The sequence below is a fragment of the Streptosporangium sp. NPDC048886 genome, assembly GCF_055586905.1.
Map to the genome: position 1 here is coordinate 168,756 of NZ_JBVJHH010000005.1, position 56,350 is coordinate 225,105.

At 70.7% G+C, this 56,350-nt stretch carries 53 protein-coding genes and 2 riboswitches (2 of these 55 only partly in view); of the genes, 19 read left to right on the top strand and 34 right to left on the bottom strand.

Going from position 1 to position 56,350, the window contains the following annotated elements:
• From ACZ6R6_RS07930 to ACZ6R6_RS07945, 4 genes are all read right to left on the bottom strand, one after another.
• A protein-coding gene (locus ACZ6R6_RS07930) for a hypothetical protein (RefSeq protein WP_470091137.1) crosses the window boundary here: on the bottom strand, positions 1–100 show its start. 695 nt of this gene lie to the left of the window's left edge; the window shows 100 of its 795 coding nt (coding positions 1–100); its start codon is at positions 98–100; the stop codon falls past the left edge of the window.
• Positions 101–256: 156 nt separating this feature from the next.
• Positions 257–2,407 carry a (Fe-S)-binding protein gene (locus ACZ6R6_RS07935; protein WP_470091138.1) on the bottom strand — a complete coding sequence of 717 codons (2,151 nt, stop codon included), beginning with the start codon at positions 2,405–2,407 and terminating at the stop codon, positions 257–259.
• Between the two features lie 180 nt (positions 2,408–2,587).
• A complete protein-coding gene (locus tag ACZ6R6_RS07940) occupies positions 2,588–3,214 on the bottom strand; it encodes a TetR/AcrR family transcriptional regulator (protein WP_470091140.1) in 627 nt (208 codons plus the stop codon).
• Positions 3,215–3,356: 142 nt separating this feature from the next.
• Positions 3,357–4,169 (bottom strand): sugar phosphate isomerase/epimerase family protein, encoded by an 813-nt coding sequence (locus tag ACZ6R6_RS07945; protein WP_470091141.1) that lies wholly within the window; start codon positions 4,167–4,169, stop codon positions 3,357–3,359.
• A 160-nt stretch (positions 4,170–4,329) separates the two neighbouring features.
• Between ACZ6R6_RS07945 and ACZ6R6_RS07950 the strand changes: the two genes are divergently transcribed.
• The 6 genes from ACZ6R6_RS07950 (at position 4,330) to disA (ending at position 8,724) form a co-directional block, all read left to right on the top strand.
• A complete protein-coding gene (locus tag ACZ6R6_RS07950; protein ID WP_470091143.1) occupies positions 4,330–5,028 on the top strand; it encodes a class I SAM-dependent methyltransferase in 699 nt (232 codons plus the stop codon).
• A 107-nt stretch (positions 5,029–5,135) separates the two neighbouring features.
• Positions 5,136–5,516, top strand: a complete 381-nt coding sequence (locus tag ACZ6R6_RS07955) for a MerR family transcriptional regulator (protein WP_470091145.1) — start codon at positions 5,136–5,138, stop codon at positions 5,514–5,516.
• Entirely contained in the window at positions 5,513–5,827 is a 315-nt protein-coding gene (gene trxA, locus ACZ6R6_RS07960) for a thioredoxin (protein ID WP_470091147.1), read from the top strand. The genes ACZ6R6_RS07955 and trxA overlap by 4 nt, the downstream gene beginning before the upstream one ends.
• Positions 5,828–5,994: 167 nt before the next feature.
• The gene (locus ACZ6R6_RS07965; RefSeq protein ID WP_470091149.1) at positions 5,995–6,126 is read left to right on the top strand and encodes a hypothetical protein; all 132 of its coding nucleotides are present in this window, start codon (positions 5,995–5,997) and stop codon (positions 6,124–6,126) included.
• Between the two features lie 32 nt (positions 6,127–6,158).
• On the top strand, positions 6,159–7,559 hold the full coding sequence (radA, locus tag ACZ6R6_RS07970) for a DNA repair protein RadA (protein ID WP_470091151.1): 1,401 nt from the start codon (positions 6,159–6,161) through the stop codon (positions 7,557–7,559).
• 79 nt (positions 7,560–7,638) lie between these two features.
• The gene (gene disA, locus ACZ6R6_RS07975) at positions 7,639–8,724 is read left to right on the top strand and encodes a DNA integrity scanning diadenylate cyclase DisA (protein ID WP_306862202.1); all 1,086 of its coding nucleotides are present in this window, start codon (positions 7,639–7,641) and stop codon (positions 8,722–8,724) included.
• A 176-nt stretch (positions 8,725–8,900) separates the two neighbouring features.
• On the opposite strand, the gene ACZ6R6_RS07980 is transcribed toward disA, so the two are convergent.
• Positions 8,901–9,566 carry a hypothetical protein gene (locus ACZ6R6_RS07980; RefSeq protein WP_470091153.1) on the bottom strand — a complete coding sequence of 222 codons (666 nt, stop codon included), beginning with the start codon at positions 9,564–9,566 and terminating at the stop codon, positions 8,901–8,903.
• 112 nt (positions 9,567–9,678) lie between these two features.
• Here ACZ6R6_RS07980 and ACZ6R6_RS07985 point away from each other — a divergent pair, with 112 nt between their 5' ends.
• Positions 9,679–10,554 carry an HhH-GPD family protein gene (locus tag ACZ6R6_RS07985; protein ID WP_470091155.1) on the top strand — a complete coding sequence of 292 codons (876 nt, stop codon included), beginning with the start codon at positions 9,679–9,681 and terminating at the stop codon, positions 10,552–10,554.
• Positions 10,555–10,613: 59 nt separating this feature from the next.
• Here the strand turns inward: ACZ6R6_RS07985 and ACZ6R6_RS07990 are convergent, their stop codons facing one another.
• From ACZ6R6_RS07990 to ACZ6R6_RS08015, 6 genes are all read right to left on the bottom strand, one after another.
• Entirely contained in the window at positions 10,614–11,564 is a 951-nt protein-coding gene (locus ACZ6R6_RS07990; RefSeq protein ID WP_470091157.1) for a TIM barrel protein, read from the bottom strand.
• A gap of 405 nt (positions 11,565–11,969) precedes the next feature.
• Positions 11,970–14,477: an ATP-dependent Clp protease ATP-binding subunit gene (locus ACZ6R6_RS07995; RefSeq protein ID WP_306862195.1), complete on the bottom strand. Its 2,508-nt coding sequence runs from the start codon at positions 14,475–14,477 to the stop codon at positions 11,970–11,972.
• A gap of 265 nt (positions 14,478–14,742) precedes the next feature.
• The gene (locus ACZ6R6_RS08000) at positions 14,743–15,075 is read right to left on the bottom strand and encodes a histone-like nucleoid-structuring protein Lsr2 (protein WP_012895497.1); all 333 of its coding nucleotides are present in this window, start codon (positions 15,073–15,075) and stop codon (positions 14,743–14,745) included.
• A 118-nt stretch (positions 15,076–15,193) separates the two neighbouring features.
• Complete coding sequence (locus ACZ6R6_RS08005) at positions 15,194–15,433, bottom strand: hypothetical protein (RefSeq protein WP_470091361.1); 240 nt, start codon at positions 15,431–15,433, stop codon at positions 15,194–15,196.
• 929 nt (positions 15,434–16,362) lie between these two features.
• Positions 16,363–17,604: an RDD family protein gene (locus ACZ6R6_RS08010; RefSeq protein WP_470091160.1), complete on the bottom strand. Its 1,242-nt coding sequence runs from the start codon at positions 17,602–17,604 to the stop codon at positions 16,363–16,365.
• 241 nt (positions 17,605–17,845) lie between these two features.
• Positions 17,846–18,499 carry an amino-acid N-acetyltransferase gene (locus ACZ6R6_RS08015; RefSeq protein ID WP_470091161.1) on the bottom strand — a complete coding sequence of 218 codons (654 nt, stop codon included), beginning with the start codon at positions 18,497–18,499 and terminating at the stop codon, positions 17,846–17,848.
• A 338-nt stretch (positions 18,500–18,837) separates the two neighbouring features.
• A riboswitch (cyclic di-AMP (ydaO/yuaA leader) is annotated at positions 18,838–18,988 on the top strand.
• Positions 18,989–19,080: 92 nt separating this feature from the next.
• Between ACZ6R6_RS08015 and ACZ6R6_RS08020 the strand changes: the two genes are divergently transcribed.
• Positions 19,081–20,043, top strand: coding sequence for a C40 family peptidase (locus ACZ6R6_RS08020; RefSeq protein ID WP_470091163.1), 963 nt, complete (start codon positions 19,081–19,083; stop codon positions 20,041–20,043).
• A 170-nt stretch (positions 20,044–20,213) separates the two neighbouring features.
• Here the strand turns inward: ACZ6R6_RS08020 and ACZ6R6_RS08025 are convergent, their stop codons facing one another.
• Positions 20,214–20,414, bottom strand: a complete 201-nt coding sequence (locus ACZ6R6_RS08025) for a LuxR C-terminal-related transcriptional regulator (RefSeq protein ID WP_031157992.1) — start codon at positions 20,412–20,414, stop codon at positions 20,214–20,216.
• Positions 20,415–20,630: 216 nt separating this feature from the next.
• Between ACZ6R6_RS08025 and ACZ6R6_RS08030 the strand changes: the two genes are divergently transcribed.
• Positions 20,631–21,248 (top strand): TetR/AcrR family transcriptional regulator, encoded by a 618-nt coding sequence (locus ACZ6R6_RS08030; RefSeq protein ID WP_470091166.1) that lies wholly within the window; start codon positions 20,631–20,633, stop codon positions 21,246–21,248.
• Positions 21,249–21,516: 268 nt separating this feature from the next.
• On the opposite strand, the gene lysX is transcribed toward ACZ6R6_RS08030, so the two are convergent.
• From lysX to ACZ6R6_RS08055, 5 genes are all read right to left on the bottom strand, one after another.
• Positions 21,517–23,019 (bottom strand): bifunctional lysylphosphatidylglycerol synthetase/lysine--tRNA ligase LysX, encoded by a 1,503-nt coding sequence (gene lysX / locus ACZ6R6_RS08035; protein WP_470091167.1) that lies wholly within the window; start codon positions 23,017–23,019, stop codon positions 21,517–21,519.
• Between the two features lie 24 nt (positions 23,020–23,043).
• Positions 23,044–23,826, bottom strand: coding sequence for a type III pantothenate kinase (locus ACZ6R6_RS08040; RefSeq protein WP_306862173.1), 783 nt, complete (start codon positions 23,824–23,826; stop codon positions 23,044–23,046).
• The gene (locus ACZ6R6_RS08045) at positions 23,826–26,435 is read right to left on the bottom strand and encodes an L-aspartate oxidase (RefSeq protein ID WP_470091169.1); all 2,610 of its coding nucleotides are present in this window, start codon (positions 26,433–26,435) and stop codon (positions 23,826–23,828) included. The genes ACZ6R6_RS08040 and ACZ6R6_RS08045 overlap by 1 nt, the downstream gene beginning before the upstream one ends.
• Positions 26,436–27,026: 591 nt before the next feature.
• Positions 27,027–27,512 carry an aspartate 1-decarboxylase gene (panD, locus tag ACZ6R6_RS08050; protein WP_470091170.1) on the bottom strand — a complete coding sequence of 162 codons (486 nt, stop codon included), beginning with the start codon at positions 27,510–27,512 and terminating at the stop codon, positions 27,027–27,029.
• Positions 27,513–27,647: 135 nt separating this feature from the next.
• A complete protein-coding gene (locus tag ACZ6R6_RS08055) occupies positions 27,648–30,014 on the bottom strand; it encodes a M28 family peptidase (protein WP_470091172.1) in 2,367 nt (788 codons plus the stop codon).
• 151 nt (positions 30,015–30,165) lie between these two features.
• On the opposite strand from ACZ6R6_RS08055, the gene ACZ6R6_RS08060 reads away from it, so the two are divergent.
• From ACZ6R6_RS08060 to ACZ6R6_RS08070, 3 genes are read left to right on the top strand one after another with little or no spacing between them, the layout of a single operon-like run.
• Positions 30,166–30,783 carry a DedA family protein gene (locus ACZ6R6_RS08060; RefSeq protein ID WP_470091173.1) on the top strand — a complete coding sequence of 206 codons (618 nt, stop codon included), beginning with the start codon at positions 30,166–30,168 and terminating at the stop codon, positions 30,781–30,783.
• Positions 30,767–31,870 (top strand): sensor histidine kinase, encoded by a 1,104-nt coding sequence (locus ACZ6R6_RS08065; protein ID WP_470091174.1) that lies wholly within the window; start codon positions 30,767–30,769, stop codon positions 31,868–31,870. Before ACZ6R6_RS08060 ends, ACZ6R6_RS08065 begins: the two co-directional genes overlap by 17 nt.
• Positions 31,861–32,505: a response regulator gene (locus ACZ6R6_RS08070; RefSeq protein ID WP_470091176.1), complete on the top strand. Its 645-nt coding sequence runs from the start codon at positions 31,861–31,863 to the stop codon at positions 32,503–32,505. Before ACZ6R6_RS08065 ends, ACZ6R6_RS08070 begins: the two co-directional genes overlap by 10 nt.
• A gap of 60 nt (positions 32,506–32,565) precedes the next feature.
• On the opposite strand, the gene panC is transcribed toward ACZ6R6_RS08070, so the two are convergent.
• Entirely contained in the window at positions 32,566–33,423 is an 858-nt protein-coding gene (gene panC, locus ACZ6R6_RS08075) for a pantoate--beta-alanine ligase (RefSeq protein ID WP_470091177.1), read from the bottom strand.
• Entirely contained in the window at positions 33,414–34,304 is an 891-nt protein-coding gene (locus ACZ6R6_RS08080; protein ID WP_470091178.1) for a Rossmann-like and DUF2520 domain-containing protein, read from the bottom strand. Before ACZ6R6_RS08080 ends, panC begins: the two co-directional genes overlap by 10 nt.
• Positions 34,305–34,662: 358 nt before the next feature.
• Here ACZ6R6_RS08080 and ACZ6R6_RS08085 point away from each other — a divergent pair, with 358 nt between their 5' ends.
• Positions 34,663–35,628 carry an SAM-dependent methyltransferase gene (locus tag ACZ6R6_RS08085; protein WP_470091180.1) on the top strand — a complete coding sequence of 322 codons (966 nt, stop codon included), beginning with the start codon at positions 34,663–34,665 and terminating at the stop codon, positions 35,626–35,628.
• A gap of 70 nt (positions 35,629–35,698) precedes the next feature.
• The gene (locus tag ACZ6R6_RS08090) at positions 35,699–36,745 is read left to right on the top strand and encodes a S66 family peptidase (RefSeq protein WP_470091181.1); all 1,047 of its coding nucleotides are present in this window, start codon (positions 35,699–35,701) and stop codon (positions 36,743–36,745) included.
• Between the two features lie 529 nt (positions 36,746–37,274).
• On the opposite strand, the gene ACZ6R6_RS08095 is transcribed toward ACZ6R6_RS08090, so the two are convergent.
• Complete coding sequence (locus ACZ6R6_RS08095; protein ID WP_470091182.1) at positions 37,275–38,474, bottom strand: cytochrome P450; 1,200 nt, start codon at positions 38,472–38,474, stop codon at positions 37,275–37,277.
• Between the two features lie 286 nt (positions 38,475–38,760).
• Here ACZ6R6_RS08095 and ACZ6R6_RS08100 point away from each other — a divergent pair, with 286 nt between their 5' ends.
• Together ACZ6R6_RS08100 and ACZ6R6_RS08105 are read left to right on the top strand one after the other, a co-directional pair.
• Positions 38,761–39,318: an RNA polymerase sigma factor gene (locus ACZ6R6_RS08100; RefSeq protein WP_470091184.1), complete on the top strand. Its 558-nt coding sequence runs from the start codon at positions 38,761–38,763 to the stop codon at positions 39,316–39,318.
• Positions 39,319–39,323: 5 nt separating this feature from the next.
• Positions 39,324–39,641 carry a hypothetical protein gene (locus ACZ6R6_RS08105; protein ID WP_470091185.1) on the top strand — a complete coding sequence of 106 codons (318 nt, stop codon included), beginning with the start codon at positions 39,324–39,326 and terminating at the stop codon, positions 39,639–39,641.
• 151 nt (positions 39,642–39,792) lie between these two features.
• Here the strand turns inward: ACZ6R6_RS08105 and ACZ6R6_RS08110 are convergent, their stop codons facing one another.
• Positions 39,793–40,653, bottom strand: coding sequence for a TerC family protein (locus ACZ6R6_RS08110; RefSeq protein WP_470091187.1), 861 nt, complete (start codon positions 40,651–40,653; stop codon positions 39,793–39,795).
• A gap of 137 nt (positions 40,654–40,790) precedes the next feature.
• Positions 40,791–40,906: riboswitch (SAM riboswitch) on the top strand.
• 52 nt (positions 40,907–40,958) lie between these two features.
• On the opposite strand from ACZ6R6_RS08110, the gene ACZ6R6_RS08115 reads away from it, so the two are divergent.
• Both ACZ6R6_RS08115 and ACZ6R6_RS08120 read left to right on the top strand, forming a co-directional pair.
• Positions 40,959–42,257, top strand: a complete 1,299-nt coding sequence (locus ACZ6R6_RS08115) for an aminotransferase class V-fold PLP-dependent enzyme (RefSeq protein WP_470091189.1) — start codon at positions 40,959–40,961, stop codon at positions 42,255–42,257.
• Positions 42,258–42,274: 17 nt separating this feature from the next.
• The gene (locus tag ACZ6R6_RS08120) at positions 42,275–43,471 is read left to right on the top strand and encodes an NADH-quinone oxidoreductase subunit D (protein WP_470091190.1); all 1,197 of its coding nucleotides are present in this window, start codon (positions 42,275–42,277) and stop codon (positions 43,469–43,471) included.
• Between the two features lie 70 nt (positions 43,472–43,541).
• Here the strand turns inward: ACZ6R6_RS08120 and ACZ6R6_RS08125 are convergent, their stop codons facing one another.
• From ACZ6R6_RS08125 to dacB, 11 genes are all read right to left on the bottom strand, one after another.
• Positions 43,542–43,994, bottom strand: a complete 453-nt coding sequence (locus ACZ6R6_RS08125) for a DUF3180 domain-containing protein (protein ID WP_470091191.1) — start codon at positions 43,992–43,994, stop codon at positions 43,542–43,544.
• Positions 43,991–44,488, bottom strand: a complete 498-nt coding sequence (folK, locus tag ACZ6R6_RS08130; RefSeq protein ID WP_470091193.1) for a 2-amino-4-hydroxy-6-hydroxymethyldihydropteridine diphosphokinase — start codon at positions 44,486–44,488, stop codon at positions 43,991–43,993. Before folK ends, ACZ6R6_RS08125 begins: the two co-directional genes overlap by 4 nt.
• Positions 44,485–44,847 carry a dihydroneopterin aldolase gene (gene folB / locus ACZ6R6_RS08135; RefSeq protein ID WP_470091194.1) on the bottom strand — a complete coding sequence of 121 codons (363 nt, stop codon included), beginning with the start codon at positions 44,845–44,847 and terminating at the stop codon, positions 44,485–44,487. The genes folK and folB overlap by 4 nt, the downstream gene beginning before the upstream one ends.
• Positions 44,844–45,284 carry a nuclear transport factor 2 family protein gene (locus tag ACZ6R6_RS08140; RefSeq protein WP_470091195.1) on the bottom strand — a complete coding sequence of 147 codons (441 nt, stop codon included), beginning with the start codon at positions 45,282–45,284 and terminating at the stop codon, positions 44,844–44,846. Before ACZ6R6_RS08140 ends, folB begins: the two co-directional genes overlap by 4 nt.
• On the bottom strand, positions 45,281–46,132 hold the full coding sequence (folP, locus tag ACZ6R6_RS08145; protein ID WP_470091196.1) for a dihydropteroate synthase: 852 nt from the start codon (positions 46,130–46,132) through the stop codon (positions 45,281–45,283). The genes ACZ6R6_RS08140 and folP overlap by 4 nt, the downstream gene beginning before the upstream one ends.
• A 249-nt stretch (positions 46,133–46,381) precedes the next feature.
• Positions 46,382–46,963: a GTP cyclohydrolase I FolE gene (folE, locus tag ACZ6R6_RS08150; RefSeq protein WP_306862118.1), complete on the bottom strand. Its 582-nt coding sequence runs from the start codon at positions 46,961–46,963 to the stop codon at positions 46,382–46,384.
• Between the two features lie 2 nt (positions 46,964–46,965).
• Positions 46,966–48,936: an ATP-dependent zinc metalloprotease FtsH gene (gene ftsH / locus ACZ6R6_RS08155; protein ID WP_470091198.1), complete on the bottom strand. Its 1,971-nt coding sequence runs from the start codon at positions 48,934–48,936 to the stop codon at positions 46,966–46,968.
• A 282-nt stretch (positions 48,937–49,218) separates the two neighbouring features.
• Positions 49,219–49,776, bottom strand: a complete 558-nt coding sequence (gene hpt, locus ACZ6R6_RS08160; protein WP_218919784.1) for a hypoxanthine phosphoribosyltransferase — start codon at positions 49,774–49,776, stop codon at positions 49,219–49,221.
• Positions 49,777–49,787: 11 nt separating this feature from the next.
• Positions 49,788–50,801, bottom strand: a complete 1,014-nt coding sequence (gene tilS, locus ACZ6R6_RS08165) for a tRNA lysidine(34) synthetase TilS (protein WP_470091200.1) — start codon at positions 50,799–50,801, stop codon at positions 49,788–49,790.
• Between the two features lie 42 nt (positions 50,802–50,843).
• On the bottom strand, positions 50,844–51,944 hold the full coding sequence (locus ACZ6R6_RS08170; protein ID WP_470091201.1) for a zinc-dependent metalloprotease: 1,101 nt from the start codon (positions 51,942–51,944) through the stop codon (positions 50,844–50,846).
• Positions 51,945–51,993: 49 nt separating this feature from the next.
• Positions 51,994–53,376 (bottom strand): D-alanyl-D-alanine carboxypeptidase/D-alanyl-D-alanine endopeptidase, encoded by a 1,383-nt coding sequence (gene dacB / locus ACZ6R6_RS08175; RefSeq protein WP_470091203.1) that lies wholly within the window; start codon positions 53,374–53,376, stop codon positions 51,994–51,996.
• 105 nt (positions 53,377–53,481) lie between these two features.
• Between dacB and ACZ6R6_RS08180 the strand changes: the two genes are divergently transcribed.
• The gene (locus tag ACZ6R6_RS08180) at positions 53,482–53,970 is read left to right on the top strand and encodes an inorganic diphosphatase (RefSeq protein WP_470091204.1); all 489 of its coding nucleotides are present in this window, start codon (positions 53,482–53,484) and stop codon (positions 53,968–53,970) included.
• A 3-nt stretch (positions 53,971–53,973) separates the two neighbouring features.
• Here ACZ6R6_RS08180 and ACZ6R6_RS08185 read toward each other — a convergent pair whose 3' ends face one another.
• Both ACZ6R6_RS08185 and ACZ6R6_RS08190 read right to left on the bottom strand, forming a co-directional pair.
• Positions 53,974–55,338 (bottom strand): C40 family peptidase, encoded by a 1,365-nt coding sequence (locus tag ACZ6R6_RS08185; RefSeq protein ID WP_470091205.1) that lies wholly within the window; start codon positions 55,336–55,338, stop codon positions 53,974–53,976.
• 163 nt (positions 55,339–55,501) lie between these two features.
• Positions 55,502–56,350: the final stretch of an RNA polymerase sigma factor gene (locus ACZ6R6_RS08190; RefSeq protein WP_470091207.1), read on the bottom strand. The gene runs 1,020 nt beyond the window's last position; only the last 849 of its 1,869 coding nucleotides appear in the window; its start codon lies off the right edge, out of view; its stop codon occupies positions 55,502–55,504.

A 56,350-nucleotide genomic window follows, 5' to 3' on the forward strand; every position in this document is an offset into this window, starting at 1 on the left:
GGACGAGCTCGGCGCCGCACGGGAGCGGCCCGTCGACGGACAGCCGGAGCGAGAGGACGTCGGTCAGCGTGACCTCGGCATCCGTGACGACGACGTGCATCGTCAGCCCCCTCCCCGTCCAATGAGCTACGCGACGTTGAGGTTACCGTGATTTTTCCGTAATCGACAGGAAGAGTTTCGGACCTAGCGTCCTTTTCTTATTATCTTTACCGATTGTCAGGTACGGCCCGCAGAGCAGGCCGTACCTGACCGGGATTCAGGACGCCTCGACGGGCTGCCCCTTAATCGATTTGATCAGGAGCTGGGAGACGTCCACGACCTCCAGCGTCTCCTTGGCCTCACCGGCGTTCTTCTTCTCGTTGATCGAGTCGCCCAGCATGACCAGGCAGAAGGGGCAGGCCGTGGAGATGGTGTCGGGGTCGGTGGTCAGTGCCTCGTCCACGCGCTCGGTGTTGATGCGCTTGCCGAGCCGCTCCTCCATCCACATCCGGGCGCCGCCGGCGCCGCAGCAGAAGCCACGCTCCTTGTGGCGGTGCATCTCCTGGGCCTGCACGCCCGGGACCTTGGCCATGATGTCGCGGGGCTGGGAGTAGACCTTGTTGTGGCGGCCGAGGAAGCACGGGTCGTGGTAGGTGATCTTCTCCTCGATCGGCGTGACCGGGACCAGCTTGCCCTCATCCACCAGCTTGGCCAGGAGCTGGGTGTGGTGGACGACCTCGTAGGTGCCGCCGAGCTGCGGATACTCGTTGGCGAGGGTGTTGAAGCAGTGCGGGCAGGTCGCGACGATCTTCTTGACCCCGGCCTCGTTCAGCGTCTCGATGTTCTGCTTGGCCAGCATGTCGAAGAGGAACTCCATGCCCAGGCGGCGGGCCGGGTCGCCGGTGCAGGCCTCCATCGGGCCGAGCACGGCGAACTTCACGCCCGCGACGTGCAGCAGCTCCGCGACCGCCTTGGTGGTCTTCTTGGCCCGGTCCTCCAGGGCTCCGGCGCAGCCGACCCAGAACAGGTATTCGGTGTCGTCGGGCATCTTCTCGTCGATGAGCTGGACCTCGATCGGGTCCTCGTCGCGGCCGGCGAGCTCCTCGATCCAGTCGGCCCGCTTCATCTCGGACATCCCCCACGGGTTGCCCTTGTTCTCCAGGTTCTTGACCATGACGCCGGCCTCGGACGGGAAGTTCGACTCCACCATCACCTGGTAGCGGCGCATGTCGAGGATGTGGTCGATGTGCTCGATGTCCACCGGGCACTGCTCGACGCAGGCGCCGCAGTTGGTGCAGGACCAGAGCACGTCCGGGTGGATGACGCCGTCCTCGCCGACCAGGGGCTTGTCCAGCAGCGCGAGCACGTCCTCGTGCAGGTCGGCGCGCTGCTCCTGGGTGGCCATCAGGTAGGGCGCGACCTTGAAGGCGTGGTCGCGCTGGTCGAGGATCAGCATCTTCGGCGACAGCGGCTTGTCGGTGTTCCAGGCCGGGCACTGCGACTGGCAGCGACCGCACTCGGTGCAGGTGTAGAAGTCGAGGAAGCCCTTCCAGGTGGTGTCCTCGATCTTGCCGCGGCCCAGCCTGTCGCCGTCGAGGTCCTCGTCCTCGAAGTCGACGACCTTGCCGTCGATCCGCATCGGCTGGGCCGGGCCGTTGCCGTCCGGGCGACGGGAGAACATCACGTTCAGCGGGGCGGTGAAGATGTGCAGGTGCTTGGAGTTCACCACGATCACCAGGAACACCAGCATGACGCCGATGTGCAGCAGCAGCCCGACGTGTTCGAGCGCCTCGTTGGCCGTCTCCCCCAGCGGCCTCAGCACCGCGGCGGTGGCCTCGGAGGCGAACGCCCCGGACGCGTAGGGGAGGTTGCCGGTGTTGAACGCCGCGCCACGGAAGAGGAACATCGTCCAGATCACATTGAAGATCATGAACAGGACGAGCCAGGCTCCACCGAGGTGCGAGCCGGAGAAACGGGATCTGCGGCCGAGCTTCTTGGGCGAGTTCTTGACCCTGATGACCGCGAAGGCGATCAGGCCGACCAGGGCCGCGACCGCGATGAAGTCCTGCAGGAAGCCCAGGACGGCCCAGGTCCCGACGAGCGGGATGTGGAAATCGGGCGTGCCGGTGACCGCGCCCTGGATCAGCGCGCCGTATGCCTCCAGATATACGGTCGCCAGGATGAAGAAGGCCCACATGACGAAGAAGTGCGCGGTGCCGGAGGCGGTCCACTTGAGCAGTTTCTTCTGCCCGAAGACCTCGACGAGCTGGGCCTTGATCTCGTCGCCCACATTGTTCTTGGCGTATTCGACCCGCTCGGGTGCGGGTGGCCCGACGGTGGCGAGCTTGTAGAGGAACAGCACACGGCGCGCGGCAAGCGCGACCGCGACCACTGTCATGACCAGCCCGATGATCGCTACCCAGAGCACGGGTCCTCCCACAGACGACGTTGGCTGCCAGCGTACGACCGCCGGTCATCCACGGTGACGACGGGTCGCCACGAATACTACCGATCGGTAACTTTCCCCGGACCGCGACACGTGGTGACCGTGGTCACCATACGGTCACTTCGATGCCCAGAACAATGCTCTGTACACATCTCGGCGCCGTCAGGACACGTCCAGATAGCGCTGGATCGTCGGCGCGAGCAGCTCCACCAGCTCTTCGATCTCGACCGAGGCGAGCGGCTCCAGCTTGACCACGTAACGCATCAGGACCACCCCGAAGAGCTGGGCGAAGGCCACCTCCATCCGGATCGGCGGGATCTGGAGGGACTCCGCGATCCGGTAGAGGACCGCGTGCGAGATGAACTCGCGGATCATCGTGACCACCCGGTCGTTGGTCATCGCGGTGCGGACCAGCGCCAGCACGGGCTGGCGGGCCTCGGCCCCGGAGGTCATCGTCAGGACGAACCGGGTCAGCCGCTCGCCGATGTCCTCGCGCGGCCCCGCCAGGAGCATCGGGATCACCTCGTCGGGGTTGATCGGCAGCTCCATGGCCGCGACGAACATCCCCTCCTTGCTCGCGAAGTAGTGGTGGACCAGCGCCGGGTCCACCCCCGCCTGCCGGGCGATGCCCCGGATCGTCGCCTTGTCGAACCCCTTCTCCGCGAAGGTCTCCCGCGCGGCCGCGAGAATCTGCCCGCGCGTGTCCGCGGACCCGGGCCTGCGCCCGGGACGCCTCTTGCCGATCTCCGACCCGTCCACGGGCCGCCCGTCCAGGGATTGCTCACTCACAGGTTGTTCAACTCACAGGTTGTTCGCCCGCGTCGCCGCGGGTTGCTCCGGCTGCCCGCACGCGTCGCCGCGGGCCGTCCGGTCAGGGACCGCTCCATCAGGGGCCGTTCCGTCAGGGACCGTTCAGTCAGGGGGCGTCCGCTCATACGCTGGAGGGCGTGGCCAGGTGCAGGCGCGCGAAGGCCAGTGCCTCGGCGAGGTCGTCGATCCGCTCCGTACGGCTGACGGCCTTGCGCGTGTTGATCTCCAACACGACCAGGCCGCCGTAGCCGTTGCCGGCCAGGCGCTCCAGGATCGGCGCGCACGGCTGCCCGCCCCGGCCGGGGACCAGGTGCTCGTCCTTGTTTGCCACCCCGACGCCGTCGGCCAGGTGCAGGTGGGCGAGCCGGTCGCCGAGCTTGGTGAACATCTCCATCGCGTCGACCCCGGAGACCGCCGTGTGCGACAGGTCCATCGTCACCTGCGGGAAGTCGTAGTCGACCGGGTTCCAGTCAGGCGAGTAGGGGACGACCTCGTTGCCCCGGGCCCGTAGCGGGAACATGTTCTCCACCGCGAAGACCACGTCGGTCTCCTCCCGCATCCGCGCCAGGCCGGTCTCGAAGTCCCGCGCGTAGTCGCGCTGCCAGCGGAACGGCGGATGCACCACGACGGTCTTGGCGCCCACCCGCTCGGCGGCCCGCTGCGCCCGCTGGAGCTTGGCCCACGGGTCCCTGCCCCACACCCGCTGGGTCACCAGCAGGCACGGCGCGTGGATGGCCAGGATCGGCAGCTGGTAGTGGTCCGACAGCCGCTCCAGGACGTCGACGTCCTGGCTCACGGGGTCGGCGCCCACCATGATCTCGACACCGTCGTATCCCAGGCGCGCGGCCAGTTCGAAGGCGTCCGGCGTGCGCTCCGGGTATACGGACGCGGTGGACAGCGCGATCTTCGCACCAGGTACTCGGATTACGCTCATACGGCTTCCTCGCCTCCGGCCGGACTTCGCGTGAGCCGGCGTCGCCGCGCCCGCGGGCCCGATCGCTCCGCTCACTCACGATGCCAGCCTAAGCGCGACCGCGGACGAGTGGAGTCCGGCCTCGCTGATGCAACGGAGATCACACCGCTACGGTGAGAGCATGCCGCGGTTCATGAAGGGCGCCATCCCCAGTCCGAACATCTGGAACACGCCCCACATATACGAGCTGGAGAACCGGGCGGTGGACCCCGACGGCAGGGTCGAGGCCGCGATGGCCGCCATCCGGCCGTGGACCGGCGCGACGGTCCTCGACATCGGCTGCGGCAGCGGCTACCACCTGCCCGCCCTGTCGGCCACCGCCGCCCGCGTGATCGGCGTCGAGCCGCACGACGACCTCGTCCGGCTCGCCAGGCGGCGCTGCCGGCCGCTGCCCAACGTCGAGGTCCACCCGGCCACCGCCCAGGCCCTCCCGCTGCCCGACGCCTCGGTGGACGTGGCCGTCGCCCGCTGGGCCTATTTCTTCGGCCCCGGCTGCGAACCGGGCCTGGCCGAGCTCTCCCGGGTGCTGCGGCCGGGCGGCGCGGCCTTCGTGGTCGACCTCGACGCCGGCCGCGGCGCCTTCGGCCGCTGGTTCAGCCGGACCGTCCCCTCCTACTCGGCCAGGGCCGTCGAAGACTTCTGGAGCCGTCAGGGCTGGCAGAGCCGGCCCCTCGACCTGCGCATGTCCTTCGAGCGCCGCGCCGACCTGGAGGCCGTGCTCCGCATCGAGTTCACCCCCGAGGTCGCCGAGCAGGCCATCGCCGAGACCCCCGGCCTGGAGCTCGCCTACCCCAATGTCCTGCGCTGGAAGCGGTTCTGACCGCTCCGGGACGCCACCCGCCGGACATTCGGGATGAAATACCCCCACGGAACCGCTTGACCTTGACGTTGACGTCAACGATTAGCGTGATCCCGTAAGGAGGACGGATGCGGATCGGGGAGCTCGCCAGACGGGCCGGGGTCAGCGCCCGCGCGCTGCGCTACTACGAGCAGCAGGGGCTGATCACGGCGCGCCGGGCGGCCAACGGCTACCGGGAGTACAGCGAGGCGGATCTCAAGCTCGTCACCGAGATCAGATCGCTGCTCACCGTGGGGTTCACCCTGGAGGACGCCCGGCCGTTCGTGGCCTGCCTGCGGGCCGGCCACGAGTCGGGCGGGTCCTGTCCGGAGTCGGTGGCGGTCTACCGGCGCAAGCTGGCCGAGATCGACGACGAGATCCGCACGCTGCTCGCCCGGCGCGCCGAGGTCGCCGGGCAGCTGACCGCGGTCTGTCCCGGATGCGTGTTCACCAAGCTGGGAGAGTCATGATCACTTTGACCGCCGACAACTTCGCCGAGCAGGTTCTGGAGAGCGACAAGCCCGTCCTGGTCGACTTCTGGGCCGAGTGGTGCCCGCCGTGCCGGATGATCTCTCCGGTCCTGGAGCAGATCGAGGCCGAGTACGGCGACCGCGTCACGATCGCCAAGCTCAACTACGACGAGCACCAGGAGATCGCGGCCCGCTACGGCGTCATGGGCCTGCCGACGCTCAACCTCTACAAGGGCGGCGAGGTGGTCCGGCAGATCGTCGGCGCCAAGCCCAAGCGCCTGCTCCTGGCCGACCTCGAAGGCCACATCTAACCGGGCCCGAGCTCCCGCAGGATCCGCGGCACCGCCTCGGGGTCGCCACCGACCTCGGGCGGCAGGCTGACGTAGAGCTGGAGCGTGACCGCCCCGACCTCGCCCACCGGTGGCAGTGCCCCTCGGTCGCCACCCTGAGCACGCGCGACGTCGTCGTCGAGGGGCCGATGACGCTGGTCTTCTCCCTCTTCCGGCCGGTGGAGGAGCCGGAGGCGCTGATCCTGCTGCAGACGCCGCGCGACGGGTCGGACCGGCGGCGGATGGCGGAGCTGACCGCGCCGGCGGGCCGTACCGGGTGAAAGTTGTCGGCCGGGACCGGTAACGTGCGGCCATGGCTAAGAAGGTCGGCTATCGCTGTGGTGAGTGCGGTTGGCAGACCGCCAAATGGGTGGGCCGCTGTGGCGAGTGCCAGGCCTGGGGCACGGTCGAGGAGGAGACCGCCCGCGGCGGCGTGCAGGTGGCCTCCGCGGGGGCGGTGTCGGCTCCCGCGGTCCCGATCGGGCAGGTCAAGGCCGAGGTGGCGCACGCGCGCGGCACCGGGGTGCCCGAGCTCGACCGGGTGCTCGGCGGCGGCCTCGTGCCGGGCGCCGTCGTGCTGCTGGCCGGAGAGCCCGGCATCGGCAAGTCCACGCTCCTGCTGGAGGCCGCGGCCAAGATCGCGCGGCAGCAGACCGTGCTCTACGTCACGGGCGAGGAGTCGGCCGCCCAGGTCCGGGTCAGGGCCGACCGGATCGGCGCCATCCAGGACCGGCTCTACCTCGCGGCCGAGACCGACCTGGGCGCGCTGGTGACCCATGTGGAGAAGGTCCAGCCCGACCTGCTCATCGTCGACTCGGTGCAGACGATCGGCTCCGCCCAGGCGACCGGGGTGCCCGGCGGGGTCACCCAGGTCAGAGAGGTCGCCGGCAACCTGGTCCGGCTGGCCAAGGAGCGCGGCATGTCCACCGTGCTGGTCGGCCACGTCACCAAGGAGGGCTCGATCGCCGGCCCCCGGACCCTTGAGCACCTGGTCGACGTCGTGCTCCACTTCGAGGGCGACCGGCACTCCCGGCTCCGCATGGTCCGCGCGATCAAGAACCGGTACGGCCCCGTCGACGAGGTCGGCTGCTTCGACCTGCACGAGGGCGGCATCGAGGGCATCGCCGACGCCAGCGGCCTGTTCGTCTCCCACCGCGCCGAGCCCGTGCCCGGCACGTGCGTCACGGTCACCCTGGAGGGCACCCGGCCGCTGCCCGCCGAGGTCCAGGCCCTGGTCGCCCGGACCGAGGCCCAGCAGCCGCGCCGCTCCTCCTCGGGGCTCGACACCTACCGGGTGACGATGGTGCTGGCCGTGCTGGAGCGGCGGCTCAACGCCAAGCTCGGCGGCTGCGACGTGTTCACCGCGACCGTGGGCGGCATCAAGCTCAGCGATCCGGCGGTGGACCTGTCGGTGATGCTCGCGGTCGCCAGCGCGGCCGGAGACAAGGCGCTGCCCCCCGGGCTGGTCGTGCTGGGAGAGGTGGGCCTGGCCGGGGAGCTGCGCCCGGTGCGCGACGTGCGGCGCCGCCTGTCGGAGGCGGCACGGCTGGGCTTCACCCGCGCCCTGGTCCCGGCCGGATCCCTCGACACGGGCAAGAAGCGCGACGGCGACCGCTCCCTGGTCCCGGTCGGCGGCCGTAGCACCAAACTCATCCCGGGTTTCGACGTCGTCGAGGCGGACAATGTCTGGGACGCCCTCACTCACGTCACCTAGAGGTGGCCATCCGGCGATTCCGGACCCCGCAGGACCTTCGCCGGTAAGCTGAGCGTGATACGCAGACCACGGGGGTCATGTGCCAGCAAACTACAAAGGGCTCGACGAACGCCGCAGGGCCGTCCTGGCCGCGGTCGCTCCGGGCACCGAACTACGCGACGGCTTGGAGCGTATTCTCCGCGGCCACACAGGCGGCCTGATCGTGCTCGGCTACGACAACACGGTCGAGGAGATCTGCAGCGGCGGATTCGAGCTGGACGTCGAGTTCTCCGCGACGCGGCTGCGCGAGCTCGCCAAGATGGACGGGGCCATCGTGCTGAACGCGAGCGACCTCAAGATCGTGCGCGCGGCCGTGCACCTGATGCCCGACCCGGCCATCCCCACCGACGAGTCCGGCACCCGGCACCGCACCGCCCAGCGGGTGGCCGTGCAGACGTCCCTGCCGGTCATCTCGCTCAGCAAGTCCATGCGGATCATCGCCCTCTACCTCGACGGCTTCCGCTACGTGCTGGAGGAGTCGGCGGCGATCCTGTCCAGGGCCAACCAGGCCCTGGCCACCCTCGAACGCTACAAGCTCCGCCTGGACGAGGTGTCGGGCACGCTGTCGGCCCTGGAGATCGAGGACCTGGTGACGGTCCGCGACATCGCGGTGGTCGCCCAGCGGCTGGAGATGGTCCGGCGCATCTCCGAGGAGATCGCCGGCTACGTGGTCGAGCTCGGCACCGACGGCCGTCTGCTCTCCCTGCAGTTCGACGAGCTGGTGGCCGGGACCGAGACCGACCGCGAGCTGATCGTGCGCGACTACCTGCCGGTGGCGGGCCGCCGCCCGCGCAAGTTCGCCGAGGCCCTCCACGACCTCGACCAGCTCTCCTCCAGCGACCTGCTCGACCTGTCCGTCGTCGCCCAGGTCCTCGGCCACTCCGGCAACGACGCCCTGGACAGTCCGGTGAGCCCCCGGGGCTACCGCCTGCTGGCCAAGGTCCCGCGCCTGCCGGGCACGGTGGTCGACCGCCTGGTCGACCAGTTCGGCAGCCTGCAGAAGCTCCTGGCCGCCAGCATCGGCGACCTCCAGGAGGTGGGCGGGGTCGGCGAGGCCAGGGCCCGCCACATCCGCGAGGGCCTGTCCAGGCTGGCCGAGTCCTCCATCCTGGAGCGTTACGTCTAGACGGCCGTTACGTCTGGACGGTACCGGCCGAGGAGCGGCTCCGGCGGGGAGGCGGCTCCAGGTGCCGGCCGCCGCCCCAGCGGAAGTGGCTCCCGCGCAGCGAGCCGCACCGACGGAGGCGGCTCCGCAACGGTGGGGCACCGGCGGAGGCGGCTCCCGTGCGGTGGGGCGTCGCGCTAGCGGAGGTGGAAGACGGCCTTGCGGCTCTTCAGGCCGGGGCTGCGGGCCATGGCCACGTAGGTGCCGGCCAGGGCGCTGTCGCGGTCGGCCGCGCAGTCGCCGCCGGAGCGGCGCCGGTCCCACTCGACCTCCCGGACGTACGGGACGCCCCGGTCGAGCTTGCGGATGTCGTCGGTGTCGCCGCTGACGCAGTCGGCCGACGACCAGACGCGGTCGCTGCCGGAGGTGATGCGGACCTCCATGGCACGGGGCCCGACGTCGGCCGTGCACATCACCTTGCCGATGTTCACCAGCGTGAGGATGAACCGGGGGCGGCTGCCCTGCGCGTAGACCTCTCCCAGTCCCTGCATGTTCAGCACGAGGTCGGAGGACTCACAGGCGTCACCGGGCCGCTTGGCCCTGGTGACCGGCCGGGCCTTCCGGGAGGAGGCCGTCGGGCTCGGTGAGGGGGTGATCGTCACCGTGGGCATGACGGTCACTATCGGATCCGGCGTGGGCGACCCGCTGAGCTCTGCCTGCCCCTTCGAGGCGCGCTCCGGTCCGCTCGACGAGCAGGCCCAGGCCACGACGGCGACCACCACGAGCACACCGACAAGGGCGGCCATCCGGCGCCGCCAGTAGACGTCCACCCCTATATCACTACGGAAAGTGTCCGGGTCCATACGGACAGTATGAAGATTCTTCACGAGTCATGAGGAGCGACCCGCCGCTACCGCTGCCGTTTCGGCGGGTGAAGAGGGGGAAGCGCCCCCTCTCCGGCACTATCGTCGAAAGGTGTCCGAGTCGAACCTCCTGCTGGAACCTATTCTCGGCTGGTATGCCGAGAATGCCCGCGACCTCCCCTGGCGCACGCCCGGCGCCTCCCCCTGGTCGATCCTGGTCAGCGAGATCATGCTGCAGCAGACGCCGGTGGCGCGGGTGCTGCCCGTCTGGACCGAGTGGATGGAGCGCTGGCCCACGGCCGCCGCGCTCGCCCAGGAGCCCCCGGGTGAGGCCGTACGCCACTGGGGCCGTCTCGGCTACCCTCGCCGGGCCCTGAACCTGCACGCCTGCGCCCGGGCGATCACCGACCGGCACGGCGGCGAGGTCCCCTCCGACCACGCCATCCTGCTGTCGCTCCCCGGCATCGGCGAATACACCGCGGCGGCGGTGGCCAGCTTCGCCTTCAGGGGCCGCCACGCCGTCCTCGACACCAACGTCCGCCGGGTCCTGACACGGGCGGTGCGGGGCGAGGAATATCCCCCGAAGGCCACCACGCCCGCCGAGCGCAGGCTCGCCGAGTCGCTGCTGCCCGGCGCCGACGACGCCCCCGTCTGGGCGGTCGCCGTCATGGAGCTGGGCGCCCTGGTCTGCACGGCACGCGCCCCCCGGTGCGCCGACTGCCCGGTCAGCGACCTGTGCGCCTGGCGCCTGGCCGGCAAGCCCGCCTACGAGGGCCCCGCCCGCAAGGGCCAGACCTACGCCGGCACCGACCGCCAGTGCCGCGGCCGCCTCCTCGCCGTCCTCCGCCAGGCCCACGGCCCCGTCCCCAAGGACGCCCTCGACGTGGTCTGGGACAGCGCCCCGCAACGGGAGCGGGCTCTCGACGGCCTGGTCGCCGACGGCCTGGCCGAAGTCCTCGACGACGGCACCTACCGCCTCCCCGGCTGACCGGCCGAGAACTCCTCCCGGCCGGCCGGTGTTTGCGGCCGGGCGCGGCCCGCGTCCGGTCAGGCGGCCAGGCGCAGGCCGAGCGCGGTGAGGTTGGTGCGGGCCCAGTCGAGCTCCTCGGCCAGCAGGTTGACCAGGGCGCCGGGTCCCCTGGTCCGCAGCGGCACGGCCAGGTCGTGGGTCTCGACCTCGATGTGCGCGGTGCCGTTCACCGCGCCGGAGAGCATGGCGGTGAGGGTGTCTTCGAGGACCGAGCGGGTGCTCGGCAGCTCCTGGCACGCCTCGCTCACGTGGTTGTGGACGTGGCCGAGCTTGACCACGGGGGCACCGGCGGCCGCCAGGCCGCGCAGGGCCGCTCCGGGCTCCTCCGCGCCACCGGCCAGGTGACAGGCGTCGAGGCAGACCCCGAGGTGATCGGAGTCGATGTCGCAGACCCGCTCCAGCGCCTGCGAGGTGGTCTCCAGCACGCAGCCGGGCCACGGCTCGAAGCCGACCCGGATCGTCTTGCCGGTGACGCTGTAGAGGCCGCGCAGCTCGCGGGAGAGGCGCTCCAGCCGGCGTGAGGCGATCGTGTGCAGGTCGGCCGGCCAGTCACGGCGCCACCCGATGGGGATGGTGGAGATGCTCCCGAAGCGGACGTCGTCCGGCAGCAGGAAGGCCAGGATCCTGGCCAGCGCCATCGTGTAGCGGTAGCGCTCGGGCTTGGCCCAGTCGGGGCCGGGGGCGTCCTGGTTGCGGCCGCCCGTGCCGTTGAGGCTGACGACCTCCAGACCGCGCTCCTCGAGGGAGCGGCGCAGGCGCACCAGCTCGATCCGGTCGGCGACGAGATGGTCGGCGACGCTCGGGGAGAGCCACAGGCCCACGCCCATCCGCTCCACGCCCAGGCGCTTGCGGACCGGAACCGCGTATCGGGTCAGGTGCGCGATCAGGTTCTCCAGGTCCTCGGCGGGATGTACGCCCGCGTTGTAGGACAGGTGAACGAGTGTCCCGCCCTCGTGCCGCAAACGCATCCGATGCCTCCCAGGCGTGCTCGTCTAAGCGCCCTGATTGCCCCACGCCGATGGTTGTGGCGTCACGGGTCAGCGGGCCTTCCCTGCCGGGAACTCGGCCCGGTCCGCACGAGCATCCCGCGCGGGCACCGATCTCCGCGTCACTCCGGGAGCTGATTCTTCGGTACGTCGCTGGGCTGACCTCGGGACCGACCTCACCGCAGTCGATACGACTTGTAGATCACTGGGCGAGTTGAGCCGGATTCACTCTACCGAGTGTAGTACTACCTTCGGTAGGGACGTAGCGCATTGGATAACAAATGAGTAGACCCCGCCGTGAATCTCCTCACGGCGGGGTCAACTTTTACCCGTTGAGCCGGACCCTGTCCCGCGGATCGCCTGGCGTCCGCGGGACAGGACCTGGCCCTAGTTCTGGATCGGCTCCGCGATGGCGGCCGCCGAGTCCGGGACGTGGTCGGCCGGAGCGGCCTCACCGACGAAGACGAACTTCGCGTTGTCGCCCTCGCCCTCGATGCTGATCTTGACGATCTGGCCGGGACGGAGCTCGCCGTACAGGATCTTCTCCGACAGCGTGTCCTCCAGCTCGCGCTGGATGGTGCGGCGGAGCGGACGGGCGCCCATCACCGGGTCGTAACCACGGTCGGCCAGCAGCTGCTTGGCCTCGGGCGAGACCTCCAGACCCATGTCGCGGTCCTTCAGACGCTCGGCGACCTGCGCGAGCATCAGGTCCACGATCTTGATGATCTCCTTCGGCGTGAGCTGGTGGAAGACCACGATGTCGTCGACACGGTTGAGGAACTCGGGCCGGAAGTGCTGCTTGAGCTCCTCCTGGACCTTGGCCTTCATCCGGTCGTAGTTCGACTCGGTGTCGTTGGACTTCGCGAAGCCCACCCCGATGCCCTTGGAGATGTCGCGGGTGCCGAGGTTGGTCGTCATGATGATGACGGTGTTCTTGAAGTCGACCACCCGGCCCTGGGCGTCGGTCAGCCGACCGTCCTCCAGGATCTGCAGCAGCGAGTTGAAGATGTCCGGGTGGGCCTTCTCGATCTCGTCGAAGAGGACCACGGAGAACGGCTTGCGCCGCACCTTCTCGGTGAGCTGGCCGCCCTCCTCGTATCCGACGTAGCCGGGAGGAGAGCCGAACAGCCGGGAGACGGTGTGCTTCTCCATGAACTCGGACATGTCCAGCATGATCAGCGCGTCCTCGTCCCCGAACAGGAACTCGGCCAGCGCCTTGGACAGCTCGGTCTTACCGACACCGGACGGGCCGGCGAAGATGAACGAGCCACCCGGACGGCGCGGGTCCTTCAGACCGGCGCGCGTGCGGCGGATCGAGCGGGACAGACCCTTGATGGCGTCGTCCTGGCCGATGATCCGCTTGTGGAGCTCGTCCTCCATCCGGAGCAGCCGCTGGGACTCCTCCTCGGTGAGCTTGAAGACCGGGATGCCGGTGGCCGTGGCGAGGACCTCGGCGATGAGCTCCTCGGTGACCTCGGCGACGACGTCCATGTCGCCGGCCTTCCACTCCTTCTCGCGGCGTTCGCGCTTGAGCTGGAGCTGCTTCTCCTGGTCGCGCAGCGCGGCGGCCTTCTCGAAGTCCTGCGCGTCGATCGCGGACTCCTTGTCGCGCCGCACGTTGGCGATCTTCTCGTCGTACTCACGCAGGTCCGGCGGGGCGGTCATGCGGCGGATGCGCATGCGCGAGCCGGCCTCGTCGATGAGGTCGATCGCCTTGTCCGGCAGGAACCGGTCGCTGATGTAGCGGTCGGCGAGCTGCGCGGCGGCCACGAGGGCGCCGTCGGTGATGGAGACCCGGTGGTGCGCCTCGTAACGGTCGCGCAGCCCCTTGAGGATCTCGATCGTGTGGCTGAGGCTGGGCTCGGCCACCTGGATCGGCTGGAAGCGGCGCTCAAGCGCGGCGTCCTTCTCCAGGTGCTTGCGGTATTCGTCGAGGGTGGTCGCGCCGATGGTCTGCAGCTCACCACGGGCCAGCATGGGCTTGAGAATGCTGGCGGCGTCGATCGCGCCCTCGGCGGCACCCGCGCCGACGAGCGTGTGGAGCTCGTCGATGAACAGGATGATGTCGCCGCGGGTGCGGATCTCCTTGAGGACCTTCTTCAGGCGCTCCTCGAAGTCACCGCGGTAACGGGAACCCGCGACCAGTGCACCCAGGTCGAGGGTGTAGAGCTGCTTGTCCTTGAGCGTCTCCGGGACCTCGCCCTTGACGATCTTCTGGGACAGGCCCTCGACGACGGCGGTCTTGCCGACGCCGGGCTCACCCACCAGGACAGGGTTGTTCTTGGTCCTCCGGGAGAGGACCTGCATGACCCGCTCGATCTCCTTCTCCCGGCCGATGACCGGGTCGAGCTTGCCCTCGCGGGCGGCCTGGGTCAGGTTGCGGCCAAACTGGTCCAGCACAAGGGAGGTCGACGGCGCGGCCTCCTGCGGACCGCCCGCGGCGGCCGGCTCCTTGCCCTGGTAGCCGTGGAGCAACTGGATGACCTGCTGCCGCACGCGGTTGAGATCCGCGCCCAGCTTCACCAGCACCTGGGCGGCGACGCCCTCGCCCTCACGGATGAGGCCGAGCAGGATGTGCTCGGTGCCGATGTAGTTGTGACCCAGCTGCAAGGCCTCGCGGAGCGACAGCTCAAGGACCTTCTTGGCGCGCGGGGTGAAGGGAATGTGCCCCGACGGCGCCGACTGCCCCTGGCCGATGATCTCCTCGACCTGCTGACGCACACCTTCAAGACTGATGCCGAGGCTCTCCAGAGCCTTGGCGGCAACGCCTTCACCTTCGTGGATCAGACCAAGAAGGATGTGCTCCGTACCGATGTAGTTGTGGTTGAGCATCCGGGCCTCTTCTTGGGCCAGGACGACAACCCGCCGTGCGCGGTCGGTGAACCTCTCGAACATCTCGTCGCTCCTCACAGAGCGGTAAGGCAGGTCCGGGATGTCCGGGCCCTGTCATCCCGCATGGTAGCCCCGACCCGGCGACCGCTCTAAGCAGAAGACGTTCCCCGAGAGCAGGGCGTTCACCCTCCATCCAACTACTTACCGGGGGTGGGATGTTCCCGATACGCCGCAAGCGAACGACGTTTATCGGCCCCTCAAACGCGTCATGCGGTCATGGCCGCCACCGGACCCCACCGTGGCCGCCATAACCGCATGATTCAACGATCTAGTGAGCCGCTTCGTACTGCTCGACGATCTTGGAGGCGATTCGACCGCGCTCGCTGACATTAAGGCCGTGCGACTTCGCCCATGCCCGGATGTCGGCGCTCTTCTCCCGCGTCAGTGCCCGAGCCCCACCTGCGCGGCGGCGGCGAGGGGCCAGCGCCCCGGAACGGCGGGCGCTCTGCACGAAAGGCGACAGGGAGTCGCGGAGCTTCTTCGCGTTTACGTCACTCAGGTCAATCTCATAGCTGGTGCCGTCAATCGCGAAGGCGACAGTCTCATTGGCCTCGCCCCCATCGAGGTCGTCGATGAGAATCTCCTGGATCTGCTTGGCCATCTACGCAATCCTTTCGCGGAGTATTGTTTCATTCGCAAGCTAAACATATACCCGCAATCGGAGAGCGGCAATTCCGGGAGCCCGGCGATTCTTGCCGGGAACCCAGACCGCGAGTGGATCAGCTGTTCTGCGACTCAGCCCGATCGGGCCGTTTTGCCGGGCGGCGGCCGGCGGCTTCACTGCGAAGAAGCTTGACCACTCCGTAGATGAAGGCCCCGCCGACGACCACTGGAGGTATCAACGCGGACAATACGTCGCTCATTCGTCCTCGCTCCGCACCTGGGGTGACATTCTGGAGACCATGGAAATTTTCGGCGGCGGCGGCGTCGTCGCCCGCGCCGGGGACCCGATCGATCACGCCGGATCCGCCTACCGATGACCTTAGCGTCACCGGCGGGCGGCGCGCGTCACCGGGGCGACCATGCGGCCGTGCACTACCTTAATGCTTCTCTCCAGCCGTCTTACCGGTTGCACTCCGGAAAGCCGCCTGGAAAAACCCGACAGAGCGATCACGTGATGATCAACTTTGCCGGAAAACCAATGCCCGCCCAGGTCCTCGACCGCGAGGCCACCCGCCGCCCCGCCGCGAAACCCCTGCTGAAGAGGGCTGCGGACAAGGATGAACGGGATCGTCGCGGAGCCGGAGACCGTCACCGCAAGGTCGGCCGCGGAATGTCCGTGGTGATGAGAACAGCCGGTTGGAGAGCCGTCCGCTTCACCGGGCGGGCGGCCCGCGGCGCAACGCCATCGTACGGAACAAGGCGGGGCTTCATCGCTTTCTTACCAAGAGTACGTCCGCCTCTGGCATGCGGGACATAGTCGTACCCCGTATAACCACCAAACGCGATCGGGTGCGCCAACAACCCCGGCAACACCATGGGGCCCGGCCGCGGATCGGCAAGAAGGTCTTCGCGGGCCGGCCCGAAGGCCCGGAGATGGCGGAGAAGGCGAAGGAGAGAATCCAGTAGAGCGCCGCGGAGACGGAGCGGCGGCGATGCCGGCGGCCGGGCGCGCCCGCCATTCGGCCACCGGCACGGGAACTCCCGGCGGCAAGTGCCCGCCATTGGTCCTCCATAGGACCATAGGGGCCGCGGGCGGCGGCGACGCCGATCGGCTGCGTTTGTCGGCGCCGGCGCGCGAGGGGGCGGCCATAACCTTCCCCCCGGCGACGCGTATGGGTTTGCGCTTCCATGGCGGCGCGGCGGAACGCCGTTACGGGGCCGGTTTTCTCATCCACGCATGAAATCGGGGCCGGCGGTTCAACCGCCGGCCCCGATATTCACGGAACTACTTGGTCTTGACGACGACCGTCTTGGCCACCTTGTCGTGCAGGGCCTGCTGCAGGGGCTTGTCCCACAGCGGCCAGAGCACGTCCACCAGCACGAAAACGCCCACCACCAGATTCACCAGCAGGGAGAGGAAACCCAGCAGGGCGGAGAGGCCGTTGACGATGTAGCTGCCGAACAGCACGAGAGCCCGCTTGAGCGCGCTGCCCATGTCGATGTTGCTGACCAGCTGGCCGCCCACCGGGACGACCTTGATGCCGATGATCTGCTTGCCGAGGGTGGTGCCGTTGCGCCCCAGCATGAAGACCTCGTAGCCGATGAGGGCCACGCCGACGATGAGCGTGTTCACCATCGACTGGAGGAAGATGTTGCCGGTCACCTCGTAGGTGGCCGGGTCGAACGACACCCTGAACGGCAGCGAGGCCACGAACCCGACGATGCCGGCGGGGATGCCCACGATCAGGAGGTCGAGGATGCGGGCCACCAGACGCTGCCACCACTCCGCGAGCGGGGCGGGGGCGCCGGGAGGCGTCGCGCCCTGCGGCGCGTATCCCTGGCCGTAGGCGGGAGCCTGCTGGCCGTATCCCTGCTGCTGCCCGTAGGCGGGCTGCTGGCCGTACGCCTGCTGCTGGCCGTACGCCTGCTGCTGCCCGTAGCCCTGCTGGGCGTCCTGCTGGCCGTAGGCGGGAGCCTGCTGGCCGTATCCCTGCTGCTGCCCGTAGGCGGGCTGCTGGCCGTAGCCCTGCTGCTGCCCGTAGTCCGGCTGGGCGGGCTGCTGGCCATAGGACTGCTGCTGCCCGTAGGACTGCTCCTGGGCGGGCTGACCGTAGGCGCCGGTCCCCGGCTGCTGACCGTAGCCCTGCTGGCCGTAGGACTGCTCCTGGGTGGGCTGGCCGTAGGCGCCGGTCCCCGGCTGCTGCCCGTAAGCAGGCTGCCCGTAGGCGCCGGTCCCCGGCTGCTGGCCGTAGCCCTGCTGCTGCCCGTAGTCCGGCTGGGCGGGCTGCTGGCCATAGGACTGCTGCTGCCCGTAGGCGGGCTGCTGGCCGTAGCCCTGCTGCTGGCCGTAGTCCGGCTGGGCGGGCTGCTGGCCGTAGGCGGGCTGCTGGCCATAGGCGCCGGTCCCCGGCTGCTGACCGTAACCCTGCTGCTGGCCGTAGCCCTGCTGCTGACCGTAACCGGGCTGGGTCTGCCCCGGGCCGGTGTGCGGCTGTGAGGCATCCGATCGATATCCCACAATTGTCACGTCGGGATCATGTTCGCCAGGGGCTCGACCCGCATTGTGCTGTCCGTACTCCGGCTGTCCCGACGGTGTGCGATCGCGGTCGGGATCATCCTGATACGGCGGCTGTCCGGTGCTCACCGCGTCACCTCACTACTTCGACGGCGCATGTGGCCATATGTGAGGCTCACATGCTTGCTGCAGCACAAGGTATCGAGATAGGTATCAACAGTCATCTTTCTGATCAGTAACCGTCAAGGTCACGTCAGCCCTGATCGCGCGCCAGATGGAGCAGCATCCGGGTGTTTCCCAAGGTGTTCGGCTTGACGTGCTCAAGATCGAGGAACTCGGCGACACCCTCGTCATATGAGGCGAGAAGTTCGGCGTAGACCTCCGGGGAGACGGGCGTGCCCTGAATCTCGCGGAATCCGTGCCGGGCGAAGAACTCGACCTCGAAGGTGAGGCAGAAGACCCTGCGGAGTCCGAGCCCGCCGGCGGTGCGGATCAGCTCGGAGACGATCTTGTGACCGATGCCCAGCCCCCGGCAGGCGGGGTCGACGGCGACGGTGCGGATCTCGGCGAGGTCCTCCCATAGGACGTGGAGCGCCCCGCAGCCCACGACCGCGCCGGCCCGCTCGGCCACCCAGAATTCCTGGATGTCCTCGTACAGGGTGACCGTGGCCTTCTCCAGGAGGCGCGGGCCGGCTCCTCCGTAGGTGTCGACGAGCCGCCGGATGGCACGCACGTCCGGCGTGCGGGCACGCCGTACCGTGACCGCGGCCGCGTCCGGAGCGGCCTCCGGCCGGCTCAGCGGCCCCTGCCCCGCGTCCACGCCCGCGACGTCGGTCTCCGGCCGCCGCCCCGCGGTCCCGGCGCCGTCCGCGGCCGGGGTGGAGGAATGCTGCGCAACCTGCTCCATGACCGATCAGCGTACGTCCTCGGCGCGCTCGAATTACGGCTCACCCTTAACTCGTGACCCGCAGCCACCAGATGACCCACGGTAGTCGATTCATGACGCTGGGCTGAAGGCGCGAACAGCGGAGCGGAACCCGCCTTTCACATGGTCATGGAGCTGCGGAGACCTCCGGCCGAGACGCCGCGGGGCCTCATAGAACCAGCTTGGAGCGCATGTCGATCATGAAGTCGCGTGATCTTCTCGTGACATTTCAGTTGTGAAAGCTCTACCGAGTTTGTAGTTCTGGTTGAGCATGAACCTCCAATTGCACTAATGTCCGTGCTCGATGTCAGCGATGTTAAAGCGCTGAACCGCCGAATCCCCGGACCCGGGGAACCGGGGACCCACCCTTTAGTCCCCCGGGGTGAATCCGAGGTGGCACCAGCACCCTCGGTAGGGCTGCCTCCGGCCCGAACCCGTCAGCTAACCCGGTAGGCGGCCGAGAGAGGAGCCTGTTGGTGAAGCGCACGCGTGACCGTGGGAGAGAGCGCGCGGGCAGACATGCCCGCCGTCGAGAACACGCCTCACGTGGACTCACCCGCCGCATGACGGTCATCGGACTGGCGTTCGCCTCCCTGACCCTCGGCACCCCTCTGGTCTCGGCCACCGCCGACCCGCAGCCCGGTCTCCAGGAGCTCGCCAAACAGGTCGAGAAGCTGCACACCGAGATCGAAACGCTCACCGAGCAGTACAACGGCGGGCGGGTCAAGCTCAAGCAGGCGCAGCGCGCCGCCGCGAGCGCCAAGAAGACCCTCGCCGTCAGCGAGTCCCAGCTGGCGGCCCGGCGCACCAAGGCCAGCCTCCTGGCGCAGAGCAACTACATGTCGGGGGGCCTGGGCTCGACCCTCGCCTTCACCCAGTCGTCCGACCCCGACACCTTCCTCGACCTGGCGACCACGAGCTACGCCCTCCAGCAGCAGCAGAACGAGGAGGTCGCCCAGGTCGCCCAGGCGATCAAGGCCGCCGAGCGGGCGCAGGCCGGCGCCAAGGCCCGCACCGCCGAGGTCAAGGACCTCCTGTCCGACATCGGCGCCAAGCGCACCAAGATCGAGCGGCTCGTCACCAGGGTCGAGAGCGACCTGTTCAGCGAGGTGCGCAGCCGGGCCAAGACCACCCGGGGCAGCCGGGTCAAGATCAGCGTGCCGGTCGTCGGCAGCGGCAAGGCCGCCGAAGCCGCCCGCTGGGCGCTCAGTCAGCAGCTCAAGCCGTATGTCTGGGGCGCCGAGGGACCCAACTCCTTCGACTGCTCCGGCCTGGTCATGTGGGCCTACCAGAAGGTCGGCATCAGCCTGCCGCACTACACCGGCGACCAGTGGACCGCGGGCACCCACATCTCCAGAGAGCAGCTCCGCCCGGGCGACCTGGTCTTCTTCTACAGCGACCTGCACCACGTCGGGATCTACATCGGCGCCGGCCTGATGGTCCACGCCCCCCAGACCGGTGACGTCATCCACATCGCCTCGATCGACAACCGGCCCTTCGCCGGAGGCGTCCGGGTCGCGGACTGAGCCGCCGGGCCTGAGGCCGCCGCCGGGGTCCCTGGGATCCCGGCCGAGGCCGGAGCCCTGATCGAGGCCGGAGCCGTGATCCCCGGCCGAGATCGCGGGCCGGGCGGCGGCGGGCCCGCGCTTCCCTGCCGAGGTCACGGGCCGGGCGGCGGGCCGGCCCTCCGCAGGAGCTAGATCAGACGGCGGCGGGCGGCCCAGGCCACGGCCTCGATCGCCGTGGCGACACCGATGCGGTCGCAGATCCCACGGAGTCTGCGCCGGACGGTCCGGCCACTGATGTCGAGACGACGCCCCACCCGGTCCACGGTGACGCCCTTGGCAAGTTCTGCCAGGAGCACGAGATCTTCGTCACTTAGACCGATCTCGCCCATGCCCAGGAGGCTTTCGCCGCGACGGGAATCCACTTCGGGATATGCCATCTAGAGTCGCTCCCCCCGCACTGAACTCAGGCGTGAGTATGTTGGAATCAAGGCCGCCCGTCAGGAACGGTAAACGCCTTGTTCAAAGGTCGTCAAGCTCCGATCTCCATAGGGGCGACGGACGCTATTGACATAGCGCCCGCTACGTGAAGTACTCATGATATGTCAGTGCCTTTGCGGTTAAGTCGCAGCCAAGCCAAGGCGCGCACCCGCAAGCGTCTGCTGGCCGCCGCAGGCGAAGTCTTCGCAGAACAAGGTTTCGCCAGGGCCTCGGTCGACGAGATCGCCTCCAGGGCGGGCCACACGGTCGGTGCCGTCTACTCACATTTCACCGGAAAAGATGACCTCTTCCTCGCACTCTTCGACGAGCACGCCCCCCATCCCCTTGACGGCGTCGGGGAAATCCCCTCCCAATGTGAGGACGACGAGACCGCCTTTGCGGCATTCGGCGACTATCTGGCCGGAGTGGCCGATCGGCACACGGCCTGGAGCACGCTGGAAATGGAGTTTCTGCGCTATGCGCTGACCCGGCCGGAATTACTCGACCGGCTGGCCGCCCGCTGGTGGGCTCCCCGTACGGCTGTCGCCCGCCTGGTGGCCCCGCGCTGCGCGGCACACGACCCGGCCGCCGTGGCGACCGCGATCATCGGGCTCTTCGAGGGGCTCGTCACGCAACGCCGCGTCGACCGCGCCGCGGTGCCGTCCGAGCTGTTCGCCGAGGCGCTGCGCTGGCTCATGGCCGGGCTGGCCCGCACTCCCGGGAGAGCGAGGGCGGACACACCGTGAGAGCGGCCGTGAGAGCCCAGGGGCCGGCTGCGGTGAGGTCCCAGAGCCGGCGGCGGTGAACGGCTGAGAGCCGGCGACAGGGAGAGCCCGGGAGCTGAGAGCCCGGGGAGCCGGGGCTCCTCGCGACGGCGCCGCACCGGGCCTGGCCGGCCGAGCCTGGGCCCGGCGTGCGGGCCCCGGGACCGGCGTGCGAGAACCGGGACCGCGGGCAAGAACCGAGGCCACGCGGCGGGGGAGTCCCGCCGCGCGGCCCCGGGCTCCGGAAGGCTCAGCCTGCCGGCTTGACCAGCGGGAACAGGATCGTCTCGCGGATGTTCTTGCCGGTGAAGGCCATGACGAGGCGGTCCACACCGAGCCCCATGCCGCCGGTGGGCGGCATGGCGTATTCCAGGGCGGTGAGGAAGTCCTCGTCGAGCTGCATGGCCTCCGGGTCGCCGCCCGCGGCCAGCAGTGACTGCTCGGTGAGGCGGCGGCGCTGCTCGACCGGGTCGACCAGCTCCGAGTAGGCGGTGCCCAGCTCGGTGCCGAAGCCGATGAGGTCCCACTTCTCGGTCAGCAACGGGTTGTCGCGGTGCTGGCGGGTCAGGGGGGAGGTCTCCAGCGGGTAGTCCATGACGAACGTGGGCTGGATGAGGGTGTGCTCGACGAGCGCCTCGAAGATCTCCTGGACGAGCTTGCCCTGGCCCCACTTGGGGTCCCAGTGGATGTCGTGCGCGTCGGCGTGCTTGCGGACCTGCTCCAGCGGGGTCTCGGTGGTGACCTCCTCGCCCAGCGCCTCCGAGACCGCCCCGTAGAGGGTGACCCTCGGCCACTCCGGCAGGCCCAGGTCGATCTCCTGGCCCTCGTAGGTCACCACGGAGTGGCCGAGCGCGGCCACGACCGCACTCTGGATCATCCGCTGGGTCAGGTCGGCCATGTCGTTGTAGTCGAGATAGGTGCCGTAGGCCTCGAGCATGGTGAACTCGGGGTTGTGGGTGGCGTCCGCGCCCTCGTTGCGGAAGTTGCGGTTGACCTCGAAGACCTTCTCGATGCCGCCCACCACGAGCCGCTTGAGGTAGAGCTCGATCGCGATGCGGAGGTAGAGCTCCATGCTGTAGGCGTTGATGTGGGTCTTGAACGGCCGGGCCGCCGCGCCGCCGTGGATCGGCTGGAGCATCGGCGTCTCGACCTCCAGATAGCCCTCGCCGTGCCAGAAGTCACGGATCGCCCGCACGACGGCGCTGCGGGTGTAGGCCATCTTCCGCGCCTCGTCGTTGACGATGAGGTCCAGATAGCGCTGGCGGACCCGCGCCTCGGGGTCGGTGAGCCCGGCGTGCTTCTCCGGCAGCGGGCGCAGGCACTTGGAGGTGATGGCCCAGCGGTCGGCGAGGATGGACAGCTCGCCCCGGCGGGAGGTGATGACCTCGCCCTCGATGCCGACGTGGTCACCGAGGTCGACGTCACGCTTCCACGCCGCCAGGGACTCCTCGCCCACCTTGTCCAGGGAGATCATGACCTGGAGGTCGGCGGAGCCGTCGCGGATCGTGGCGAAGCAGAGCTTGCCGCCGGTCCGGGAGAGCATGACCCGGCCAGTGACGCCCACCCTGTCGCCGGTCGCGGTGTCAGCGATGAGATCGGCGTATTTTTCACGGATCTCGGCGTTGGTCGCGGTGCGCGGGAAGTTCACCGGGTAGGGGTCGACGCCCTCGGAGCGGAGGCGGTCGAGCTTCTCCCGGCGCACGCGCATCTGCTCGGGCAGATCCTCGGCTGGGTTCGTCACTTCATCGGTCACAGGGCAAGGTTACCGATGTCCGTGCTAGGCGGTGTTACGGTGATAGATCAGGCGGAGCCCGATCAGCGTGAGCCACGGCTCGTGCACGTCGATCGAGCGCGCCTCGCTCACCACGAGCGGCGCCGCGCTGCCGGTGGCGACGACGGTGACGTCGTCCGGGTCCTCGGACAGCTCGGCCGCCATGCGCTCGACGATCCCGTCCACCTGACCGGCGAAGCCGTAGATGATGCCCGCCTGGAGCGCCTCGACCGTGTTCTTGGCGATCACCGAGCGGGGCCGGATCAGCTCCACCTTGTGGAGCTGGGCCCCGGCCGCGGCCAGCGCGTCCACCGAGATCTCGATGCCGGGGGCGGTCACCGCGCCGACGTACTCGCCCTTGGCGGAGACGGCGTCGAAGGAGGTCGCCGTGCCGAAGTCGACGATGACGCACGGCCCGCCGTACAGCTGGATGGCCGCCAGCGCGTTGACGATCCGGTCGCTGCCGACTTCCTTCGGGTTGTCCATCCGGACCGGCACCCCGGTCCGGATGCCGGGCTCGACGATCACCGCGGTGACGTCGCCGTAGTAGCGGCGGCACATCTCACGCATCTCGTTGAGCACCGACGGCACCGTGGAGCAGAGTGCGATGCCGTCGACGTCGGCGCCCTTGAGCAGCGGCGACTGCCCGAGCAGCCCCTGCAGCACGACGGCTATCTCGTCGGCCGTGCGCCGGGCGTCGGTGGCGATCCGCCAGTGCTCGATGACCTCGTCGCCCTCGAAGAGGCCGAGAACGGTGTGGGTGTTACCGACGTCGATGGCAAGCAACATCAATTCCCCCGAAGGTCCAGTGCGATATCAAGGGCCGGCGCCGAGTGGGTGAGCGCTCCCACCGCAAGGTAGTCAACGCCGGTTTCAGCCACGTCACGGGCCGACTCCAGCGTCAGCCCCCCGCTGGACTCCAGCCGCGCCCTGCCGTCCACCAGCCGTACGGCCCGCGCCAGATCGTCCACGGTGAAATTGTCCAACAGGATCTCCTCGGCCCCCTCGGCGAGCACCGGCTCGATCTGGTCGATCCGGTCGACCTCCACCTCGATCGGCAGGCCGGGGTAGGCGTCCCGCACCGCCCGGAACGCTCCGGCTACTCCACCAGCGGCCACCACGTGATTGTCCTTGATCAGCGCGGCGTCCGAAAGCGACATGCGGTGATTGACCCCGCCCCCGCACCGCACGGCGTACTTCTCCAGGGCCCGCAGCCCGGGAAGCGTCTTGCGGCTGTCCCTGATCCGCGCCCCGGTCCCCTCCACGGCCCGGACCCACTGGCCGGTGAGGGTCGCGATGCCGGACATGTGGGTGAGCAGGTTGAGCGCGGTCCGCTCGGCGGTCAGCAGGTCCCGGGTGGGGCCGGTGACGGTCATCAGCACGTCGCCCCTCGTGACGTGCTCACCGTCCTTGACCCGGCGCTCGGCCGTGAGGCGGCCCTGGCTGAGGTAGGAGAACACGCCCTCGGCGACGGCGATCCCGGAGACCACCCCGTCCTCGCGGGCCACCACGTCGGCGGTGTCGGTCTGCCCGGCCGGGATGGTGGCGAGGGTGGTGACGTCGCCCGGAGCCTGGAGGTCCTCGGCCGCAGCGGCCGCCAGGACGGCCGTCACCACGGCCGGGTCGAGACCCGCCTCGACCAGGTCCGTCTCCACCTGGGGCGGCAGCACGGTCGCCCGCTGTCCGTGCGGCACATACGTCATGGTCATTCCTTCCGCTGTAAGGGTCACGTCGAGGTGGCCCAGCCACCAGGCATCGTTACGTTCGGGGAAGTCCTCGCGCCAGTGCGACCCGCGGGTCTCCTCACGATTGCGGGCGGCCGCCACCAGTGCCGACGCGACCGTCAGCAGGTTGGTGGCCTCCCACGACTCGGTGCACGGCTCCACCGCCACCGGGGTCCACCGGGTGCTCACCAGGGCCTTGGCGACCTCGGTCAGGGACTCCCGGCTGCGCAGCACGCTCGCGCCCCGGCTCATGTGGCCCTGGATCCTGGGCCGGGCCCTGGGGTCGACCAGGCCGGTGGGCCGGTCGTCGGTCACCGGCTCGCCGGGCGCGGGCCGTACGGCGGCCGGGGCCGTCCCGGCCGTGTCTACCCACCGGTCCGGCTCCGCGCCGGAGCCCTCGGCTCCGGCACTGCGCCGCGCGTGGATGTCGGCGGCGATCCGCCCGGCGAAGACCAGCCCTTCGAGCAGCGAGTTCGAGGCCAGCCGGTTGGCGCCGTGCACGCCGGTGCAGGCCACCTCGCCGCAGGCGTACAGGCCCGGCACGCTGGTACGGCCGTGCAGGTCGGCGCGGACGCCGCCGCTGGCGTAGTGGGCGGCCGGGGCGACCGGGATGGGCTGGGTGACCGGGTCGATGCCGTGTTCGCGGCAGACCGCGTGAATCGTCGGGAAGCGGGTGCGCCACTTCTCCTCGCCGAAATGGCGGGCGTCGAGATACATGTGGTCGGCGCCGGTCTCGCGCATCCGCCGCATGATCGCCTTGGCCACGACGTCACGGGGCGCGAGGTCGGCGAGTTCGTGGACGTCCTTCATGAAGCGGGTGCCCTCGGCGTCGACCAGCACCGCGCCCTCGCCCCGGACCGCCTCGGAGATCAGCGGCTGCTGGCCGGTGGAGTCCTCGCCGAGCCAGAGCACGGTCGGGTGGAACTGGACGAACTCCAGGTCCCTGACGACGGCGCCGGCCCGCAGTGCCAGCGCCACCCCGTCACCGGTGGAGACGACGGGGTTGGTGGTGGCGGCGTAGACCTGGCCCATGCCGCCGGTGGCCAGCACCACGGCCCCGGTCCTGACCGCTCCCACCCCGTCGCGCTCGCCCTCGCCCATGACGTGCAGGGTCACCCCGGCGGTCCGGCCGTCGGCGTCCTTGAGGAGGTCGAGCACGAGCGCGTGCTCGATCACCTCGATCGCCGACTCCTGGACGGCCTGGACGAGCGCCCGCTGCACCTCCGCGCCGGTGGCGTCTCCGCCCGCGTGCACGATCCGGTTGCGCCGGTGGCCGCCTTCCCGGGTGAGCTGGAGCTCGCCCGAGTCGTCGGTGTCGAACCGGGCGCCCGTCGCGATCAGCCCGCGCAGCGCGGCGGGCCCCTCGGTCACCAGGACCCGCACGGCCTCCTCGTCGCAGAGGCCGACCCCCGCGATGAGCGTGTCGGACAGGTGCTCGGCCGGAGTGTCCTGCGGGTCGAGCACGGCGGCGATCCCGCCCTGCGCCCAGCGGGTGGACCCCGACGACAGCACGTCCTTGGTGACGACCAGGACCTTCGCCTCGGGGTCGAGGCCGGCGTACCGCAGTGCCAGGGTCAGGCCCGCGACGCCGGAGCCCACCACGACCACGTCGGCCTCGACCGTCCAGCCCGGAGCGGGCGCGGTCAACCTCTGGGGGATGGCAGGGATCGCCATTGCCGCCTCCTCGCGAGGGGTGTTAGAGGCTCATCATTTCGTCAACCTGACGATAACGGGCGCGCCGGAGTGACTCTTCCCCGGGGTGGCGGTAGCGCCGCTCGTGCACGGCCCGGGATGCGCGGAGGATCCGAGGGGACGCGCCGCCGGCGGCAGGACGTGTCCCCCTCGGATGTGAGGTATCCCTCAGGCGTGCCGCAACCCTCAGATCACGAAGACCACACCCAGCGAGCACGCCGGCGCCGGGACCCCGGATCAGGGGTCCACCGGAGTCAGGGGTCCAGGGGTCCAGGGGTTCGGGGGGTTCGGGGGGTTCGGGGATCCAGGGGTCAGAGCCTGGAAGCCCGCCGGGCCGCAGGAGGGTCCGCAGGACGGCCACCGGCCCCGCAGGACGGCCGCCGCACCGCTGGACGGCCGCCGCACCGCCGGACGGCCGCCGCACCGCCGGACGGTCCGCTGGGCCGCCGGACGCCAACCCGGCGGCCCAGTCCACAGCGGAGAACGCGCCACCACGCCCAACGGGCGAGTCCTTCACGTGCACGCGCCCCCACCTACAGCACAGCACTACACGTTGACCTGCGCAAACCCCGCCTAGTGCGAGGAATCCGCGTGGGAGGAATCCACCGGGTGGTGGAGCCCGTCGCCGCGCAGGAGGCCGGGGGCCGGGGCCACGGGGCCCGGGATGGGGACAGCGGAACCGGGGGGCGGAGCGGCGAGGTCGTGGCCGAGTTCCACGATCCGGTTGTCACGGTCGACGTGGACGACCCTGGGCTGGAAGGTCCTCGCCTCGGCGTCGTCGAGCTGGCCGTACGCGATGATGATCACCAGATCGCCCTGGTGGACGAGACGGGCGGCGGCGCCGTTGATGCCGATGATCCCGGACCCCCTGGGGCCCGCGATCGTGTAGGTCACCAGCCGGGCGCCGTTGTCGATGTCCACCACGTGCACCTGCTCGCCGGGGAGCAGGCCCGCGGCGTCGAGCAGGTCCGCGTCGACGGTCAGCGACCCGACATAGTGCAGGTCCGCCTGGGTGACGGTGGCGCGGTGGATTTTGGACGTGAGCATGGTCCGGAGCATGCGTCGATCACCTTTCGTCCGGTCGCGCCGCCCCATGAGCGTGCACGCCTGCGCGGAATATATCCGACGCCCCGGAGCCACCGCCCGAGGCCCGTCAGCGGGGTCCCATCCACCTGACTCGGCAGACGGCACGGGCTATCGCGTGATCTCGCCGGAATCCGAGGACGGGCGCTGTGGGCTGTGAGAGGCGCCCGTCAGGGTGTAGGTGCGGGTAAGCGCGATGAGGTCGCCGTCCTCCCTGGTGGCCGCGGTCAGGCCGGGCGGCCTTGGGCGGAAGCCCGGCACCGCGGACAGGCCGTCGGTCTCCGCGATGGCGGTGAGGCGGATCCGGTCCGCGTCCGGTACGCGCACCGTGATCTGGACTCCCTGGGCGGGGATGCCCCTGAAGCGGACCTCCGCGGGCCAGGTGCCGGCCCGCTTCCCGGTGACGGGGACGCTCACGGAGCCGAACCTGCCGGCGGACGCGGTGGCCTCGGTGATCGGGTGGTCGACCCTCAGCGTCACCGAACGCGCCCCCTTGCCCGCCGTCACGTGCAGCTTGACCGTTTCCTGGTCGCGCGACAGCACGGAGACACGCGGGCCGGCGGCCCTGATCACCGGTGCGGGGCCGGTCCGGAGCGCGCCCCGCGCGTATCCCTCGGGCAGTGCCGCGGACTCGTGGCCGGAAACGTACCGCCTGGTCCATTCTCCGGGGTCGGTGTCGGCGCTGACCCAGTGAGCGGTGCGGGTGTCGGCGTCCATGACGTACGCCAGGTGCGTGCGCTGCGGCCGGTCCGCGTCGAACCCGTCCACCAGCAGCCCCGCACCGGCCAGCCCCAGGGCGAGGACGACGGCTGTCAGGGGCACGGCGACGGCCCGCTCCGGCCCGGTGCCGGGTACGGGCAGGAACAGTTCGACGATCGGCAGCACCGTCAGCCCGAACAGTGCCAACACCAGCGCGCTCACCCCGCCCAGCGCCAGCCCCATCCCGTCGAAGGCGTTGGCCGCCAGAGAGGGCAGCAGCATCGCGGCCGTGACCGGACCCAGCATCGCCGCCGTCAACCGCGCCCAGGCGGATGCGGGGATCAGGACGGCAGCCAGCCCGCCGAGCGCGCACAGCAGCGCCGGCAGGGCGAACAGGAAGGATGCCCCGGGCGCGGACCAGGCGCACAGCACGCCGAGCCCGGCCGGCCAGACCAGCGCCCCGACCGACAGCGCCGCCGGCCCCAGCCTGCGGCGCAACGGCAGATACCAGCCGAGCAGCGCCGCCCCGGACAGGACCGCGACCGCCGCCTGGAACGCCTGCGGGCGATGCAGGAGACCGCCCATGGCGTCGTAGGCGGGTCGCACGGCCACCAGCACCTCCCACAGCCCCTGCGCCAGGAGAGCCGAGCCGGCCAGCGGGACGACGGCCGAAGCCGCCGCCCACAGCAGCCGGGGAAGGCTGAGCAGCCGCCTGACGCGGGCCAGCAGCGCCAATCCCGCCACCGCGAGGACGGCCGACACCGCCAGCGGCCATACGAGCCGGTCAGAGTAAGTGATCATGGTTCCGAGGGCACGGAAATAGGTGACGTCATGGTCGGCGGGCAACGACCCGAGGTCCGCGTTCCCCAGGGCACGGGCCAGCGCCAGCATGTTCGAGCCGTGGTGCTGCAGGCTTCCGCGGTGAAGGTTGGCGATGGAGTCGTCGGCGGTGTGGTAGAGCGAGGAACGCTCGATGTAGGCGAAGTTCATGCCGGTGAACCCGGCCTTGGTCAGCGGGGTGAAGTCGGTGTTGTTCGGCAGCAGCCGGTAGAGCTCCACCATGGAGGAGTCACCGCGCGGAGCCGGAACGGCGTTGACGAACGTCTCGACCAGCCGGGCGTTGTTCCTTGAGGTCTCGAACATCAGCGAGGGGCCGCTCACCCCGCGGGCCTCCCAGTTCAGCAGCACGCCGCCCTTGCGGGCCAAGGGGTGTTCGCGGACGAAGGCCTCGGCGCCGAGCACGCCGTCCTCCTCGCCGTCCGACATGAGCAGCACGATGTCATTACGCGGGCCGGTGCCCGCCCGCAGCGCCCGGACCGTCTCGATCATCGCGGCCACCGCCGCACCGTCGTCGGAAGCACCCGGTCCCATCGCCGCTGAGTCGTAGTGGGCGGCGATGAGAACCGTACCGGTGGGATCGGTCCCCGGCAGCCGGCCCACGATGTTGTCGACCTGGCCGAACGTCGCCAGCCCCGCCGCCGAGCGGGCCCCGACCGACCGCTGGACCTCGACCTGGAGACCCGCGGCGCGCAGCCGCCCGGCCAGGTAGTCCCTGGCCCGGTCGCTTTCGGGACTGCCGATGGGCCGCGGCCGGGTGGCGAACTCCGTCAGGTGGGCCACGGCTCGCTCGGCGCTGAACTCGCCGCTCGGGGCCGAGGCCGGCAGGGGCTGCATCGTGCTGTCCGTCATGGCGGACAGCACGATGACCGCGGCCAGCGCGAGAAGGGCGGCCAGGCCGGCCAGCGTCCGTCTCGGGACGTCGAACATCTTTCCGATCATGGCCAGGAACAGTAGGTTCGGCGGCTCGGCTGGAGGAATGAGGCCCATGTCCGTTTATGCCGGTGGTTTTCCGCAGGTGTGGTTTTCCACACCTGGAAACGGTCACACGCCTCATTCCGGCGCTACCCTGACCGTTCATAGCCTCTGGGGCATGACAGATTGGCTGGTTGGGCTGATGGAAAGCTTCGGGGCGCCAGGTGCGGGACTGGCGATCGCGTTGGAGAATCTCTTCCCGCCTCTACCCAGTGAAGTGATCCTGCCGTTGGCCGGCTTCACTTCCTCCAGGGGCGAGATGGACCTGCTGACCGTGCTCGCGTGGACCACGGCGGGCTCGGTCCTGGGCGCGCTGGCGCTGTACTGGGTGGGCGCGCTGCTCGGCCGCGAGCGCACGCTGGCCCTGGCCGCCCGGATCCCGCTGCTGAAGATCTCCGATATCGACAGGACCGAGGCGTGGTTCCTCAAGCACGGACGCAAGACCGTGTTCTTCGGCCGGATGATCCCCATCTTCCGCAGCCTGATCTCGATCCCGGCCGGGGTGGAGCGCATGCCGCTGGTCACGTTCACACTGTTGACCGCGGCCGGCAGCCTCATCTGGAACACGATCTTCGTTCTGACGGGCTACGTCCTGGGCGAGAACTGGTCGCTGGTGGAGGCCTACGTCGGCATGGGCACCAACGTGGTGATCGCCCTGGTGCTACTGGCCGTCCTGGTGTTCGTGGGCGTCAGGGTGGCCGAGCGGCACCAGGGGCGACATGCGTCTCGCCGCTGAGGGGCTGCGGCTGCTGGGGGCGGTGCTGCTGGGGACGGTCACCGCCCTGATCGAGCTGGTCTTCCTCCTGCCGGCGCTGCCGTTCGCCGGCCGTCCGGCCGTGCGGGCGGCGGCCCGACGGCTGGCCGTGCTCGAAGCCCGCCGGCTACGCCTCGACCCCGCCGCCCTCGGGCTCGGCACGGGCCACTCCGATGGACGGGAGCTGCGGTATCTGGCGACGCGGGCGCCGGTCGGCGTACTCGGCGGCCTGGTGGTCGCCTTGCTCGTCATCGGCACGCGGATGGCCGTCACGCTCGTCTGGTTCTGGGGCAGGGGACTGCCGATCGACGGCATGAGACCGACCGTGCCCCTGATCGCCTATGCCTGCCTGGTGGGTCTGGTCCTGCTGTTCCTGGACCTGTCGGGCATGGCGGGGGTGCACGCGCTGGAGCGGCGACTGGCCCTGCGGATGCTCGGCCCCGACCCCACCGAGGTGCTGCGGCACCGCATCGCCGAGCTGGCCGAGAGCCGCGCGGGCGTTGTGGCGGCCGTGGACGCCGAGCGACGCAGGATCGAACGCGATCTGCACGACGGGCTGCAGCAGCGGCTGGTGGCGCTGTCGATGATGGTCGGCCGGGCCCGCAGGGGCCGTCCCGAGCTGCTGGAGCAGGCGCACGAGCAGGCGCAGCAGGCACTGGCCGAGCTGCGTGAGGTGGCCTGGCGGGTGTACCCGTCGGGGCTGGACTCCCTCGGCCTGGGCGAGGCGCTGGCCGGTGTGGCCGAGCGGTCGAGCGTGCCGGTCAAGATCGTGTGTGAGCTGCCCGCGCGGCCGCCGATGGCGGTGGAGACCGTCGCCTACTTCGTGGTCAGCGAGGCGGTGACCAACGCCGCCAAGCACGCCCGCGCCACCGCCGTCACCGTGGAGGTGCACGGACAGGACACAATGGTCGTCGTGTGCGTACAGGACGACGGTGTGGGCGGGGCGGATGCCGCAGGCGGCGGACTGTCGGGGCTGGCGCGACGGGTCGCCGCGCTGGACGGGACCTTCACGGTGACCAGCCCGCCGGGCGGGCCGACCACGATCGTGGCGGAGCTGCCGTGCGGGTGATCCTGGCCGAAGACTCCACGCTGCTGCGCGAGGGCCTGGTACGGCTGCTGCTGGAGGAGGGCCACGAGGTTCCGGCCGCCGTCGGCGACGGCGAGGCGCTGGTGTCGGCGGTGGCCGCGTACCGGCCCGACGCGGTGGTGGTGGACGTGCGGATGCCGCCCACGCACACCGACGAAGGGCTGCGCGCGGCGCTGGAGATCCGGCGGCGCTGGCCGGAGGTCAAGGTGCTGGTGCTGTCGCAGTACGTGGAGAAGAAGTACGCCACCGAGCTGATGAGCGCGAACGTGGAGGGTGTCGGCTACCTGCTCAAGGACCGGGTCGCGCAGGTGACCGACTTCCTGGACGCGCTGGAGCGGGTGGGCGCGGGGGGCGCCGCGTTCGACCCCGAGGTGGTGCGCCAGTTGCTGGCCCGTACGAGTCAGGTGGACCCGCTGGCCAAGCTGACCGCGCGCGAGCGCGAGGTGCTGGAGCGGATGGCCCAGGGCCAGACCAACGCCTCGATCGCGCAGGCGCTGCACGTGTCGCAGAGCGCGGTGGAGAAGCACGTCAACTCGCTCTTCGACAAACTCTCGCTGTCGCACGCCACGGGCTACAGCCGCCGGGTGCTGGCGGTCCTGCGCTACCTCGACTCCTGAGCCGAGGTAGCCGCGGAGGCGGCGCGCCGCCGGCCCCGGAGAACTCCGGCGGACACCGCGCTAGAGGGTGACCGTCACGTTGTCGATCAGCCTGGTGGAGCCCACCCTCGCGGCCACGGCGAGGATCGCCTCACCCCGGTGGTCGGCGCCGACCTCCTCGAAGGTCGCCGGGTCCACCAGGACCAGGTAGTCGACCTCCACGGCCGGCTCCCCCGCCAGCACGGCCCGCGCGGTCCGCCGGATCTCCTCCGGCGTCGGCTCCGCGGCCCCCGCGAACAGGGCCTGGGACAGGGCCAGCGCCGTCCGGCGCTCGTGCGAGGACAGGTAGCGGTTACGGCTGGACAGCGCCAGGCCGTCGGCCTCCCGGACCGTGGGCGCCCCGACGACGGAGACCGGGACGTCGAGGTCGGCGACCATCCGGCGGATCATCGCCAGCTGCTGGGCGTCCTTCTGCCCGAACACCGCCACGTCCGGCTGGACCAGGTTGAACAGCTTGAGCACCACGGTGAGCACGCCGTCGAGGTGACCGGGCCGGAACACCCCCTCGACGATCGTGCCCATCCCGCCCGCCGAGACGCCGACCTGCCGGTCCGGTAGGTACATGTCCTCGGCGGAGGGCGCGAACACCATGCTCACGCCCTCGGCCGCGCAGACCTCCAGGTCGGTGTCGAACGTGCGGGGATAGCGGGTGTAGTCCTCGCCGGGGCCGAACTGCAGGGGGTTGACGAAGATGCTCACGGCCACGTGCTCGGCCTGCTCGCGGGCCAGCCGGATGAGCGAGCGGTGTCCTTCGTGCAGCGCCCCCATGGTCGGCACCAGGGCCAGGGCCGCCCGTCCGGGGGACACCGCTCCGCCGATCTTCAGGGCCTGCCTCGCCTTGACCAGCTCGGCGCGGTCACCCACCACGATCACGTCCATATGTTGCCTCCCAGAGCGTCCAGGAGACGCTCGGCGGCCTCCGGTTTGAGCAGCCCGGCCGCCAGCGCCCGGTCCGCCGTGAGCCTAGCGAGGGCCACGTAGGCGTCCGCCGCCTCGGGGGCGGCCAGGATCAGCGCGTCCACGTGCTTGCGGACCGTCCCGGCGTCTCCGCGCACCACCGGGCCGGTCAGCCCGCCGATGCCGAGCCGCAGCACGTTCTCCAGGGCGGCGCCCAGCAGCGGGCCGAGCATCCGGCCCGGCTGCTCCACGCCGATCTTCTCCAGCAGCTCGGAGGACTCCGCGACGAGGGTCACCATGTGGTTGGCCGCTCCGGCCAGGGCCGCGTGGTAGAGCGCCCGGTCCTCGTCCTCGATCCAGACCGGCTCGCCCTCCATCTCGATGACCAGCGCCTCGGCCACCGGGCGGAGCATCTCGGGCGCGGTGACACCGTAGGAGATGCCGACGAGCCGGCGGAGGTCGTCGTCCTTGCCGGTGAAGGTCATCACCGGGTGGAGCGCCAGCGGGAGCGCCCCCGCCTTGGTCGCCGGGTTCAGCACGGCCAGGCCGTACGCGCCGCTGGTGTGGGCCACCAGCTTGCCCCGCAGGTCGGCGCCGGTGCCGACCAGACCCGTGACCAGGTCGGGCAGCACGTCGTCGGGGACCGTCAGGAGGACGAGGTCGGATCCGGCCACCACGTCCTCCGGGCGGGTGAGGGTCAGGCCGAGCCGCTCGGCCGCCCGCTCCCGGGAGGAGTCGGAGACCCCGCTCGCGGCGACGACTCGATGGCCCGCCCGCGCGAGCGCGGCGCCGAGTGCCGAGCCGACCCGGCCGGCTCCGACCACTCCGACGGCCAACCGTGCCGGGCGATCGCCTGCGTCCATGACGTCCCGTCCTTCGACCAGATGGGGGCTCCGTGCCCAGTTGACCAGCGTAACGGGCCCGGCCACCGCAGCCACGCCGAGGCGCGTGTCCGAAAACGGCACCCGACTCCGGAGCCCGCCCCCGCCCGGGGATCGCCCCGTCCGGGCCCGCGTCCGCGTGGGGATCCGCACCTGCTCCGAGGCCCCGCACCCGCCCGATCCCGTTCTCCGAGGCCCCGCGCCCGCCTGATCCCACACCGTCTGACCCGTTCTCCGAGGAGCCGCGTCCGCCTGGTCCCATGCCCGGCTGAGGTCCGACCCGCCGTCCATCGGCTGTCCGGCGGCCGTCCCCTGGCCTGGCGCTGTAGCGTCTGTGGACGTGTGGCTCACCTGGCGCGCCGCGACGGAGCGGGCGCTCTACGGCGACAACGGCTTCTACCTGCGGGAGTGCCCCTCCGGGCACTTCCGGACCTCGGTCGGCGCGTCCTCCGTCTTCGCCGAGGCCGTGCTGCGCGAGCTCGTCGCGCTCGACGACGCGCTCGGCGGCCCGCCGGTGGTCGACCTGGTGGACGTCGGCGCCGGGGAGGGCGCCCTGGCGGCCGGGGTGCTCGCCGCCGCGCCGCCCGGGCTCCGGCCGCGGCTGCGGGTGACCGGGGTGGACCTGGCCCCCCGGCCCGCCCGGCTGCCCGGGGAGATCGCGTGGGCGCGGACCGTGCCGGACGGGATCAACGGCCTCGTGATCGCCAACGAGTGGCTGGACAACGTGCCGGTGGACGTCGCCGAGCAGACCGCGGGCGGGCCCCGGCTGGTCCTGGTCGACCCGTCGAACGGCGCGGAACGGCTCGGCGGCAGGCCCTCGGAGGCCGACCTGGCCTGGCTGGCCCGCTGGTGGCCGATGCGGGCCCCGGGCGAGCGGGCCGAGATCGGCAGGCCCCGCGACGAGGCGTGGGCCTCGGTGATCGTACGGCTGGCCCGCGGGCGGGCGATCGCGATCGACTACGCACACCCTGTGGACGACCGCCCGCCGTGCGGGACGCTGGCCGGTTACCGCGACGGGGCGGCCGTCGCACCCGTGCCGGACGGCTCGTGCGACATCACCGCGCACGTGGCCCTCGACGCCTGCGCGGCCGCCGGGGAGCGCGCGGGGGCCGTCACGACGGTCCTGACCACCCAGCGGCAGGCGCTGCGCAACCTCGGCGTCACCGGGACCCGCCCGCCCGTCGAGCACGCCCGCGACGACCCGCGCGGCTATCTCCGCGCCCTGGCCAGGGCCTCCCAGGAGGCGGAGCTGATCGCCGCCGAGGGGCTCGGCGGCTTCGGCTGGCTCGCCCAGGATCGCCTTTGAAAGCGTCCGTCCGATCCGCTGGGCGGGCACGGAGATTATTTCCAGTTGCATGATCCAGTTAGATGGGAACATGCGTCCTGATCTGACAATTTCCCCGAAGCTGACGGCTGGGGACCGGGTGGCCGTGGTCTCGCCTTCCTTCGCGGCGCCGGGGATGTTCCCCGCCGTGCATGAGCTGGCGATGCGGCGGCTCCGCGACGAGTTCGGGCTGGAGCCCGTGGAATATCCGACGACCCGCCGGTTGGGCGCCTCGGCGCAGGATCGAGCGGCCGATCTGATGGACGCGTTCGCCGACCCGGGCATCCGCGCGGTGCTGGCCACGATCGGAGGGGACGACCAGCTCAGCGTGCTGCCCTTCCTGGATCCCGCCGTGATCACCGCCAACCCCAAGCCGTTCGTCGGCTACAGCGACAACACCAACCTGCTCAACTGGCTGTGGAACCTTGGCGTGGCGGGCTATCACGGCGGGTCGACGATGGTGCACCTCGGTCGCGGCGGCGGTCTGCACCCGGTGTCGACCGGGTCACTGCGAGCGGCGCTGCTCACCGGCGGGGACATGGAGCTGCATCCGGTCGAAGTGTTCAGCGAGGACGAGCTCGACTGGGGCGAACCCGCGTCCTTGAACCACGCGGCGCCGACCCGGCCCAGTCCCGGCTGGATCTGGCACCGGCCCGACCAGGTCGTCACCGCTCCCACCTGGGGCGGCAACCTGGAGATCCTGCACTGGAACCTGGCCGCGAACCGGTGGATCCGTCCGGCCGAGGACTACGCCGGGTGCGTGCTGCTGCTGGAGACCTCCGAGGAGATGCCCTCGGCTCCGGAGGTGTTCCGCATGCTGCGCAACGCGGGCGAACGCGGGCTGCTCGCACAGTTCCCGGCCATCCTCGTCGGTACGGCCAAGGCCAGCAGCCTGCTGCGCCCCACCACGCCCGACGAGCGGGAGGGCTACCGCACCGAGCAGCGCGGAGCGATCCTGCGGGCCTTGGACCACTACAACCCCGAGGCCATGGTGGTGTTCGGCGTCGACTTCGGGCACACCGATCCCCAATGGGTCCTGCCCTACGGCGGGCTGATGACCGTGGATGGCCCCGCTCGACGCGTCATCGCTCATTTCTGACCGGCCCCGCGCAGGTGGAACACCGTACCGGCTGACCGTGTGCGGGCCCCGGACTCCGGCGGGAAATGGGGTGGAATGAGGTGTGTACGGCTTTTGGCGCCGTTCCCCCGCGCACGGCAGAGGCAGATGCACGAGGCCGAGATGACGGTGATCACCCGACCTGAGCAGGAAACGTCCACACCAGGCGCCCCACGCCTCCCATGAGCGGGCGCCGGCGGCACTCCTTCCCCCACGTTCCATGCCGCCGCGCCGCCGTACCCGCACGAGATCCGGCACGGAGGGGTGCGCGGGCCCGTGCGTGACTCGGGCGGGCGGAGTCGTTCCGGCCCGCCCGCGTCGTCCCCCACATCCGTCCTTCACGACCTGCTGGGCGACCTCGGGGCTCGGCATGATGATCAGCTGCTCGGTATGGCGGTGGTCGCTGTCGCCCCTGGCGGTGACCGTACGGGTGTCCTCGGCCTTTCGCACGCTCGGCCGCTTCCCCGGGCAGTCGCTCAGCAGGACGAGAGGCTGTGCCCTGTCGCTTGGCTCAGACCCGCACGTCGAGGGCGGTGAGCCCGCGGATGATGTAGCCCGGCCCCCAGGTGGGCTCGGCGGCGAGCTCCAGCTTCGGGGCCCTGCGCAGCAGCGCGCCGAACGACTCGGCCAGCTCGATCCGGGCCAGCGGGGCGCCCAGGCAGAAGTGGATGCCCGCGCCGAAGGAGATGTGCGGGTTGTCCGCCCGGCCCACGTCGAGGCGGTCGGGGTCGGCGAACACCTCGGGGTCGCGGTTGGCCGAGCCGAACAGCAGCGCCACCTCCGTGCCGCGCGGGATGTCCACCCCGCCCACGGTGATGTCCTCAAGCACCCAGCGCTCGAACATCTGCAGCGGGGTGTCCCAGCGCATCAGCTCCTCGATCGCCGTGGGCAGCAGGCCGTGGTCGGCGCGGAGCCGTTCCAGCTCGGCCGGGTTGCGAAACAGCGACCACCAGCCGTTGCCGGTGACGTTGACGGTGGCCTCGTGCCCGGCGTTGAGCAGCAGCACGCAGGTGCCGACCAGCTCCTCCTCGGTGAGCCTGTCGCCCTCGTCGGCCACCAGGGCCAGCGCGCTGATCAGGTCGTCGCCGGGATCGGCCCGGCGGGCGCGGGCCAGCTCGATCAGGTAGTCGGAGAACTCCTGGGCCGCGCGCACCGCGGTGTGCTGGGCCTCGACCGACGGGTTGAGCTCGTACATCCCGCAGATGTCGGCCGACCAGGGCCGCAGCAGGTGCCGGTCGGCCTCGGGCACGCCGAGCATCTCGGCGATCACGGTCACCGGCAGCGGCTCGGCCACCTCGGCGATCAGGTCGCCCCCGCCGCGCTCGACGAACGCCTCCACCAGCTCCCCGGCGATCCGGGCGACCTTGGGGCGGAGCGCCTCCACCATGCGCGGGGTGAACGCCTTGGACACCAGGCGCCGCAGCCGCGTGTGGACCGGCGGTTCGACGTCGAGCATCCCGGCCCGGACCACCCGCCAGAACGGGTCCTGGAAGTCGGGGTCGTCCGGCCTGCCGAACTCGGCGTGCGTGGCGACGTGCAGGTAGGAGCGGCCGAGCCGGCGGTCGCGCAGCAGCGCGTTGACGTCGGCGTGCCGGGCGATCAGCCACTGGCCGGTCGGCTCGAAGAAGCTGACCGGCCGTTCCCGCCTCAGCTCGGCGTAGACGTCATAGGGGTGGGCGACAAATTCCGGATTCCAAGGATCAAAGCGCACGTAAGCATCGTAATGTTCGCCGCCAAACTTGTAAGTTACGAGGCGGCCGGCCCGGTGAGGTCACCCGGCGACGGCCCGGTGGGGTCGCCCGGCGACGGAGCGGGCCTGAATCGACCGTCAAACGGGCTGAATCCTTTTCCGGCGAGCCGCCCTCTTATGTACGTACCGGCGCCACGGCCGTTCGACAGGCAGGAGACTCCCTTGACCACCATGATCGTCATCGCTGTCGCGGCGGTGCTCATCTGCGCGTGCAGCATCGTGTTCCTCCGCAAGCGGGCCCGGTCCCGTGACTAGGGCTTCCCGATCCCGGTGGCCCAGCCAGCAGCTGATCGCGGCGGCGCAGCAGGGAGACCAGGCATCGATCGCCGCCCTGGTCAGCGGGTCCCATCCGCACGTGCAGCGGTTCGCCTTCTCGCTGTGCGCGAGTCCGCAGGACGCCGAGGACGCCGCCCAGGAGGCACTCATCATCCTCTTCCGCAAGATCGGCACCTTGCGAGCGTCCGGTGCGCTGGCCTCGTGGATGTTCCAGATCGTGCGCAACGAATGCCTGCGCCGCGCCCAATCGCTGGTGTGGCGGGCCGAACCGGTCGTTGACGGATCCTGCTCGTCCGCGGAGGACGAGGTGCTGCGGGGCCTCGAAGTCGATCAGGTCGCCACCGCGATCGCGGCTCTGCCCGCCGATCAGCGTCTCGTGCTGATCATGCGTGATGTCCAGGGCCTGCCGGGCCCTGTCGTCGCCAGGTCCCTCGGGCTGAGCAGCGCCGCCATGAAGTCCCGGCTGCACCGCGCCCGGGCCGCCGTCCGCGGCGACCTGCAAACTCAGAACTGGGGAAGGGCCGAATGAAAAGCATGAGGACGACCGGCGACGCAAGCTTCGCCAGCAGGTCCGTCCCCCGGCACCTGCTCCGCGGCGGACTCGGATTCGGTCTCCTGATCGGAGCCGTCGCGCTGGTCCCGACGGTCGGACCGGCCAGTCTGCTGCTGGCGCCGCTCGGCTTGGTGGCGCTGCGCGGCTGCCCGACCTGCTGGGCCGTCGGACTGGTGCAGACGATCTCGATGGGCCGCCTCCAGCGCTCCTGCGTGGACGGAGTGTGCACCCTGACGGACGGAACCGGCGGAGATCTCCGCCGGACGGCGGCGGACCGCACGCGAGTTCCGGCAGGCTGACAACACGCTCGCCGGGGACAGCCGACGGACATTCCAGGACGCCGTGGCGGGCGCGGGTCTCCGCCCCGATGCCGACGGGTGGTGGCACCTCGATCTCGGCAACCGGGTCCGGGCCGCGCCCCACGACAGGCCGGCCGCTCTCACGGCGAGATCACCTGACCGCTGAGCCCTCGCCGTGATCGGGATCCGGCTCCGCCACCCGGTCCGCCGGTCCACGCACGCCCTGGTCCTGCGGGGACCCGGCCTGCTCGCCCGCCTCGTAGCGGTGGTGCAGCTCGACCGGCCTGTCCTCCTCGGCCGCGCCCTTGGCCGCCTTGCCGCGCATCCGGATGTTCAGCAGCTCCACGACGAGCGAGAACGCCATCGCGAAGTAGATGTAGCCCTTGGAGATGTGCTGCTCGAAGCCCTCGGCGATGAGCACGACGCCGATCAGCACCAGGAACGACAGGGCGAGCATCTTGATGCTCGGGTGCTTGTCCACGAAACGGCTGATCGGGCCGGAGGCGAAGAGCATCACGACGACCGAGACGATGACGGCCGCGACCATGACGCCGAGCTCGTCGACCATGCCGACCGCGGTGATCACCGAGTCGAGGGAGAACACGATGTCCAGGACCATGATCTGGAGGATCACCGCGGTGAAGGAGGCGGCGACCCTGCCACTGGCATGACCCGACTTGCCCTCAAGGCTGTCGTGCATCTCGAAGACGCTCTTGCCCAGCAGGAAGAGGCCGCCGAGGATCAGGATCAGGTCGCGTCCCGAGATCGGGTGGCCGAAGACCTCGAACATCGGCGCCGTGAGCTTCACCACCCACGACAGCGCCAGCAGCAACAGCAGCCGGCTGACCAGGGCGGCGAGGAGACCCAGCTTCCGCGCCTTGTCACGCTGGCCGGGCGGGAGTTTCCCCGCCAGGATCGAGATGAAGATGATGTTGTCGATGCCCAACACGATCTCCAGGCCGACAAGGGTGACGAACCCTATCCAGATCTCGGGATCAGTCACCCAATCCATCGTTCACTCCTCCGTCAGGCGTCAGGGGTCACTGCCTAGACGACTGGGCATCACCGTGAGTTCCTGAACAAAGAACACAGCTGCGCATTTCACCGACTTGCGGAGCCCGGCCAGGGGTCGGTTATAGTTCCCCTGTAGGTCATGAGTGCCAGTGACAAGCCCCGGCTCGCTGGCCGGCAACCCTCGCGTCCGCGGCGGGGTGCCCCGGGTGAGGACCTGGTCCGGCACGGAGTGTGTCGGGCAAGCGCGGGCTCCACGCACCAACGCCACGGCTTGGGGTCCGATGACCTCCGAGGAGTTCTGGCGTGTCCGCACTGACGATCTTCACCTCCGCCCCCGCCACGTCCGTGACCGTCCCCGCCACCCGCGCGTCCGAGGACCGGCGGATCCCCGCGGTGCTCGGCTCGGACCTCCAGGTCCCGGTCAAGGGCGGCAGGCTCGTCCCCTACGCCAATCTCGACTACGCCGCCAGCGCGCCCTGTCTGGAGCCGGTGAGCGCCGCCGTCGCCGCCGCGCTCCCGGCCTATTCCAGCGTCCACCGCGGTGCCGGGTACGCCTCCCAGCTCACCACGGCCCGCTACGAGCAGGCCCGGCACACGGTCCGCGCCTTCGTCGGGGCGCGCCCCGACGACTCGGTGGTCTTCACCCGGAACACCACCGACGCCACCAACCTGCTGGCCCGCAGCCTTCCCGCGGGGACCACCGCCGTGGTCTTCGACACCGAGCACCACGCCTCGCTGCTGCCCTGGGCCGACGCCGTACGGCTCGCGCCCCCCGCCTTCCCGGGCGAGGCGGTCCGCGCCGCCGACGAGGCGCTGGCCGGGATCCACGGCCCCAAGCTGCTGGTCGTGACCGCGGCCTCCAACGTCACCGGCGAGCTCTGGCCGATCGCCGCCCTGGCCCACATCGCCCACCGCCACGGCGCCCGCATCCTCGTCGACGCCGCCCAGCTCGTCCCGCACCGCCGGCTCAACCTGACCGCGCTGGACCTGGACTACGTGGTCTTCTCCGGCCACAAGCTCTACGCCCCCTTCGGCACCGGCGCCCTGGTCGGCCGGACCGACTGGCTGTCGCAGGCGGAGCCGTACCTGCGGGGCGGCGGCGCGGTGCGCTCGGTCGACGACGACGGGGCCGAGTGGCACGACGACCCCGAGGCCCGTCACGAGGCCGGCACCCCGAACGTCCTGGGCGCCATCGCCCTGGCCGCCGCCTGCGACGCCCTGAGCGCCACCGGCTGGAGCGCGCTGCTGCGCGAGGAGGAGCGCCTCATCGGCCGCCTCCGCGCCGGTCTGGCCTCCGTCGAGGGCGTCCACGAGCTGTCCCTGTGGGGCCCCGACCACCCCCGCGTCGGCATCGTCTCCTTCGTGGTGGACGGCTTCACCGCCCGCGAGGTCGCCGAGGCCCTGTCCGGCGAGTACGGCATCGGCGTGCGCGACGGCAAGTTCTGCGCCCACCCCTTCGTCCGCCACCTCCTCGGTGCCAAGGACGGCGGCTGCGACGACGTCACCGCCTCCGCGGTCCGCGCCTCCATCGGGATCGGCACCACCGAGGAGCACGTCGACCGTCTGGTCGCCGCTCTGCGGGACCTGCTGTCGCGGAGCTGACGTGACAGCATGGCCCTATGACTGAGCGTCGTGCCGCAGGCGCACCCCGGGAGATCAGCGTAGGGATCGGCGCCGGAGCGGACGCCGTGCACGGAGTGCGCGGCAAGGAACTCGCGACCGAGGACATGGTCCTCAACATCGGGCCGCAGCATCCGTCCACCCACGGGGTGCTGCGGCTGCGGCTCACCCTGGACGGGGAGCGGATCAGCGCGGCCGAGCCGATCGTGGGCTACATGCACCGCGGCGCGGAGAAGCTGTTCGAGGTGCGCGACTACCGGCAGATCATCATGCTGGCCAACCGGCACGACTGGCTGTCGGCGTTCGCCAACGAGCTGGGCGTCGTGCTCGCGGTGGAGCGGATGCTCGGCATGGAGGTGCCGGTCCGGGCGGTCTGGATGCGCACGCTCCTGGCCGAGCTCAACCGGGTCCTCAGCCACCTGATGTTCCTCGGCTCCTATCCGCTGGAGCTCGGCGCGATCACCCCGGTCTTCTACGCCTTCCGGGAGCGCGAGACCCTCCAGGCCGTGATGGAGGAGATCTCCGGCGGCCGGATGCACTACATGTTCAACCGGGTCGGCGGCCTCAAGGAGGACGTGCCCGAGGGCTGGACGGACCGCGCCGGGCGCGCCGTCGCGGACGTGCGGCGGCGGCTTCCCGACATCGAGCACCTGATCGCCGGGAACGAGATCTTCCTGGCCCGCACGGTCGGGGTGGGCGTGCTGGACCGGGAGACGATCATGCAGTACGGCGTGAGCGGCCCGATCGCCCGCGCCTCCGGGGTCGACCTCGACCTGCGCAGGGACGAGCCCTACCTCGCCTACGGCGAGCTGCCGGTGCGGGTCGTCACCCGGACGGCCGGAGACTGCCACGCCCGGTTCGAGGTGCTGCTGGAGCAGGTGAAGGTCTCCCTGGACCTGGCCGACGCCTGCCTGGAGCGGCTCCGGGAGCTGCCGCAGGGGCCGGTCAACCAGCGCCTGCCCAAGGTGCTCAAGGTGCCCGAGGGCCACACCTACGCCTGGACCGAGAACCCGCTCGGCATCAACGGCTACTATCTGGTCTCCCGCGGCGAGAAGACCCCCTGGCGGATGAAGCTCCGCTCGGCCTCCTACAACAACGTCCAGGTGCTGCGCGAGATGCTCCCCGGCCACCTGGTCTCCGACATGGTGGCCATCCTGGGGTCGATGTTCTTCGTCGTGGGCGACATCGACAAGTGACGCGCGGGCCGCACCGCCCCGGGGGCCGCCCCCCGATCAGCCGTGTCAACAACCCTGCGGGTCAATACAGCTAGCGGTCCTCCTCCGAGGAGTCCTTGGGCACCTTGCAGCAGTATTCGAGGTAGAGGGCGGCGCAGACCAGCACCACACAGCCGATGAACGAGCCGCCGGCGATGAGGAAGTCGCGGCGGGGCACGCCCTGCTCCAGCAGGTCGGCGGTGTAGATCGTGAACCCGGCGAAGACGCCGCCGAAGACCGCCCCGCCGTACGCGGAGGCCTTGGCGAGGGCCGCCAGCCGGGCCACCGCCAACGGCTCGACGGGTTTGGTGTCGCCCTTGCGCTCGATCCTGGCCTTCGTCATCCACCCGCTGTAGATCTCGCCGATCGCCAACAGCAGCACCGTGGGGATCGCGGTCCACGGCACGGTCGGCAGGGACGAGTAAAGGGGCTTCAGCAGCGCCCAGGTGATGATCGCGAACATGACGACGAGACCGACGAGCACGCCGGGACGGGTCGGCTTCAAATGGGCCTCTGCAGCGTCAGATCGGCGCGTAGCCGCACGTAGTCCTGGTCCAGCCCGGCCAGCAGGTCCTCGACCCTGCGCCCGGCCAGCACCGCGTCCGGATCGGCCCGCAGCCACGGCACCAGCACGAACGCGCGCTCGTGCGCTCTGGGGTGCGGCACCGTCAGATCGGGGTCGGCGGCGGTGACGTCGCCCATGGCGATCAGGTCGACGTCCAGGGTGCGCGGCCCCCACCGCTCCTGGCGGACCCTGCCGAAGGCGTTCTCCACACCCTGGGCGCGCTCAAGGAGCGTCCGGGGCCTCAGGGTGGTCTGCGCGATCACCACCGCGTTGAGGTAGGGACCCTGCTCGGGGCCGCCGAACGGGTCGGTCTCGTATACGGGCGAGACCGCGACGAAGTCGAGCTCGGGGGCGTCGAAGAGCGCGTCGAGCGCGCCCTGCAGCGTCTCGAACCGGTCGCCCAGGTTGCTGCCGAGCGCCAGCACGACCTTCATCCCCGGCTCCGGGTGATCGTCACTACCACGTCGTCGAACGGCAGCGGGATCGGCGCGGCCGGCTTGTGCACGCTGACCTCCGCCGACAGCACCTGCTCGCGCGCCAGGCAGACCTCCGCCAGGCGCTGGGCCAGCGTCTCGATCAGGTTGACCGGCTCGCCCTCCACGACCTTCACCAGGTCCTGGGCGAGCTCGCCGTAGTGCACGGTCCTGGTGAGGTCGTCCCCGGCCGCCGCGGGCGCCGTGTCGAGGAAGAGCGTGGCGTCGACGACGAACTCCTGGCCGAGCTCCCGCTCGGCGGCCAGCACGCCGTGCCGTCCCCGTGCCCGCAGGCCCCTGACGCTGATCCGGTCTGTCACGCGGCTTCCTCTTCTTCCTCGTCCTCGTCGCCCTGCAGCACCGGCGAACCGTGGTGCAGCCAGAGCCGCCAGCCCGCCGCCGTCCTGATGAAGGTGTTGCTCGCCACCACCTTGCCCGCGGCGAAGCTGGAGTCGCCCTCGTCACCGGCGGTGAGGATGTTCTCCTCGCAGGTGAGAATGGCCACATCGCCCAGGACCATGACGCGGACGTCGGTCAGCACGAACTGGATGTAGGGGGTGTTGGCCATGATGAGCGCCCAGGAGCGCAGCACCTCCTGGCGGCCGTTCACGATCGGCCACCCCGGGTGCACGCAGCTCACCTGCTCGCCGTCGACGTCTTCGGCCCAGATCTCGGTCATCTTGTCGAGATCCGCGTTCTCGATGGCGGTGTAGAACGCCTGGTTGACCGTCTCGACAGCGGTGGTGTCGACGCTCATGCTCTCGCTCCCTGGACTGCGGCAGCCACACGGACGGCGTCCGCGTTCGGGCGTACGTCGTGCACTCGCACACACCATGCCCCCGCCTGGGCGACGAGGGCGGTCACGGCGAGCGTGGCGTCATCACTGCGACTGAAAGGACGCGGGGTGCCGTCCGGGTCCGCCAGCAGCCGGCCCAGGAACCGTTTCCGCGAGGCCCCGATGAGCAGCGGGGGGCCCAGCTCGGCGAGCCGGTCGACGCCCGCCAGCAGGGCCCAGTTGTGTTCGGGGTTCTTGGAGAAGCCCAGGCCCGGGTCGATCACGATCTGGCTGTCGGCCACCCCCTCGGCCAGCACGGAGGCGATCCGCTTGGACAGCTCCTCCCGCACCTCGGTCACGACGTCGTCGTAGACCGCTCTGCTGTTCATCGTGTGGCTGTGGCCCCGCCAGTGCATCACCACGTACGGGACGCCGGAGGCGGCGACGACCCTCGGCATCGCCGGGTCCGCCAGACCGCCGCTGACGTCGTTGACCAGCCTCGCCCCGGCGTCCACGGCCGCCTGCGCCACCTCGGCCCGCATGGTGTCGACACTGACCGTGACACCCGCGCGGCTCAGCTCCCTGATGACCGGCTCGACCCTGGCCAGCTCCTCCTCCAGCGACACCCGCGCCGCTCCGGGCCTGGTGGACTCCCCACCCACGTCGACGATGTCGGCGCCCTGCTCGACCAGCTCCAGGCCATGCCGTACGGCGGCCGCCGGGTCGAACCACCGCCCGCCGTCGGAGAACGAGTCGGGGGTCACGTTGACCACGCCCATCACCAGGCATCGGCCCTTGTCGGGCATCCCCGGCACACTCCACGTAGTCATGCGGACAAGCCTAGGCGTTGTCCACTCTTCGCCCATCTCGCGGGTCCAGCTTGTGCCATAACGAATCAGCCCGTCCATCCCGAGGCAGTCGGCCGCGCATGCCGGACCTTGGCGAGTGTGGAGATATTAGCCCGGGCGGAGCGGGATTGGAGGGCTTTCGAACCCGGCCGCAACGCAGAAACCTTGCCCGGACTGCCGTGGCGGTCCGGACAAGGCGGGGTCTCTGCGGGCAAGGGCTCGGACTCGGGCTCAGCGGAGGATGAGCGCCATGGCCTCGGCGCGGGTCTTGTCGCTGGTGCGGAAGTCACCGCGCACGGACGAGGTGATGGTCTTGGCGCCGGGCTTGCGGACACCCCGCATGGTCATGCAGAGGTGTTCGCACTCGATCACCACGATGACCCCGCGGGGCTCCAGCACGCTCATGAGCGCGTCGGCGATCTGCGAGGTCATCCGCTCCTGCACCTGGGGGCGGCGGGCGTAGACGTCGACGAGGCGGGCCAGCTTGGACAGGCCGGTGACCTGACCCTTCTCGTTCGGGATGTAGCCGACGTGGGCGAGTCCATGGAAGGGCACCAGATGGTGCTCGCAGGTGGAGTAGACCTCGATGTCACGGACGAGCACCATCTCGTCGTGGTCGACGTCGAAGACCGTGGACAGCACGTCTTCCGGGGTCTGCCCCAGCCCGGCGAACTGCTCCGCGTAGGCGCGGGCCACGCGAGCCGGGGTCTCCTGCAGGCCGTCCCGGTCCGGATCCTCACCGAGCGCGATGAGGATCTCGCGGACTGCTTTCTCGATCCGGGCCGAGTCGACCTGCAACGGCTTCACGCTCACGCTCAGTTCCCGTCCCTGGGCACGGTGTCGGTGTGGCCCGCTCCCGCCGGGAGGGCGCCGTTGCCCGACTGCTCCTTCGGCGTCAGGATCGGCGGCCGGTTCGACGGCAGCCGCTTGCCGTAGCCGGAGTAGGAGGGGCGCTTCTCCTTGACGACGACCGGCGCGAAGATCTGCAGCACCTGGTCGCGGGAGAGCGTCTCCTTCTCCATGAGCTCCAGCACCAGGTTGTCGAGCACGTCGCGGTATTCGACGAGGATCTCCCAGGCCTGGTCGTGCGCGGTCTCGATGAGGCGGCGCACCTCCTCGTCGATCGTGGAGGCGATCTTCTCGGAGTAGTCGCGCTCGTGACCCATCTCACGGCCGAGGAAGACCTCGGCGTTGCCGGTGCCGAACTTGCGGGCGCCGAGCTGCTCGCTCATGCCGTACTCGGTGACCATGCGGCGGGCGATGGAGGTGGCCTTCTCGATGTCGTTGGAGGCGCCGGTGGTGGGCTCGTGGAAGACGAGCTCCTCCGCCGTGCGGCCGCCCAGCAACATCGCGAGCTGGTCCATCATCTCCGAGCGGGTCGCCAGGAACTTGTCCTCCATCGGCAGCGTCATCGTGTAACCGAGGGCGCGACCGCGGGACAGGATCGTGATCTTGTGAACCGGGTCGGAGTTGGGCAGCGCGTGCGCCACCAGGGCGTGGCCGCCCTCGTGGTACGCGATGATCTTCTTCTCCTGGTCCGACATGACGCGGGTCTTGCGCTCCGGACCGGCCATCACGCGGTCGATGGACTCCTCGAGCATCTCCATCGTGATCAGCTTCTGGTCGGCGCGCGCGGTGAGCAGCGCGGCCTCGTTGATCACGTTGGCCAGGTCGGCGCCGGTGAAACCGGGCGTCCGGCGGGCGATGACGTCGAGGTCGACCCCCTCGGCGAACGGCTTGCCGCGGCCGTGCACCCGGAGGATGCCCTTGCGGCCCTCCAGGTCGGGGCGGTCGACGGTGACCTGCCGGTCGAAACGGCCCGGGCGGAGCAGCGCCGGGTCGAGGATGTCGGGCCGGTTGGTCGCGGCGATCAGGATCACGCCGCCCTTGACGTCGAAGCCGTCCATCTCCACGAGGAGCTGGTTCAGGGTCTGCTCGCGCTCGTCGTGGCCACCGCCGAGGCCGGCGCCGCGGTGGCGGCCCACCGCGTCGATCTCGTCGATGAAGATGATCGCCGGGGCGTTCGCCTTGGCCTGCTCGAACAGGTCGCGGACCCGGGAGGCGCCGACGCCGACGAACATCTCGACGAAGTCGGAGCCGGAGATCGAGTAGAACGGCACCCCGGCCTCACCGGCGACGGCCCTGGCGAGCAGGGTCTTACCGGTTCCGGGCGGGCCGTAGAGGAGGACACCCTTGGGGATCTTCGCGCCGATCGCCTGGAACTTGGCCGGGGCCTGCAGGAACTCCTTGATCTCCTGAAGCTCCTCGATGGCCTCGTCGGCGCCCGCGACGTCGGCGAAGGTGGTCTTCGGGGTGTCCTTGGTGATGAGCTTGGCCTTTGACTTGCCGAAGTTCATCACCCGGGAGCCGCCGCCCTGCATCTGGTTCATGATGAACAGGAAGATCAGCACGATGATGACGATCGGCAGGAAGCTCACCAGGAGGCCGAGGAGGAAGTTCTCCTTCGGCACGTCGACGGTGTAGTCCTTGGCGAGCTTGTTGGCCTTCTTGGCCTGCTGGAGCTGGTCGGCGAGCTCGACGCCCTGACCGGTCACCCACGAGGAGTAGTAGCGCTTGCCGTCGGTCGTGGTGACCTCGATGCGCTGGTCCTTGTCGATGATCTTCGCGTTGGAGACCTTGCCCTCGTCGATCCAACTAATGATCTTCGAGGTGTCGGTCTTCTCGAAATTGCCGTCGCCGCTCCACATCGTGGTCACGAGCAGGAGCAGCACGACGATGCCCAGGATCCACAGCAGTGGCCCACGTGTAAATCGCTTGAGATCCATCCGATGCGGAACCCCGGCGGGCCCGTCCCTTCCTGACCAAGGCCTGGCAACCCCGGGCGGACCCGGGGTTCGCGGTATCCCTAACCGCTCCAACTGACTCCCCAGAGACGCCCCGGAAGGTCATCTCTTTGGAGTCCGAAGGTACACCGGCGTGCCGCGCACAGTAACTGCCCGGGCGGTACCGGCTTTGCCCTACCAACGTACGTCAAGTAGGCCGGTGTTCCCCGCCGCTATGAGCAATGTCGCCGCCGTGGAGGGCACGCTTCGCGCAGGGCGTACTTTTCAGCCTGCTCCATACACATGCGGAGCAAGGGTCCCAATGAAGGGAAGGTTGCGATATCGCTCTGCGTAGTCGAGCCCGTAACCGATGACGAACTCGTTGGGAATGTCGAAACCGATGTATTTCACATCAATCGGCACCTTGACCGCGTCCGGCTTCCGCAGCGCGGCGCAGATCTCGACGGAGGCGGGATTGCGCGACTTCAGGTTGTGCACCAGCCACGAGAGAGTCAGGCCGGAGTCGATGATGTCCTCGACCACCAGCACGTGACGGCCCGCGATGTCGGTGTCGAGGTCCTTGAGCACGCGCACGACGCCCGACGACTTGGTGCCGGCGCCGTAGGACGAGACGGCCATCCAGTCCATCTGGACCGGCACGTGCAGCGCCCTGGCCAGGTCGGCCATGACCATGACCGCCCCCTTGAGCACTCCCACGATCAGCAGGTCCTTGCCCGCGTAATCCTCGTCGATCCGGCTCGCGAGCTCCTTGATCTTTGCCTGGAGCTCTTCCTCCGGGATGAGGACCTTCGAGAGGTCCTTGCCCATGTCGGCTGCGTCCACCTGGGATTTCCTTACAAGACGGGGCGTACTGACTGTCTGGCGAACACCAGCGTGCCACACCGCCGGACCGCTCCCACCCCACCGGGGACCTCTATTCGCCGTTGCCCCCGCCAGTCGGTGACCAGACGGTCGACCTGGAGGATGTGCCAGGCCGCGAGCGTGCCGGGCGGGGCCCCGGCCTCGATCGCCGCCCGCCGCAGCACCCGGCGCCGCACCGCAGGCGGCACCCCCTCCACCTCCGAGACGGTTACCGCCACCGCCCCGATATCGCTTAGAGCGGAATCGGGGACGGCCGCCCGCGCGTAGACGGCGTCGGCCCACTCGTCGAGCGCGTCGGCGTCGTCACGGCACAGCGCGGCGGTCCGGGCGAGCGCCTCGGCGACCCCGGGACCGAGTCCCTCCTCCAGGGCGGGCAGCAGCCGCTCACGGACCCGGACCCGGGTGTAGCGGGGGTCGAGGTTGTGCGGGTCGTCCCACGGGGACAGCCCCAGCGCCGCGCAGGCCGCCACGGTCGTCCCGCGGCCGAGCCCCAGCAGCGGCCGCCGGTAGAGTCCCGCCCGCGCGGGCATCCCCGCCAGCGAGCGCGTCCCGCTCCCCCGGGTCAGCCGCATCAGCACGGTCTCGGCCTGGTCGTCCCTGGTGTGCCCGAGCAGCACGGCCGCCGCCCCGAGGCGCCCGGCGGCCTCCGACAGCGCCGTGTATCTCGCCTCCCTGGCCGCCGCCTCCGGGCCCCCCGAGGTCCCCACGGAGACGCTCAGCGCCTCCGCGGGGCCGAGCCCGAGGGCGGGGGCGAGCCGTACGACGTCGGCGGCCCGGTCCGGAGAACCCTCCTGGAGGCCGTGGTCGACGGTCAGCAGCCCGGCGCGGAGCCCGGCGCGCGGCGCCACGGCCCCCAGCCCCGCCGCGAGCGCCAGGGAGTCGGCGCCGCCGCTGCACGCGACCAGCACGAGATCGCCGGGCTCCAGGTCGGCCAGGGCGTGCCGTACGGCACGGCGGACATCGGCGACGACGGGAGGCGGACCCATGCCGCCATTGTCCGGCCTCCCGGCGGCAGATGGCGCCCCCGGTCAGCCGGTGGCGCCGTCGGCCTCGGCCGCGGGGAGGGCCGGGTCGCCGATCACCCTGGCGATCCACCGCTCGGGGTGGCCGATCTCATCCTGGGTGGGGAGGGTCTGCGGGGAGGTCCAGACCTTGTTGAAGCCGTCCATGCCCACGCTGTCGACGACGGTGCGGACGAAGGTGGACCCCTGGGCGTACTGCTTCATCTTGAGGTCGACGCCGAGCAGCTTGCGGACCGTGCGGTCGAGCCGGGACCCGCCCTCCCTGCGGTGGTGGAACTTGGCCCGGATGTCGGCGACCGAGGGGACCACCGAGGGGCCGACCGCGTCCATGACGTAGTCGCCGTGGCCCTCGACCAGGGTCATCACCGCGGTGAGCCGGTCGAGGATCTCCTTCTGCTCGGGCGTCTGGATCGCGTCGATCAGGTTGCCCTCACCGCCCCGGACGGCGTCGGCGACCGCGTCGGCGGCCGAGCGGAGCCGCTCCAGGAGCGTGGACAGGTCGATGTCGGAGGCGAGCAGGAACTCCGTCATCTGGGCGCGGACGTATTCCCGCAGCCAGGGGACGCCGGTGAACTGCACCCGGTGGGTCTCCTCGTGCAGGCAGACCCACAGGCGGAAGTCACGCGGATGGACGTTGAGCTCCTGCTCGGCGTGGACGATGTTGGGCGCGACCAGGGTGAGCCGGCCGGCGGCCGCCTGGCCGTCGGGGTCGGGCGGCAGGAACAGTTCGTACTGGCCCAGGACGCGGGAGGCGAGGAAGGCCAGCACCGCGCCGACCTCGACCCCGGTGATGCGCGACCCCACGGCGGAGACGATCGCCGGCGTCTGGTCCCGGCGCGCGGCCATCCGCTCGGTCAGCGGCTCCAGGACCACCCGGAAGCCCTCGACGTTGGCCTTGATCCAGCCGGACCGGTCGACGATCGTGGCGGGCTGTGGCGCGGTCTCGGTGTCGATCCGGGTGAACTCCCGGACGTGCCCCTCGGCCTCGCGGGACAGCTGTCGCAGCTCCGCGACCGCCTGCCGGGCCTCCTCTCGGCTCACTTGCGGCCCGGGGCGCACCAGGCGCGTTCCGGTCGTTACGGCGAGATCCCAGTCGATCACCTGCATACCGTCCACCGTACGCGGTCTCCTTCCGAGTCGCGCGCCGAGCCGCCGGTCAGCTTGCGGCCACGACGGCGGCGAGCCTGTCGAGGGCCGCCTCCGCCCTGCCCCAGCCGGGCGGGACGTCGTCCGCCATGAAGGCGAAGGTCACCAGCCGGCCGCTCCGGGTGGTGGTCATGCCGGCCAGCGTGCTGACCCCGTCGAGGGTGCCGGTCTTGGCCCGGACCAGGCCGTAGGCGGAGTCGCTCTTGCCGAACCGGTGGCCGAGGGTGCCGCTGAACCCCGCCACGGGCATGCCGCTGACGATCGGGTGCAGGTGGGGGTTTGCCGGGGCGGCCGCCACCGCGACCAGCCGGGCCAGCCCGGCGGGGGCGATGCGGTTCTTGGGCGACAGCCCGCTGCCGTCGAAGACCCGCACGCCCTCGGCCGCCTTCAGCCGGGTCAGCACCTCGTGGACGGCCTGCGCGGCCCCGTCGAAGGAGGCGGGCCTGCCCTCCTTGAGGGCCACCTGCCGGGCCAGGGCCTCCGACAGGTCGTTGTCGCTGCGCGTCAGCGCCCGCTCGACCAGGGCGTACACCGGCGCGGAGTCGACCCTGGCGATCTCCTGGGCGCCGGCCGGGGCCTTCGCCCGGCCACGGGACTTGGAGACCGTGATGCCCTGCTTCGACAGCAGCGAGACGAAGGCGCCGTGCGCCGCCCGGGAGGGGTCGGAGACCCGCTGGCGGCTGCCGGGGGCGACCCTGCCCTCGTCCACCATGAGCGCCGTGACGGGGGCGACCTCGCCGTCGGGCAGGTAGTTGGGCTTCCACGTGGGAGCGGTGCGCGGCCCGGTGTAGAGGCTGTCGTCGTAGGTCACCGTCACCTTGGTGGTCCCGGCCGCCTTGAGCGCCTTGGCGGTGCGCAGCGCGAGGGAGGCCAGCGAGGCCGGCTGGGGGTAGACGGGGACCCCGGACGGGCGCAGGGCCGTCAGGGTGGGGTCGCCGCCGCCGACCAGGATGATCGAGTCGGGCGAGGAGCCGCGGACCACCCGGGTGCTCAACCTCGCGTCGGGCCCCAGGGAGGCCAGCGAGGCGACCGAGGTGACGAGCTTGGTCGTGGAGGCCGGGGTGACGCCGACGTCGGCGCCGTTGCCGAACAGCGTGGCGCCGGTCTCGGCGTCGAGAACCACGGCGCCGACGCGCTTGCCCAGCGCGGGGTCACCCAGCGCCACGGTGAGCCGCCCCGCCAAAGTAGTCTTGGCGGGGAGAGGTCCGTTCCCCCCCGCGGCCAACACCGGACTCGCGGTGATGACCGGGACGGGAGGCGGCCCCGCCGGAGCGGCCGCTTCGTGCGTCTCCTCCACCAGCAGGTCGCTGGTGAGCAGGTGGGCGCCGGCCGCGACGACGAACAGTTGCAGCAGGACGAGAGTGACGAAGGCCACCCACCGCTCATGCCGCATGACGTCGCCGACCTCTCATCTATTCGATATCCAACAGGTATTAACGCTTACGAGACACTAATGCCCAGCCGGGGGTGCCCGGAGGGGTTGAGCGGAGGAACAGCGGTGGAGTTCGACGTTCTCGTTGAGATTCCCAAGGGCCAACGGAACAAGTATGAGGTGGACCACGAGTCAGGGCGGATCAGGCTCGACCGGATGCTCTTCACCTCCACGCAGTACCCCGCCGACTACGGCTTCATCGAGAACACCCTCGGCGAGGACGGCGACCCCCTCGACGCCCTCGTGCTGCTCCAGGAGCCGACCTTCCCCGGCTGCCTGATCAAGTGCCGCGCGGTCGGCATGTTCCGCATGACCGACGAGAAGGGTGGCGACGACAAGGTCCTGTGCGTCCCCGCCACGGACCCCCGGATGGAGCACATCCGCGACATCCACCACGTGCCGGAGTTCGACCGCCTGGAGATCCAGCACTTCTTCGAGGTCTACAAGGACCTGGAGCCCGGCAAGTCCGTCGAGGGCGCCAACTGGGTCGGCCGGGTCGAGGCCGAGGAGGAGATCGCCCGCTCCGTCAGGCGCGCCGAGAACCACGAGCACTGAGCATCACGCCGGACGGGTCGCGCCGACGAAGTCCCTGCGCCATATCGGCGCGACCCGGACCACGTCCCCGGTCTGCGGGGCGTGCACCATCAGGCCCCGGCCGATGTAGATCCCCACGTGGGAGATGTCGCCCGGGTTCCGGGTGATCCGGCCGAAGAACAGCAGGTCGCCCCGGCGGAGCCGGCTGATCCGCACATGCTGTCCCGAGGTCCACTGGGTGCCCGTCCAGTGGTCGATCCTGACCCCGGCCCGGCCCCACGCCCGCATGGTCAGACCGGAGCAGTCGTAGCTGCGGGGCCCCGTGCCCGCCCACACGTAGGGCTTGTCGAGCTGGGTGAGCGCCCAGTCTGCGGCGATGTCGCCCCGCGCCGCCTGCCACGTCGCGTTGAGCGGCCAGGTCTGCCCCGCCACCTCGCGGGCCGCCACGAACCGTGCCCTCATACGCGCCACCGCCGCGCTCCGGTGATCGCCCAGCCGGGCGCGCTCCTGCGCGACCCTGGACCACTTGAGGACGGCCACCCGCTTGCCGGCCAGCCGCTCGGCGGCGCCCGCCTCCGCCTTCACCTCCCTGTCCAGCCGCGCCCTGTCCGCCTCGACCCGCTGGACCTCCGCCGCCTGCCCGGCCACAGCCTCCTCGGCCGCCCGCGCCGCCTCGGCCGCCCGCTCCGCCGCCTCCCGCCGCTCGCGGTAAGCGATCTCCGCCCGAGCGATCTCCGCCTGCGCGACCTCCGCCTGAACGGCCCCTGTCTGCGCGGCCTCCGCCCGTACGGCCTCCCCCTGCGCGGTCCCTGACTGCGCGGCCTCTGTCTGGGCCTGGAGCACTTCCACGACATCCGGAGGGGGGCCCACGGCCACCCCGCCGCTCTGGACCGAGACCGCCACTGCGCTGTCTCCCCGGAGGGGGATCACAGCCGCCCCGCCCACGTCCCGGACCGGGGCCGACCCTCCGGCCCCTCGGGCCGCGGCCGGCTCCCCGTCACTTCGGACCGGGGCCACGTCACCTCGGGCAGGGACCGCGGCCACCGCCTCGCGGGGCTTGTCCGCCCCGGCGGCCCGCTCTCTCGCTCTCCGGAGAAACTCCTCCGCACGGGCCGCCTCGGCCCGCTCCCCGGCGTGGATCTCGGTCAGCCTGTCCGCCTGGGCGCTCAGCTCTCCCAGCCGGGCCTTGGCCCTGGCGAGCAGGGCAGTGGTCGCACCGAGCTGTTTACTCCGTTCACCGGCTTTGGAGCGGGCCCTGGCGACCTCCTCGGCGGACGGCCCCAGCCTGTCTCGCATGGCGACGGCGGGGACGGCCGCACCCGTGATCAGGCAGCAGGTCAGACCCGCCACCACCGCACCGGCACGGCTGTATCTCTCGACAGACCGCATGCGCTCACCTCCTGAAACGCCCTGTATGGCTACATGTCATCTCGTGACGAACGATCTAGCTCAAGATTCCCGTTAGTCACTCTTAGCACACATGTAACTCACATAACGTAATCAACACAGGTGAGCACGGCTCCCAGCCGCCTCTCCGGTTCTTACCCCGGGTCTAGACGGCCGGGTGGCCGGCGCCCGCGGGCTCCGCCGCCCGGTCCGCCGGGGCAGGCGGGCCGGAGTGCCGGTCAGGCGACGGCGGCGTGGCGGGCCTGCCCGTGGTGGCGGATTCCGGAGCCGCCGGAGCCGGCTCCGGCGTCGTGGAGGTCGCCGAGGTCGGTCCCGGGCTCGTGGGAGCCGGTTCCGCGGTCGGCTTCGGGGCCGGTTTCGCCGTCGGCTTCGGGGCCGGCTCCGCGGTCGGCCGAGGAGTCGCCGGGGTCGGCTTGGGAGCCGTCGGAGTCGGCGCCGTGGTGGTGGGCGCGGGCCCGGGCACCGTCGGCGCCCTGCCGGGAGTGGTCCGGCACGGGCGCGGCGGCCTGCCCCCCTGGTGGTGACGGGGCGGCCCGTGCCTGTCCGGTGCGCCCAGCCGTGGTGGGCCGGGGAGCACCGGCAGGGCGGGCCGGGCCGGCCCCTCGGACGGATGGGGGCCCGTGGGGCCGGAAGGGGGACCTGTGGGGCCGCCCGGCCCGTCCGTCCGCCCGTCGGTCCGCCCATCCGTCCGCTCGTCGGTCGGCATGGGCACCGGGATCGGCACCGGGACGGGCCTCGGGACACGCCGGCCGGACAGGGAGTCGGGCACGCTGACGGCGACCGGCACGGCCGGCCCGATGGAGCCGACCGGATAGGCGGACGACCCGCCTCGGCGGAGCTCCGGGGCCGTCGTGGCACCCCTCGGCTCAGGGGCGCGCGGCGGGCGGACGCCCGGCGGCTCGCCGGTCACCGGTGGTGTCCCCGGCATGACGCCGACGGCCGTCCCGTCGGCGCCCATGACGAGGTGGGTCAGGACCAGCGCGACCGCGGCGGC

Bases quoted from the DNA above. Each gene is read 5' to 3' on its own strand.
- ACZ6R6_RS07945 (WP_470091141.1), bottom strand. From the start codon at position 4,169: ATGAGCGTAATCCGAGTACCTGGTGCGAAGATCGCGCTGTCCACCGCG.
- ACZ6R6_RS07950 (WP_470091143.1), top strand. From the start codon at position 4,330: ATGCCGCGGTTCATGAAGGGCGCCATCCCCAGTCCGAACATCTGGAAC.
- ACZ6R6_RS07955 (WP_470091145.1), top strand. From the start codon at position 5,136: ATGCGGATCGGGGAGCTCGCCAGACGGGCCGGGGTCAGCGCCCGCGCG.
- trxA (WP_470091147.1), top strand. From the start codon at position 5,513: ATGATCACTTTGACCGCCGACAACTTCGCCGAGCAGGTTCTGGAGAGC.
- ACZ6R6_RS07965 (WP_470091149.1), top strand. From the start codon at position 5,995: ATGACGCTGGTCTTCTCCCTCTTCCGGCCGGTGGAGGAGCCGGAGGCG.
- radA (WP_470091151.1), top strand. From the start codon at position 6,159: ATGGCTAAGAAGGTCGGCTATCGCTGTGGTGAGTGCGGTTGGCAGACC.
- ACZ6R6_RS07980 (WP_470091153.1), bottom strand. From the start codon at position 9,566: ATGGACCCGGACACTTTCCGTAGTGATATAGGGGTGGACGTCTACTGG.
- ACZ6R6_RS07990 (WP_470091157.1), bottom strand. From the start codon at position 11,564: ATGCGTTTGCGGCACGAGGGCGGGACACTCGTTCACCTGTCCTACAAC.
- ACZ6R6_RS07995 (WP_306862195.1), bottom strand. From the start codon at position 14,477: ATGTTCGAGAGGTTCACCGACCGCGCACGGCGGGTTGTCGTCCTGGCC.
- ACZ6R6_RS08000 (WP_012895497.1), bottom strand. From the start codon at position 15,075: ATGGCCAAGCAGATCCAGGAGATTCTCATCGACGACCTCGATGGGGGC.
- ACZ6R6_RS08015 (WP_470091161.1), bottom strand. From the start codon at position 18,499: ATGGAGCAGGTTGCGCAGCATTCCTCCACCCCGGCCGCGGACGGCGCC.
- ACZ6R6_RS08020 (WP_470091163.1), top strand. From the start codon at position 19,081: ATGACGGTCATCGGACTGGCGTTCGCCTCCCTGACCCTCGGCACCCCT.
- ACZ6R6_RS08025 (WP_031157992.1), bottom strand. From the start codon at position 20,414: ATGGGCGAGATCGGTCTAAGTGACGAAGATCTCGTGCTCCTGGCAGAA.
- ACZ6R6_RS08040 (WP_306862173.1), bottom strand. From the start codon at position 23,826: ATGTTGCTTGCCATCGACGTCGGTAACACCCACACCGTTCTCGGCCTC.
- ACZ6R6_RS08045 (WP_470091169.1), bottom strand. From the start codon at position 26,435: ATGGCGATCCCTGCCATCCCCCAGAGGTTGACCGCGCCCGCTCCGGGC.
- panD (WP_470091170.1), bottom strand. From the start codon at position 27,512: ATGCTCCGGACCATGCTCACGTCCAAAATCCACCGCGCCACCGTCACC.
- ACZ6R6_RS08055 (WP_470091172.1), bottom strand. From the start codon at position 30,014: ATGATCGGAAAGATGTTCGACGTCCCGAGACGGACGCTGGCCGGCCTG.
- ACZ6R6_RS08060 (WP_470091173.1), top strand. From the start codon at position 30,166: ATGACAGATTGGCTGGTTGGGCTGATGGAAAGCTTCGGGGCGCCAGGT.
- ACZ6R6_RS08065 (WP_470091174.1), top strand. From the start codon at position 30,767: ATGCGTCTCGCCGCTGAGGGGCTGCGGCTGCTGGGGGCGGTGCTGCTG.
- panC (WP_470091177.1), bottom strand. From the start codon at position 33,423: ATGGACGTGATCGTGGTGGGTGACCGCGCCGAGCTGGTCAAGGCGAGG.
- ACZ6R6_RS08080 (WP_470091178.1), bottom strand. From the start codon at position 34,304: ATGGACGCAGGCGATCGCCCGGCACGGTTGGCCGTCGGAGTGGTCGGA.
- ACZ6R6_RS08090 (WP_470091181.1), top strand. From the start codon at position 35,699: ATGCGTCCTGATCTGACAATTTCCCCGAAGCTGACGGCTGGGGACCGG.
- ACZ6R6_RS08105 (WP_470091185.1), top strand. From the start codon at position 39,324: ATGAGGACGACCGGCGACGCAAGCTTCGCCAGCAGGTCCGTCCCCCGG.
- ACZ6R6_RS08110 (WP_470091187.1), bottom strand. From the start codon at position 40,653: ATGGATTGGGTGACTGATCCCGAGATCTGGATAGGGTTCGTCACCCTT.
- ACZ6R6_RS08120 (WP_470091190.1), top strand. From the start codon at position 42,275: ATGACTGAGCGTCGTGCCGCAGGCGCACCCCGGGAGATCAGCGTAGGG.
- folK (WP_470091193.1), bottom strand. From the start codon at position 44,488: ATGAAGGTCGTGCTGGCGCTCGGCAGCAACCTGGGCGACCGGTTCGAG.
- ACZ6R6_RS08140 (WP_470091195.1), bottom strand. From the start codon at position 45,284: ATGAGCGTCGACACCACCGCTGTCGAGACGGTCAACCAGGCGTTCTAC.
- folP (WP_470091196.1), bottom strand. From the start codon at position 46,132: ATGACTACGTGGAGTGTGCCGGGGATGCCCGACAAGGGCCGATGCCTG.
- ftsH (WP_470091198.1), bottom strand. From the start codon at position 48,936: ATGGATCTCAAGCGATTTACACGTGGGCCACTGCTGTGGATCCTGGGC.
- tilS (WP_470091200.1), bottom strand. From the start codon at position 50,801: ATGGGTCCGCCTCCCGTCGTCGCCGATGTCCGCCGTGCCGTACGGCAC.
- ACZ6R6_RS08170 (WP_470091201.1), bottom strand. From the start codon at position 51,944: ATGCAGGTGATCGACTGGGATCTCGCCGTAACGACCGGAACGCGCCTG.
- dacB (WP_470091203.1), bottom strand. From the start codon at position 53,376: ATGCGGCATGAGCGGTGGGTGGCCTTCGTCACTCTCGTCCTGCTGCAA.
- ACZ6R6_RS08185 (WP_470091205.1), bottom strand. From the start codon at position 55,338: ATGCGGTCTGTCGAGAGATACAGCCGTGCCGGTGCGGTGGTGGCGGGT.